The organism is Dyella caseinilytica (assembly GCF_016865235.1).
GTDB lineage: Bacteria > Pseudomonadota > Gammaproteobacteria > Xanthomonadales > Rhodanobacteraceae > Dyella_B > Dyella_B caseinilytica.
On sequence record NZ_CP064030.1, the window covers coordinates 3150742 to 3208412 of the forward strand.

At 59.5% G+C, this 57671-nt stretch carries 49 protein-coding genes (2 of these 49 only partly in view); 25 read left to right on the top strand and 24 right to left on the bottom strand.

Annotated features, from left to right (window positions below; genetic code table 11):
* On the bottom strand, positions 1–144 hold the 5' end (the start) of the coding sequence (locus ISN74_RS13705) for a DUF3574 domain-containing protein (protein WP_188799766.1). It extends 309 nt beyond the left edge of the window; 144 of the gene's 453 nt are visible here — the first part of the coding sequence; the start codon lies at positions 142–144; the stop codon falls past the left edge of the window.
* A 443-nt stretch (positions 145–587) separates the two neighbouring features.
* Between ISN74_RS13705 and ISN74_RS13710 the strand changes: the two genes are divergently transcribed.
* The gene (locus tag ISN74_RS13710; RefSeq protein WP_188799767.1) at positions 588–2972 is read left to right on the top strand and encodes a TonB-dependent receptor family protein; all 2385 of its coding nucleotides are present in this window, start codon (positions 588–590) and stop codon (positions 2970–2972) included.
* A gap of 78 nt (positions 2973–3050) precedes the next feature.
* Here ISN74_RS13710 and ISN74_RS13715 read toward each other — a convergent pair whose 3' ends face one another.
* A complete protein-coding gene (locus tag ISN74_RS13715; RefSeq protein WP_188799768.1) occupies positions 3051–6413 on the bottom strand; it encodes an autotransporter outer membrane beta-barrel domain-containing protein in 3363 nt (1120 codons plus the stop codon).
* Between the two features lie 654 nt (positions 6414–7067).
* Here ISN74_RS13715 and ISN74_RS13720 point away from each other — a divergent pair.
* Positions 7068–8213, top strand: a complete 1146-nt coding sequence (locus tag ISN74_RS13720; RefSeq protein WP_203546617.1) for a YXWGXW repeat-containing protein — start codon at positions 7068–7070, stop codon at positions 8211–8213.
* Positions 8214–8345: 132 nt separating this feature from the next.
* Here ISN74_RS13720 and ISN74_RS13725 read toward each other — a convergent pair whose 3' ends face one another.
* Positions 8346–9554, bottom strand: a complete 1209-nt coding sequence (locus ISN74_RS13725; RefSeq protein WP_188799769.1) for an FAD-dependent oxidoreductase — start codon at positions 9552–9554, stop codon at positions 8346–8348.
* Between the two features lie 102 nt (positions 9555–9656).
* Between ISN74_RS13725 and ISN74_RS13730 the strand changes: the two genes are divergently transcribed.
* Together ISN74_RS13730 and ISN74_RS13735 are read left to right on the top strand one after the other, a co-directional pair.
* Complete coding sequence (locus ISN74_RS13730; RefSeq protein ID WP_203546618.1) at positions 9657–10280, top strand: PadR family transcriptional regulator; 624 nt, start codon at positions 9657–9659, stop codon at positions 10278–10280.
* Between the two features lie 252 nt (positions 10281–10532).
* Positions 10533–11000: a carboxypeptidase-like regulatory domain-containing protein gene (locus ISN74_RS13735; protein ID WP_239004482.1), complete on the top strand. Its 468-nt coding sequence runs from the start codon at positions 10533–10535 to the stop codon at positions 10998–11000.
* 16 nt (positions 11001–11016) lie between these two features.
* On the opposite strand, the gene ISN74_RS13740 is transcribed toward ISN74_RS13735, so the two are convergent.
* The 4 genes from ISN74_RS13740 to ISN74_RS13755 all read right to left on the bottom strand — a co-directional run bounded on the left by ISN74_RS13740 (position 11017) and on the right by ISN74_RS13755 (position 15817).
* Positions 11017–11211 carry a hypothetical protein gene (locus tag ISN74_RS13740; RefSeq protein ID WP_188799770.1) on the bottom strand — a complete coding sequence of 65 codons (195 nt, stop codon included), beginning with the start codon at positions 11209–11211 and terminating at the stop codon, positions 11017–11019.
* Complete coding sequence (locus ISN74_RS13745; RefSeq protein WP_188799771.1) at positions 11201–12391, bottom strand: PepSY-associated TM helix domain-containing protein; 1191 nt, start codon at positions 12389–12391, stop codon at positions 11201–11203. The genes ISN74_RS13740 and ISN74_RS13745 overlap by 11 nt, the downstream gene beginning before the upstream one ends.
* Before the next feature lie 5 nt (positions 12392–12396).
* Positions 12397–14559, bottom strand: a complete 2163-nt coding sequence (locus tag ISN74_RS13750; RefSeq protein ID WP_188799772.1) for a TonB-dependent siderophore receptor — start codon at positions 14557–14559, stop codon at positions 12397–12399.
* Between the two features lie 283 nt (positions 14560–14842).
* On the bottom strand, positions 14843–15817 hold the full coding sequence (locus ISN74_RS13755) for a GlxA family transcriptional regulator (protein ID WP_188799773.1): 975 nt from the start codon (positions 15815–15817) through the stop codon (positions 14843–14845).
* Between the two features lie 122 nt (positions 15818–15939).
* Here ISN74_RS13755 and ISN74_RS13760 point away from each other — a divergent pair, with 122 nt between their 5' ends.
* Positions 15940–16581, top strand: a complete 642-nt coding sequence (locus ISN74_RS13760) for an HD domain-containing protein (RefSeq protein ID WP_188799774.1) — start codon at positions 15940–15942, stop codon at positions 16579–16581.
* A gap of 87 nt (positions 16582–16668) precedes the next feature.
* Here ISN74_RS13760 and ISN74_RS13765 read toward each other — a convergent pair whose 3' ends face one another.
* The 3 genes from ISN74_RS13765 to ISN74_RS13775 all read right to left on the bottom strand — a co-directional run bounded on the left by ISN74_RS13765 (position 16669) and on the right by ISN74_RS13775 (position 22304).
* A complete protein-coding gene (locus ISN74_RS13765; RefSeq protein ID WP_188799775.1) occupies positions 16669–19110 on the bottom strand; it encodes a TonB-dependent receptor in 2442 nt (813 codons plus the stop codon).
* Between the two features lie 288 nt (positions 19111–19398).
* Complete coding sequence (locus tag ISN74_RS13770) at positions 19399–20469, bottom strand: alginate lyase family protein (protein ID WP_188799776.1); 1071 nt, start codon at positions 20467–20469, stop codon at positions 19399–19401.
* A 32-nt stretch (positions 20470–20501) separates the two neighbouring features.
* Positions 20502–22304, bottom strand: a complete 1803-nt coding sequence (locus tag ISN74_RS13775) for a hypothetical protein (RefSeq protein WP_188799777.1) — start codon at positions 22302–22304, stop codon at positions 20502–20504.
* Between the two features lie 124 nt (positions 22305–22428).
* Between ISN74_RS13775 and ISN74_RS13780 the strand changes: the two genes are divergently transcribed.
* From ISN74_RS13780 to ISN74_RS13790, 3 genes are all read left to right on the top strand, one after another.
* On the top strand, positions 22429–23364 hold the full coding sequence (locus tag ISN74_RS13780) for a peptidylprolyl isomerase (RefSeq protein ID WP_188799778.1): 936 nt from the start codon (positions 22429–22431) through the stop codon (positions 23362–23364).
* A gap of 138 nt (positions 23365–23502) precedes the next feature.
* Positions 23503–25617 (top strand): AsmA family protein, encoded by a 2115-nt coding sequence (locus tag ISN74_RS13785; protein WP_188799779.1) that lies wholly within the window; start codon positions 23503–23505, stop codon positions 25615–25617.
* Between the two features lie 61 nt (positions 25618–25678).
* On the top strand, positions 25679–26605 hold the full coding sequence (locus tag ISN74_RS13790) for a DMT family transporter (protein ID WP_188799780.1): 927 nt from the start codon (positions 25679–25681) through the stop codon (positions 26603–26605).
* 77 nt (positions 26606–26682) lie between these two features.
* On the opposite strand, the gene ISN74_RS13795 is transcribed toward ISN74_RS13790, so the two are convergent.
* The gene (locus tag ISN74_RS13795) at positions 26683–27576 is read right to left on the bottom strand and encodes a LysR family transcriptional regulator (protein WP_188799781.1); all 894 of its coding nucleotides are present in this window, start codon (positions 27574–27576) and stop codon (positions 26683–26685) included.
* 113 nt (positions 27577–27689) lie between these two features.
* Between ISN74_RS13795 and ISN74_RS13800 the strand changes: the two genes are divergently transcribed.
* From ISN74_RS13800 to mfd, 6 genes are all read left to right on the top strand, one after another.
* Positions 27690–28334, top strand: coding sequence for an NAD(P)-dependent oxidoreductase (locus ISN74_RS13800; RefSeq protein WP_188799782.1), 645 nt, complete (start codon positions 27690–27692; stop codon positions 28332–28334).
* Between the two features lie 55 nt (positions 28335–28389).
* The gene (locus ISN74_RS13805; RefSeq protein WP_188799783.1) at positions 28390–29331 is read left to right on the top strand and encodes a 23S rRNA (adenine(2030)-N(6))-methyltransferase RlmJ; all 942 of its coding nucleotides are present in this window, start codon (positions 28390–28392) and stop codon (positions 29329–29331) included.
* Positions 29332–29417: 86 nt separating this feature from the next.
* Positions 29418–29933 carry a Slp family lipoprotein gene (locus ISN74_RS13810; protein WP_188799784.1) on the top strand — a complete coding sequence of 172 codons (516 nt, stop codon included), beginning with the start codon at positions 29418–29420 and terminating at the stop codon, positions 29931–29933.
* A gap of 54 nt (positions 29934–29987) precedes the next feature.
* Positions 29988–30896 carry a cation diffusion facilitator family transporter gene (locus ISN74_RS13815; RefSeq protein ID WP_188799785.1) on the top strand — a complete coding sequence of 303 codons (909 nt, stop codon included), beginning with the start codon at positions 29988–29990 and terminating at the stop codon, positions 30894–30896.
* A gap of 213 nt (positions 30897–31109) precedes the next feature.
* Positions 31110–31670, top strand: a complete 561-nt coding sequence (locus ISN74_RS13820; protein WP_229679288.1) for a GNAT family N-acetyltransferase — start codon at positions 31110–31112, stop codon at positions 31668–31670.
* A 116-nt stretch (positions 31671–31786) separates the two neighbouring features.
* The gene (gene mfd / locus ISN74_RS13825) at positions 31787–35236 is read left to right on the top strand and encodes a transcription-repair coupling factor (protein WP_188799787.1); all 3450 of its coding nucleotides are present in this window, start codon (positions 31787–31789) and stop codon (positions 35234–35236) included.
* Positions 35237–35315: 79 nt separating this feature from the next.
* On the opposite strand, the gene egtD is transcribed toward mfd, so the two are convergent.
* Positions 35316–36290, bottom strand: coding sequence for an L-histidine N(alpha)-methyltransferase (gene egtD / locus ISN74_RS13830; RefSeq protein ID WP_188799788.1), 975 nt, complete (start codon positions 36288–36290; stop codon positions 35316–35318).
* Entirely contained in the window at positions 36287–37543 is a 1257-nt protein-coding gene (egtB, locus tag ISN74_RS13835; RefSeq protein WP_188799789.1) for an ergothioneine biosynthesis protein EgtB, read from the bottom strand. The genes egtD and egtB overlap by 4 nt, the downstream gene beginning before the upstream one ends.
* Positions 37544–37725: 182 nt before the next feature.
* On the opposite strand from egtB, the gene ISN74_RS13840 reads away from it, so the two are divergent.
* On the top strand, positions 37726–38178 hold the full coding sequence (locus tag ISN74_RS13840) for a DUF6491 family protein (RefSeq protein ID WP_229679290.1): 453 nt from the start codon (positions 37726–37728) through the stop codon (positions 38176–38178).
* A gap of 67 nt (positions 38179–38245) precedes the next feature.
* On the opposite strand, the gene ISN74_RS13845 is transcribed toward ISN74_RS13840, so the two are convergent.
* From ISN74_RS13845 to ISN74_RS13855, 3 genes are all read right to left on the bottom strand, one after another.
* A complete protein-coding gene (locus tag ISN74_RS13845) occupies positions 38246–38635 on the bottom strand; it encodes a hypothetical protein (RefSeq protein ID WP_188799790.1) in 390 nt (129 codons plus the stop codon).
* A gap of 64 nt (positions 38636–38699) precedes the next feature.
* A complete protein-coding gene (rlmKL, locus tag ISN74_RS13850; RefSeq protein WP_188799791.1) occupies positions 38700–40898 on the bottom strand; it encodes a bifunctional 23S rRNA (guanine(2069)-N(7))-methyltransferase RlmK/23S rRNA (guanine(2445)-N(2))-methyltransferase RlmL in 2199 nt (732 codons plus the stop codon).
* Positions 40895–41422 carry an alpha/beta hydrolase gene (locus ISN74_RS13855; protein ID WP_188799792.1) on the bottom strand — a complete coding sequence of 176 codons (528 nt, stop codon included), beginning with the start codon at positions 41420–41422 and terminating at the stop codon, positions 40895–40897. Before ISN74_RS13855 ends, rlmKL begins: the two co-directional genes overlap by 4 nt.
* Positions 41423–41649: 227 nt before the next feature.
* Here ISN74_RS13855 and ISN74_RS13860 point away from each other — a divergent pair, with 227 nt between their 5' ends.
* The 4 genes from ISN74_RS13860 to ISN74_RS13875 all read left to right on the top strand — a co-directional run bounded on the left by ISN74_RS13860 (position 41650) and on the right by ISN74_RS13875 (position 44352).
* Positions 41650–42222 carry an N-acetylmuramoyl-L-alanine amidase gene (locus ISN74_RS13860; protein ID WP_188799793.1) on the top strand — a complete coding sequence of 191 codons (573 nt, stop codon included), beginning with the start codon at positions 41650–41652 and terminating at the stop codon, positions 42220–42222.
* A 30-nt stretch (positions 42223–42252) separates the two neighbouring features.
* A complete protein-coding gene (locus tag ISN74_RS13865; protein WP_188799794.1) occupies positions 42253–43122 on the top strand; it encodes an acyl-CoA thioesterase in 870 nt (289 codons plus the stop codon).
* Between the two features lie 56 nt (positions 43123–43178).
* Positions 43179–43577: a hypothetical protein gene (locus tag ISN74_RS13870; protein WP_188799795.1), complete on the top strand. Its 399-nt coding sequence runs from the start codon at positions 43179–43181 to the stop codon at positions 43575–43577.
* A gap of 64 nt (positions 43578–43641) precedes the next feature.
* Positions 43642–44352 (top strand): arginyltransferase, encoded by a 711-nt coding sequence (locus tag ISN74_RS13875; RefSeq protein ID WP_188799796.1) that lies wholly within the window; start codon positions 43642–43644, stop codon positions 44350–44352.
* Between the two features lie 32 nt (positions 44353–44384).
* On the opposite strand, the gene ISN74_RS13880 is transcribed toward ISN74_RS13875, so the two are convergent.
* On the bottom strand, positions 44385–45899 hold the full coding sequence (locus ISN74_RS13880; protein WP_188799797.1) for an FMN-binding glutamate synthase family protein: 1515 nt from the start codon (positions 45897–45899) through the stop codon (positions 44385–44387).
* Positions 45900–46001: 102 nt separating this feature from the next.
* Positions 46002–47183, bottom strand: a complete 1182-nt coding sequence (gene purT / locus ISN74_RS13885; protein ID WP_188799798.1) for a formate-dependent phosphoribosylglycinamide formyltransferase — start codon at positions 47181–47183, stop codon at positions 46002–46004.
* 114 nt (positions 47184–47297) lie between these two features.
* Between purT and ISN74_RS13890 the strand changes: the two genes are divergently transcribed.
* From ISN74_RS13890 to ISN74_RS13900, 3 genes are all read left to right on the top strand, one after another.
* Positions 47298–48812 carry a transglutaminase family protein gene (locus ISN74_RS13890; RefSeq protein WP_188799799.1) on the top strand — a complete coding sequence of 505 codons (1515 nt, stop codon included), beginning with the start codon at positions 47298–47300 and terminating at the stop codon, positions 48810–48812.
* 86 nt (positions 48813–48898) lie between these two features.
* On the top strand, positions 48899–49765 hold the full coding sequence (locus ISN74_RS13895; RefSeq protein WP_188799800.1) for an SPFH domain-containing protein: 867 nt from the start codon (positions 48899–48901) through the stop codon (positions 49763–49765).
* Between the two features lie 7 nt (positions 49766–49772).
* Positions 49773–49964, top strand: coding sequence for a type II toxin-antitoxin system antitoxin (locus tag ISN74_RS13900; RefSeq protein WP_188799801.1), 192 nt, complete (start codon positions 49773–49775; stop codon positions 49962–49964).
* 14 nt (positions 49965–49978) lie between these two features.
* Here the strand turns inward: ISN74_RS13900 and ISN74_RS13905 are convergent, their stop codons facing one another.
* On the bottom strand, positions 49979–50353 hold the full coding sequence (locus ISN74_RS13905; RefSeq protein WP_188799802.1) for a DUF423 domain-containing protein: 375 nt from the start codon (positions 50351–50353) through the stop codon (positions 49979–49981).
* Between the two features lie 79 nt (positions 50354–50432).
* Between ISN74_RS13905 and ISN74_RS13910 the strand changes: the two genes are divergently transcribed.
* The 3 genes from ISN74_RS13910 to ISN74_RS13920 are packed head-to-tail and all read left to right on the top strand — an operon-like array spanning position 50433 to position 52332.
* Positions 50433–51050: an SCO family protein gene (locus ISN74_RS13910; protein WP_188799803.1), complete on the top strand. Its 618-nt coding sequence runs from the start codon at positions 50433–50435 to the stop codon at positions 51048–51050.
* Positions 51047–51502 carry a copper chaperone PCu(A)C gene (locus ISN74_RS13915; RefSeq protein WP_188799804.1) on the top strand — a complete coding sequence of 152 codons (456 nt, stop codon included), beginning with the start codon at positions 51047–51049 and terminating at the stop codon, positions 51500–51502. The genes ISN74_RS13910 and ISN74_RS13915 overlap by 4 nt, the downstream gene beginning before the upstream one ends.
* A gap of 59 nt (positions 51503–51561) precedes the next feature.
* Entirely contained in the window at positions 51562–52332 is a 771-nt protein-coding gene (locus ISN74_RS13920) for a metallophosphoesterase (protein ID WP_188800646.1), read from the top strand.
* On the opposite strand, the gene ISN74_RS13925 is transcribed toward ISN74_RS13920, so the two are convergent.
* From ISN74_RS13925 to ISN74_RS13945, 5 genes are all read right to left on the bottom strand, one after another.
* A complete protein-coding gene (locus ISN74_RS13925) occupies positions 52333–53211 on the bottom strand; it encodes a cytochrome c oxidase assembly protein (RefSeq protein WP_188799805.1) in 879 nt (292 codons plus the stop codon).
* 92 nt (positions 53212–53303) lie between these two features.
* On the bottom strand, positions 53304–55223 hold the full coding sequence (locus ISN74_RS13930) for a GldG family protein (protein ID WP_188799806.1): 1920 nt from the start codon (positions 55221–55223) through the stop codon (positions 53304–53306).
* 3 nt (positions 55224–55226) lie between these two features.
* Complete coding sequence (locus tag ISN74_RS13935) at positions 55227–55961, bottom strand: ABC transporter permease subunit (RefSeq protein WP_188799807.1); 735 nt, start codon at positions 55959–55961, stop codon at positions 55227–55229.
* On the bottom strand, positions 55958–56896 hold the full coding sequence (locus ISN74_RS13940; RefSeq protein WP_188799808.1) for an ABC transporter ATP-binding protein: 939 nt from the start codon (positions 56894–56896) through the stop codon (positions 55958–55960). Before ISN74_RS13940 ends, ISN74_RS13935 begins: the two co-directional genes overlap by 4 nt.
* 135 nt (positions 56897–57031) lie before the next feature.
* Positions 57032–57671 carry the end of an SRPBCC family protein gene (locus ISN74_RS13945; RefSeq protein ID WP_188799809.1) on the bottom strand. The gene runs 740 nt beyond the window's last position, so only the last 640 of its 1380 coding nucleotides appear in the window; the start codon falls outside the window, past its right edge; it ends in the stop codon at positions 57032–57034.

Below are 57671 nucleotides of genomic sequence, written 5' to 3' on the forward strand. Positions count from 1 at the left end.
CCGGGTATCTACCCATCCCTGGGTTTGCCCAGGATGCGCCGTGTCGCCTTGCAAGGTCGCAGAAGCCGATGGCGAGGAAGTAGTCGCACAGGAAGCCAACTGCAAGGAAAGCAACGCTATGAGCAGCGCAAGACGGATCTTCATGAATTCCCCTGTGTCGATGAGCTGGATCTTTAATTTGGATGTCCAGACGGATAGACCGGGACATGGCTCCGAGTATTCACGACAGCACGCCCACCCTGCAAACCCATCGCAATATGTTGCGAAAGCACAATCCGTATGGAAGTCCTTGAAACGGTGCCCCCTTGCCGAAAAAGTCCCGCAGACCCAATTTATCCCAAGGTTTTCCATTGTGTTACTTGGAAAGTCCGACAAGGAATAAGGCCCCATCGCCAGTTCCAACTGGACAACGCCGTGTCAATACGATAAACAAAATGTGACATCGCAGCATGAGGGAGGAAGCCGCTTAGCCGTCTGTATGGCTAGCGCTTCGGGCGATGCCCTTGCAATAAGCATTCAAACAGGGCGCTGGCGACAGCCAAGGCTCACGATGTTTTTGGCAGACACTCTTTGGGGATAGATCAGGCATGCCTACATCCGCAGTTCGCCGTCACACCATTCTCTGGCTTGCGCTGGCCGCCGCCTTGGCCCTGGGCAGCACAAGTTCCGTCCATGCTGATGATCAGCAAGCACAAGCTACCGGCTCGACCGACACAACCGATAAAGCGCACAAAAGCACCACGCTATCGACCGTCAACGTCAACGCCCAGACGCTTGCGGGTGGCTTGATGGCCACGCAGGATCAGCCCAAGCAGGTATCGACGATTTCCGCACAGGCCATCGCGGAACAACCGATAACCGCCGACTACACCCAGATGATCAACAGTGCACCCGGCGTCAACTCCGCCTCTTACGACGGCTTTGGCTTGACCGACTCCAGTAGCTATACGATCCGCGGCTTCAACGCCAGCGAGATCGGCGTGACGCTCGATGGCGTGCCGGTGAATGATGCCGGCGACTACATCCCTTACGCCTCCGAATACGGCGAAGCGCGTAACTACGAATCGATCACCGTGTCGCCAGGCTCGGCCGATCTGGACATGCCTGATCTGGGCGCAGTCGGTGGTCACGTCAGCTTCATCACCAAGACGCCGACGCAGAATTTCAATATCTTCGCAGGACAAAGCTTCGGCAGCGATGACGCGCGGAGCACTTATATCCGCATCAACACCGGCGATACGGGTCCGGTGCGCAGCTGGATTTCGATATCGCAGAACTCTGATGACAAGTGGCGTGGCGGCGGCCAGGACGATATTCATCGTGTCCAGGCCAAGTCGGTATGGACCATCAACGATAGCAACAGCATTACCGCCAACTTCAACTACAACCACGAAGAAAACTATTTCTATCAGCCGTTGACCAAGGCTCAGGTGAACCAGTACGGCTATCACTACGATTACGGCACCACATGGGCGCCGACGCCCTCCGGCGGATTTACTGCCAGCCAGCTCTATAGCGATCCGGCGTTCTTCACGCAAAACAGCTACTACAAGCTATACCAGAATCCCTTCAAATCCTGGGTAGCAAGCCTGGATGGCGAGTTCAAGCTGAGCCAGAACCTGTCGCTCTCGGTTATCCCTTACTTCCAGTTCGGCGACGGCAACGGCAGCTTCGCCGGTTTCCTGCCGCTGCAGACAGGCGCCAATGGCCAGCCTCAAGTGCAGGCCAACCAGGCGGCCAGCGGTTCGTATTACGCAGTACTGGAGGCCTATCGGCCGATCACTTATCGCCCTGGCATCAATGCCAAGTTCACGCTGGATCTTGGCCTGGACAATACGCTTGACTGGGGTATCTGGTACGAACGTTCCCGCCAGCTTGAGTACATCGACGGGCAATATGTGGATCCGCAAACCGGCGAGCCGGATGCGATCTGGGGTGACCGCGACGTACTCACCTACAGCAACGGCCTTCCGTGGAAGAACTATCAGGAATACGACCTCACCACGGTGGAGAAAGCTTTCATCCAGGACACCTGGAATCCCAGCGATGCATGGACGATCAACGCCGGCTTTGCTTACTTACACACCGACCGCGAAAACCAGTTCGCGCTGTATCCTGGCAATCCTGATCCGGCCGATTGGACTTCGTACGAGAATACCGACGACCGCTATCACCGCTTCCTGCCTTCGCTGGGTGCATCGTGGAAGCCGGATGACAACAACCAGATTTACTACAGTATCACCCGCACCTTCCGTGCACCGCAGGATTCGTCCACCTACGGCAACTCCCTTCTGCACTTGCCCGCGCCGCTGCCGGAAAGTGCATGGTCCAACGAACTGGGCTGGCGCTTTACCGATGGCCCGTGGACTGTGCACACCGATGCCTATCTTGCCAACATGGGCAACCGCACCGCAGTCGGCCTCGATCCGGATACGTTCATCAACTACTACATCAATGCCGGGCCGGTACGCATGGCCGGCTTCGAGGCGGAAGGCAATCTGGACCTCGGTCACGGCGTAAGCCTGTACAGCTCCTACTCCTATACGCAGGCGCAGGTGAAAAACGATCTGTACTTGCCCGCTACCGCAGACACCGCGGCTGCGTCTTACAACACGGCCGGCAAACAGTTTCCCGGCACACCACGCAATATGGCGTACTTCGGCGCGCGTTACTCTGAAAATGGCCTGACGCTTAACCTAAACGGCAAGTTCACCGGCAGCGAATACGGCGACTTCCTTAACAGCGAGCGCGTCGCATCCAACTTCACCGTCAACGGCAGCGCCAGCTACGAATTGCCCGACTTCAGCGTCCTGCACAAGACCACGATTGCGCTGAATCTGCTGAACATCCTCAACCGGCATTATCTCGCCCTGCCCGCCAGTCCCACGATCGACGCGGCGGAGTCCTCGCCGACGTACTACGTGGGCGCGCCGCGACAGTGGTATCTGACGATCAGCACGACTTTGTTCTGAGCTCTGGCGCGCAACAGAACGGGTTGATTGCCCAGGCTTGAGCCAGGGCAATGCCAGGGCAATCAACCCGTTGGACAGTTAGAACTGCCAGGTAAAACCGCCCTTGAAGCCACTATCCACAGCATGCGCGGCAATCTGCCCGTTGTAGGACAGGCTGATCGTTGCCTGCTTGTTCACGTGCAGGTCGATCCCTGTATCTACGGCTAAAGCATTGCGCGCAATGGGAAGACCTTCCACGGTGAACGGATCACCATTTGCGAAGGCCATCACCGCATCCGGCTGCACATTACCGAAAGCGTGACGCCACCCCAGGCTTGCGTGCGCCGTGAAGAAATCACCGTTGAACACGAAATGAGTGGACGCATGCGAGCCTAGCGTTGTGTACGTCGCCGAGTGGTTATCGCCGGTCATGGACAAGGCCGTCGGGCCGCCATACTCCTGCGAACCATCCGTATTGAGTCGCACATAGGCACCCTGCGCGAACGGCTCCAACGTGAAGGATTTGAAGTGGAAGCGATAATCTGCCTCGCCAAACAGCTGGGCCGTATACGCGTCACTGCTATCGCGCAGAGGACCACCATAGCTAGGCAAAGAGATCAAACGGTTCACATCAAATGAATGCTGCGTATACGCCGCACCGAGGCTAAGTCCCAGTGCACCCAGTTGCGTGCCTGCATAGGCGCCCAGATGCACATCGTCGCTGGATACATTGGAACCACGCTGATTTACGTCAATCGATGTCTGGGTGTAACCGCTGACAACACCGATACGGCTGTCGCTGCCAACCGCCATATCGGCACCGACCAGGAATCCACCGAGCGTGTGCGACATGGATGCATCGTCGCCATTGCTGTCTTCATGGCCCCACGAACCGACGAACTGTCCCCACCACGCCAGGCCATTGGCCTGTGTCTTGACCATCTGGCCGGATGTCTCATCGAGATTCTGACCATCCGGGCCAGCCTCGCGCAGACGGTTGGTCACGGCATCGCGCACGAAGCGGCTGTCTTCCAGAAACACGTTCTGCGCGCTGGCGTGGACTTCACCCGACAACTGATCTGCCGCATAGCGGATCTGCGAATCGGTCTGAAGATTGGTCACCGCGATGAATGGCGCGCTGGATGTGGGCAGAGCCTGGATCGCAGTGAGCGTTGCCACTTGGTTGCGTGTCTGCCCCACATTCATCAATGACTGTTGCTGGGTGACGTCGAGATAGAAGTGGTCGGCATCGTAGAGAGGGGTGATCGCCAACACTGCGCTCAGTGACGTATCGCCAGCGAGCGTGTACGTGCCGATAAGTCCCTGATCTGCAGTGAGCAAGGTGTAGCGCGCGCCCTTGTTGAACAATTGTCCCGTCGATGGAACGACACTGACCATGGCGCCAGGCGCCAACACCGCTTTGCCATTCACCAGAATTTGACTGGATATGCCGGACTGCTGCAAATCGAGTTGCCCGACATAGACCGAGCCGGCGCTCTGCAAATAATTACCCGCCACAGTAAGCGTCTGATACGTGCCAATACCATTGCCGGGCGCAATCGCACCCGTTACAACCACACCACCACCCATAGCGCCGCGTCCTTCCAGCAGGCCGGCATCGACCACGCTACCGGCGAGCGAACCATTGAGCACCAGCGTGCCTGCTGGACTGATGCCGGTGCTACCAGTGAAAGTATTGATGCCCGTCAGCGTTTCCACGCCGCGAGCAATGATCAGGCTGCCACCAGTGCCGCCAACCAATCCACCATCTGCCAGCACGCCCGCAAAGGTGCTCGAAGCGTTGGTCAATTCGAGAGTACTGGCGCCCAACTCCACATTACCCGCACCCGAAAGCGATTGAATCAATGCCGGGCCTGAGATGCGAGAGATGTCCAGCGTGCCGTCTGCCTGCACCCCCGAAGAATCCGCAATACTGCCAGGGCCGGCCAGACCAAGCCAGCCATTCTGAGCAATGAGTGTTGCACCGGTATACGTGTTCGTGCCGGTAAGCTGTGCTGCACCGCCTGAAGCAATGATCAACGGTCCGCTACCCGAGATGATGCCGGCGATGCCTTGTGGCGCCATCGCTGCGGAAATCGTGTAACCACTATTTGCCGTTGAGATCGGATTGATCGAGACAAAGAACGGCGTGTATCCGGTCTCCTGGTTCTGCAGGTCGTACATCACCGAATTGTTGAAGAAGAACGAAATACCGTAGAGCGCTTGGCCAGGACTGGTGTCGGGATCGCTTTCTCCAGCTCCATTGGGATAGATGGTGTTGCCAGGCGTTACAACATTGCTCTGGTCACCGGAATTGTCATTGCCCGTTATGATCGACGTTGGCTGCGCGCCCGGCGCGGCGCCCGTCATGGTGAGAGTGACACCGGGATTCTCGTTTCCGTACTGATCGACATGACCAGCCGCTGTTTCGCTGGATAACAGGCCGGCATCGTTGAGATAGATCGTCGGTGTACCCGAGTCGAGCAAGGTTTGCAGCGTAGCGCTGTACTTGCCGCCATTGAGTGTGTAAGCAAAATTCAGATCAAACTGGTTGGCCGACACGGGCGCACCCGATAATGGGAATGTCCCCTGGCCTCCGCCATTCCAGGGCACCAGGCTGATGAACTGGGCGCGCAGCGCCGGCGTAAGATTCAAAATCACATGACCGCAGCCAGTGCAGTTTTGTGGACTGCCCTGTTCGGCGTTGGCCGCGACGATGTACCCGCTGGTGGTGAGATTGCCCAGGATACTGTTGCTGCTGAATTCACCAGCGCCGAAAATGCCAAACAGCTTGAAGGCACCGCCGTCTTCGGGACCGATGCCTTGGTTGAGGTTTTGCTGCCAGGTTGCATCCAGATAGATAGGAAGCTCACCCTGCGTGTTCACAGTGACGCCAGCGGCCTGAGCCGCCGCGATCTCGGCAAACGTATAGGCATACCCATAGGCCGGCAGGTAATAGCCTACCTGTGCGCCCGCCTGATCACCGTTCAGGCTGCCCGCAGTCGCTACAGCTCCTTGGTTGATAAGAACGGGAATACCCTGGCCGTTTGTGAAGCTGGCTGCCAACGCGTTGGACGATGAGTTGTAAAACTGCACGCTCGACACCGTGGTATTGGCGCCGAGATTGCCGTAAGTGCCGTTGCCATAGAGCGTAAGCGCGGGAGAGGTGGGTGTGATCGGCGTGCCCGACACGATGGGAAACCACGGTTGTCCAGCGCTGCCTGAGCCCACATCGATATTGAAGGCGGTCGAGCCGGTATCAAAAATGTATTCCTCGGGCGCGGCGCCATTGACGCCCACATTGATACCAAGCCGGTCCTCGGTAAATCCGCCACCGGACTCAGTAATCACATCCAAAGGAATGGTGGTTGGTTGTGACAGCGTCTGCGCATGAGCGCGTTGCGTAAGCGCCAGGATACAGGCCAATGCCAATACAGAACGTGCACATGCGATACGACTCATCTTGCTTACCTCTCCCCTGTGGCGTCATGCCACTGAACAAAATCTGCCCGAGAAGACTTTTCAGAAAGTCTCCCTGCTTATGTCAGAACGACCATCCCGGTCAGCGACGATGGCTGATCCGTTCACGGCGGCGGGATCCGGACCATGTCCCGATCAACTCACCATGGAGTGCAGCAGACTTCTGATGCCGCCCCAGAATCGGCATCGGAATTCAACTGCCATGCGCCCTGTTCGTCACCACACAAAACCGTCATTTCTCCCCAACGAAGTGGCATAAGAGGACAAACCTCCCTGCCCGTCACGATCACCGCCTCTGGTCGACCGCAGTCTTCGAAGTGCTATGAGATATGACGTTCACAAAATAGAAACACCTACCTACACACGCACCAATTTGTTCAAGCACGCGATTTTTCTCCACGTATTCATAGCCGCATGACGTAAGCCTTGTGAAAGGACTGAGTCATGCCAAATAGCCAGTCACATCTGATTTAGCTTCACCAATACCTCAACGAACACAGTCGCTTGGGTGTTTACATTTCGTAGAACCGCCATGATCCAAACGTCATTTTCAAAAAAATAAATCGCCTTGCTCAGCTTCCCGTTGAATTCACTGCGCTAGCGTGTGTACGTACGATCCTGTCAACGAGGAACGTCATGAAAAAGCATGCTTTTACACGCAAGGCTCTGATACACGGCTGCGCTCTTGCACTGAGTACGGCTACTGCGTTCTCAGGCGTCGCATTCACGCTTGCATCCGCATCGGTTCACGCCGCTGCAATCGGCATCGGCATCTCGATCACCGTCGCTCCGCCACCGCTTCCAGTGTACGAACAACCGCCGATACCAGCACCAGGTTATCTATGGGCACCGGGTTATTGGGCGTGGGGCGATGGCGGCTATTACTGGGTGCCGGGCACTTGGGTGATGGCGCCGTTTGTCGGCGCGCTGTGGACGCCGGGCTATTGGGGCTGGAGTGACGGCGTCTATGTTTTCCATGAAGGCTATTGGGGAACCCGCGTTGGCTTTTACGGCGGCATCAATTACGGCTACGGCTATACCGGCGATGGTTATGCCGGTGGTCGCTGGGGCCCGGGCGGCTTCTACTACAACCAGTCGGTCAACCAGTTCGGCGGCGTGCACGTCACCAATGTGTACAACCAGACCGTGGTCAACAACGTCACTGTCAATCACGTCAGTTATAACGGCGGCAACGGTGGCGTGACCGCGCAGCCGACATCTGAGCAGGCAGCATTTGCGCGCGAGCAGCACACGCCGCCTGTCGCTGCTCAGCAGCAACACGTAGCGATGGCCGCTCAGAATCAGGCATTGCGTGCTTCGGTCAATCACGGTAATCCAACGATTGCCGCAACCTCACGTCCGGCCGCCTTTTCGGGAGCCGGTGTCGTAGCGGCACGTGGTCCTGGCGGACCTATGCCAGCGGCGGCGGAACAGCCACATCCGGCGAACAATGCGCAACCGAACAACGCTGCACCACGCTCCGCAGGCTTTGCACCACATCCGAATCCGACACCCGCCAACCGTCCGGCCAATGAGCCCGCGCCAGCAGGCGGTGTGAACGATCAGCCGGCACACGAAGCGCCGCAACCACAACCACGCCCCGAGCCTGCGCCGGTGCCGCACGCACCGCCGCCCGCCGAACAACCGTTCCATGGCGCTGCACCGATGCCCCATCCTGGCGCGCAACCTCCTCGTGCAGCGCCACCGCATGCAGCACCACCCCACCCGGCTGAAAAGCCTAAGCCGCCAAAACGGGACGAACATCCTCCTGGCGGTGGATAAGCCCAAGTGAATCTCGCCCGATAGCATCGCAGCATTGGGACCGAGGCCGCTTCCGATAGAAGGGAGCGGCTCTCGGTATGCGCAAGCTATTCCTAGCTGATCAGACGCCCTGACAGCAGGACAATCATGGATTCACCGAGTGGGTGAATCGACCGGCGCATCCCAATCGATACGATACGTGTGCTGGGCGCCAAACGCCTTGGCCGGATTGAAAAAGACCTTCAAAATAAGCGGCATCAGCATGTGTGTGAATGCTTTGGCCAATCGCCCAGAAGCCTTTTTGCTGTTGGTCTTTGCAGCATTCGCAGCCACTTTTTCGACGCGTACGCGACGCAACTGCTCATAACAGGTGAATGCCTTCACAGGTGAGGGCAGATCGCGTAGGCAACGCGCCAATTGCACGGCACTCTCGATCGCCAGCGAAGCGCCCTGCCCCGAACTGGATGAAGGTGCATGGACGGCATCGCCCACCAGCACCATGCGCTGGCTATGCCAGCGCGGCACCGGCGGCATCATCATGCTCGCGCCTGTCATCAGAAGCTCAGCAGGATCGGCATGACGCAAGAAATTCTGTGCGGGTTGATCATCGTGATAAAGCTTACGCAATCGTTCCAGCCATTCCGCTGCAGGCACTTTGTGCACGTCTGCCAAAGTCAGCGGCACGTCGTGTGGAAGACTGCCGAACCAACAAATGCCTTTGTCGGGATCAGCCCAATAGCCGAGGAATGCGTGCTTGCCGAAGACAAAGGTCATCGCGTCGATTGGCACCTGCCCGGGATCCACCGAGGTGCCACCGCCAAAGCCCAAGAAACCTGCATATTGCGGTGTAGACGCGGAGGGATCAATCAATTCACGCACCGTCGAACGAATGCCATCTGCGCCGATCAGGATGTCGCCGAAGGCTTGGCTGCCATCTGCAAATTGCGCTGATACGCCATCGGCCGTTTCGCTCGCTTGTATCAGTCGCTTTCCATACACGACGGGAATACCCGCTTCTTCGACCGTCTCGCGCAGCACGCGGTATAAATCGGAGCGCCAGATCACGCGGCTTGCCGGCAGACCTTCGAGTCCATCGAAGATCGATAGCGCCTTCCCGCGACTGTTGGCGATCACCATGCGATGAATCGGCTGGCTCACCGCTCGCAATTGGGTATCCACGCCAATGATCCTCAACGCCTCAAGACCATTGGGCGCGAGCATCAAGCCGGCACCCACGCCATCTGCTGCTGCGGGATATGACTCGTAGATAGCGGAGCGAATCCCGGCCTTGTGCAACGCCAGGGCGACTGCCGGACCGGCAATCCCCCCACCGATGATCAATGCATGTTTCGCGGCACCCATGTTTCAACCTCCGGCAAAGCCATATCGTCATAATATGACTATATATAGACATAAAATGACTAAATCCGCAAGATGGCGCCCATATCGTGCTCAGGAGTGCCCATGAAGACCCGCCCCCGACAACGTTCACCGCTGGCGATGGTGATTCTTTCCTTTGTGCTGGAAGCGCCTTCTCATGCCTATCGCATGCATGAATTAATCAAGCAGCGCGGCAAGGACAACGTGGTCAACGTTGCGCAGCGAAACAGCGTCTATCAGACGATTGCGCAGCTGCTAGCTGCCGAGCTGATTCGGGTACGCGAGACGCAGCAGGACGAAGGACGGCCGGAACGAGTGGTCTACGAGATCACCCCGCTGGGCAAGAAAACCTTCTACGCCTGGCTCGAAGGCATGCTGAGCGAGCCTCGACGCGAGTTCAATGAGTTTCCTGCCGCGCTGGCAACGATCATGGCGCTCCCCCCGGAGGTAGTGCTTGTTCAGCTGCAGAAACGCATGCAGACCCTCAAGCAACAGGTCGCCGATTCATCTGCTTTCAGCAAGGAATGGCTAGGCAAAGGCTTGCCACGGTTTTGCATGCTGGACGACGAATATAAGCAACTGTTGGCGAAGGCCGAAATCAAATGGCTGAGCGGATTGATTGCAGAGCTCGAATCCGGCGAGATGAGCTGGAGCGAAAAGTCGTTGCGCCAATTGGCAGCGCAGTTCGAGGTGGGCAAGCCTGGCTGAAAGCTGGCATCCAAAACCTCGATCTATCCATGGCTGCTCACATGGGCGCGGCCAAGGCATTTGACGCCGATGCCATTCATGGCAAATGATTGGGATTGGGGATCGATCCAACTTTTCGACATGATCCGGTGGGGACCGGGTCCATCACGACTGGGAACAGCTAGCCCAGCGTACAGGGACAGCAGCATCGCAAGCAGCCTATGCAAGGAAGCAAAACAGGCATTGCGTGTCAGTACGCATGGGCGTGAGCGCATGGTCAGCAACGTGATTGTTTATATGGCCAGCACAAAACGTCCGAATGGTCACCGTGAAACAGGAGTTTCCATGAACAGCATCGAACGTTCCAAAACCAGTCACCGCCAACGCCTGTGGCCGCTTTCGATGGGGAGCGCGGTTATCGTCGTGGCATTGAGCATCGCCAGTTCCTTATCGCCGACGGCTGCTCACGCACAATCGACAACGGCCACCATCTTCGGCCAAGCCCCTGCCGGGGAAACGGTGACGGCACTTAGCTCATCGGGCCTGCACCGCCACGAAACCGTCGGCGAAAAAGGTCATTACAGGATTGGCTCACTGCCCGCTGGCGACTACACCGTGACACTGGAAAAAGACGGAAAAACTGTCGATTCCCGAGCAAACATTGCGCTGATCGTAGGTCGCGGCGCTGAAGTCGACTTCGCCTGTCCAAACGACCAGTGCGCCACATCCCAAAATCGCTAAGTCCACGCGATTGGTGTCATACCCGACGTCGTCGCAGCGTCAACCAGCCTGCGACGATGATCGGCATGGCGAGGGAAAACCAGGCCATCCCTTTCCACATCAATCGATCGCCCAGCAAAGCCGATAGCAGGCCAAATGAGATCACGACAGCCAGCGCGGCAGGTATCGCCCAGATACGCCAGACATAGTGCGACGGCTTATCAAGGCTCATGCACGGGCTCCACCCATGGTTGCCGCTGATGTGCCGCGACGATACGCGCAAGACGCTCGGACTGATGCTTGCGCCGCGCAAGCCAAAGATACAGACCGCTGCCCAATATCACGATGGTGATCACGTCCAGCAGTGCCCAGAGGATTTTCAGCGGCATGCCACCGTAATCGCCGAAGTGCAGCGGCCGCGAGACTTCCAGCAAACGCAGATACCACGGCATCCTGATGACTGCGCTTAGCTGACCGGTACTTGCATCGACCAGTACCGGTGTGAGCAGACGCGACGTGAGTGACGTGTCGCCCTTGGACCAGAACAGGTAATGGTACGGACTACCAAAAGGATTGCCTGGATAAGCAATGCTGATGATGTTCATGCCCGGCACGGCATGCCGCGCGGTCTCTAACGCTGCCTGCACCGAAGGCAGGTCGCCTTGTTCCGGCATGGATCGCCCGTGGTACGAAGCCAGCAGTGCTTTCACATCGGTGCGCTGCCACAACCCGAATAAAGGTGTGGACAGCTCATTCATGACGCCGGTTGCGCCGACCACGAATGTCCATGCCATCACCACAATGCCCAGCATATTGTGCAGATCCAGCCACTTCACTCTGGCACTACGTTCATGGCGGACCGTTCCGAAGGGCAGCTTTTTCATGAAGGGACCGTAGAGCACCACACCGGAAACGATGGCGATTACGAACAGAAGCGCCATCAAGCCAAGGAATAGCTCCCCAGGCAAGTCGAGAAACAGATCCTTGTGCAAGGCGAGCATGATGTCGATAAAGTCGTTGGGCTGTTCCGATTCCGGCAAGGATGTCTCCAGCACCTGCGCTGTGCGCGCATCGAAGCGAATGAAATGTATGGCGTCCGGATCGGCGCGCATGACTTCGAATGACGGAACCATCCATACCATCACCTGCGGTTCGTCATCGTCGATAAACACCGACGCGACGCTCTGGCCGGGATACATGGCGCGGGCCGCCGCGACCATGCGGTCGATGTTCGCAGTGGGCGTATCGGCGGGCAAAGCAACGTAATGATGCGGTTCCAGCCAATGATTGATCTCCTCGCGGAATACCAACGGCAAACCAGTAAGGCAGATCAGCAGCAGGAAAGCCGTGCAGATCAGGCTGGTCCACTTGTGGATGAGATACCAGCGCTTGAGCTTGTGAGCGGCGATCATCGGGCTCACCAATCGTAGGTGGCGCTGGCGTAGATCGTGCGGCGCACACCGAAATTACACTGGGTGTCACTGGTGCAACCCGACACGTAGTACTTATCCAGCAAATTGGCGATATTCAATTGCAGCTTCAGGCCATGCAAGGCCGGATCCATGGCACCGACGTCGTAACGCACGGCCGCATCCAGCAAGGTAAAAGCCGGCACCTTGAACGAATTGACGTTATCGCCGTAGGTTGATCCCACATAACGCACGCCAGCGGAGAAACCCAGGCCATGCAGCAACGAGCTGTGCAGCGTGTAGTCGGCCCAAAGCGACGCAGACTGACGTGGAACGCCATACTGATACTTGCCTTGTACCGCAGCAGTCACACCATTCACACCAACACCGGTGAGATCCGATCGCACATAGCTGGAATCGGTAAAGGTGTAACTGGCGATCAGGTTCAAATTGTCGGTAAGGCTGGTGCGATCGGATAACTCCACGCCACGCGAACGAATCTCGCCTACCTGCACAATAAAGCCGGGGTTTAGCGGATCCGTTTCCGGCACGTTCTGTTCGGTCAGGTTGTACGCAGCGAGCGTCAACAAGCTGTTGCTGTTCACCGGCTGATATTTGAGACCCACTTCGTATTGCTGGCCGGTCGTCGGCACCGCAGCCGTACCGTTGGCGGTGATATCGCCAAATTGCGGCTGGAATGAGGTGGAATAGCTCGCATACGGCGCCAAGCCGTTGTCGAACAGATACACCACGCCGGTACGCCAGGTGAGTTTGTCATCGGGCTCGTTAGGCAGATTCAGCGATGCACTATTGCCGGTCTGCTTTTCGTCGACCCAGTCCTGACGCACGCCCAGCAGGAAACGCCAACGGCCCAGATTGATTTGGTCCTGCAGGTATATGCCCGTTTGCTTGGCCCAGTTCTTTTCCGTGGACAGCTCACTCGGATCCGGCCCCTGAATCGGCACGCCGTACACCGGATTGAAGACATTGATCGGCGGCAGATTCATGTTGGCGCCCCATGCCCAGTCTTCGATCACATGGGAATACTGCACACCCATCAGCACCGTATTCTGCAAGGGCCCCAGGTCAAACTGCGCCTTGAGGCGGTTGTCTATGAGGAAGGAACGAGAACGCTCATCCCGGACCCAGGCGTAGCGATCAAGCGTTTCGTCATCTGGCTCCAGGCCCAGCGGCCAGATCATGTTGTCCTGGTTGCGGTTATCGGTGTAACGCAGGTTCTGTTGGAACTCCCAGATGTCGTTGAAGCGATGCTGAAACTGGTAACCGACCATGCTGATGCGCTGTTCGGTCCGGTTGAAGTTGGGATCGCCCGGACTGAAGCTGGAGGAAATCTTCCCCTTGGGATTCCAAAGCACGGTGCCAGACGCAGGCACCGAGGAATAATCCCCAATCGCGGGGTTATAGGTGTAGTTGGTAAGCAGCGTCAGGCTGGTGTTTTCATTCGGACGCCAGGTCACCGCCGGCGCAATAGCCAGGCGTTTGCGTTTGATCCACGACGTCTGCGTATCCTGCGTGGCGCCGACACCCGTCAGCCGATAAAGAAGCTGTCCACTTTGATCGAGCGGCCCGCTGAAATCGAACCCGGCCTGGTAACGATCATAGTTGCCGATGCCGAAGGTGACTTCGTGCAAGGGCGTCGCCGTCGGCATCTTGCTGGTGATGTTGACGATGCCGCCAGGACTACCCTGCCCATAAAGCACCGATGCGGGGCCACTGAGAACCTCGACGCTTTGATAGAAATAAGGATCGAGCAGATCGTTGCTGGTGGCATCGTCCTGCAGGCCGTCCTGGTAGACCGCAGCGGTGAAACCGCGCAATTGCAGGCTGCTGCCACTCCAGAAGTTCGATGACGTGCCCTGCGTTTCAGGTACGACACCGGGTGAGTAACGCAACGCCTCATTGAGACTCTGCGGTTGCTGGTCGTCCATCTGCTGACGCGTCACCACCGAGATTGATTGCGGGGTTTCGATGATGGGGGTGTCGGTCTTGGTGGCAGCACCGTCGTTATCAGCAACATAACCGGTCGTACCTTGCGCGGTGACCGTGACACCGGAAAGTGTCTTGGCGTGCGTACCGTTCTTGGCGGTATCGGTGGTGTCATCACCTTGGGGCGCGGTGCTGTCGTAAGCGACACCTTGCTGCGCTGCCATGGCTGCAACAAGTGCAGCCGTAATCACACGTACGCGAGAGAGGTTGCGATGGGAGCACGACATTCGTGCAGCACGCGCACGAACGAAAGACGCAAAACGGCCGGACGGCAAAGCGTTGTTCACAAGAGTAAGCCCCGTAGCGAGTCAGCACAGTCGCCCGCCGGATCGAAGCGATGCGATCCGATGTAGACGACGCAATCAGGCTGCTGGCGTCAGGCTGGCCACCCATTAATGAGAATAATTATTATTAACAAATTCGAAATTTACAAGCGCTTGCGCCCGATCAGTCGCTATCGAACGCACTCGATACATAACGCTTGCGATATTCGGCCGGGGTCACGCCTACGTGTTTGGCGAAGGCGCGTCGAAATGTGTCGACATTGCCAAATCCGCATTTGCCCGCCACCAGCTTGGGGGCGCCATGCCCTGATTCCAGCATGGTGCGTGCGGCGCTGATACGTGCTGCCTCCACCCACGCACCGGGTGTCGTACCGACTTCGGCATGAAACAAGCGCGCGAAGTGACGCGAACTCAGCCCCGCATGCTCGGCCAAGCTGCCGACGTTGTGATCAAGCTCCGGATGAGCCACCACCCAGCGCTGCACCTCCTGCAACACCGAACGTCCTGCGGGATGTGTCTCGCCCTTGCGGCTGAATTGCATTTGCCCACCAGGGCGCTTGAAGAACATCACCAACTGCCCGGCCACACGCATGGCAATTTCGCGACCAAGATCTTCCTCCACCAACGACAAGGCAAGATCAAGTCCCGCAGTGACGCCTGCGGCGGTCCTTAGTTTGCCGTCACGCACATAGAGCGCTTCGTCGTCCACGGTGGTGCCTGGATAGGCCTGTCTAAGCGCATCGGCTGCCGCCCAGTGCGTTGTGACGCACTTCCCTTTCAGCAGGCCGGTAGCAGCCAGCACAAAAGCACCTGTGCAGACCGAACCATAACGTCTGGCACGCGTTGCCGTGTTGCGCAGCCAGCTCAGGTTTGCGTTGGAAATGGGCAGTTCTGCTGCGTTAGGTGCGCCTGCAACGAGCAAGGTATCGACGCGCTCATCCGATTCGCCGGCGATGCGATCGGGCAACACACGCACGCCAGAAGAGCTCGCGATGGGCCCTCGTTGGCAGCCGATCACCTGCAAAGCGTAGACGGTCTTGCCCGCTTCGATATTGGCTTGCGCAAACACATCCAGCGGCCCTGACACGTCCAGCAGCTGCACGCCCGGCAAAGCCAGAATGGCGATGGTCTTGGCCATATCCGTTCATGTCCTCGGTGTCCGCTTAACGCGGATAATGGCAGTATATAACGCACTACGCCATTTGATGCCATGCCCTCCCCGTCCAACAATAACCACGACCCCGGACATTGGAGACACCCATGGCACTGAATATCGATGGGATTACCATCCCTGACAGCCAGATCGCTCGCGAAATCACCGATCTGGTGCGCGATACCGAATCACCGCTCCTATTCCATCATTCCAGCCGCGTCTATTATTTCGGCGCCCTGGCCGGCAAGCATCGTGGACTGCGCTTCGATCCGGAGCTGCTTTATGCCGGAGCCATGTTTCACGACATGGGCCTGACGCCGGAGTACAGCAGCGCAAATGAACGCTTCGAGGTGGATGGCGCCAATGCGGCGCGCGACTTTCTGCGTCGCCATGGCATCCATCAGAGCGACATCGACACGGTTTGGACGGCCATTGCGCTGCACACCACGCCTGGCGTTCCCGAGCACATGCATCCGGTGGTTGCGCTGGTGACGGCCGGGGTGGAAATGGATGTGCTGGGTCTTACCTACAAACAGTACAGCACACAGGAGCGCGAGGCCGTCGTACATGCCCACCCACGCGGGGAGCATTTCAAGGAAGGCATTATCCAGTCGTTCTACGACGGCATCCGGCATAAACCGGATACGACGTTCGGCAATGTGAAAGGCGATGTGATTGCCGATAAGCAGGCCGGCTTCAAACCCGGTAATTTCTGCAGCGTTATCCGCGGATCAGCGTGGCCGAACTGATTCAACTATCGAGACTTGCTGCATTTGCTGCACGAAAAAAACCGGCGCCCCTTCCAAAGCGCCGGCGCAGCAAAACGAAACTCGGGATCAGAAGATGGAAGCTCCGAAGGTGATCATGTAGGTGCGCGGCGCCAGCAAGCCGTAATAAGCCGTGCCGTAGTACAGGCCCGCATATTGCTTCGATCCCGCCTGGGCAAGCAGCGGCGCGGAGCTGACGTAGGTGTAGGCGTGCTTGTCAGTGAGATTGCTGACGTTGAGCTTCAGGTACGTTTTCTTCAGCCAGCCAAAATCACCGAAGTTATAGCCCGCGTTGAAGCTGAAGGTGGTGAAGCCGCCGACGCTGTCGGTGTTCATGTAGTCGCTGTACAGCGAGCCGGTGACACGGGCGCGCAGCGTGGCCCAGAAGTTCTGGTCCTTGTAGCTGATGCTGAGGTTACCCATGTTCTTGGGCGTATCGGGCATCATCTTGCCATCGGTGGGATAGATGCCATTGCCGCCTGCATCAATAGGACCCACGATCTTGGACTGCGTATAGGTGTAGGACGCATACGCCGTCCAGTTCGGTGCGAACTTATAGCTCGCTTCGCTGTTGAAGCCGCGCATGTGCATGCGTTGGACGGCGTTGTAATACGTCTGGCCATTGGCTTCGTCGTACGCGCTTTCCTGCTTGTTGTTGTAGTTGCTGTTATAGAGATCAGCGCTGGCCGAAATGGTGTCGCCAAAATAGCGATAGCCCAGGTCCGTATTCCAGGACGTTTCCGGTGCCTTCATATCCTGCCCGGCCAGTGCATTGAGCAAAGCCACGGTGTTGCTGGGCACGCGGAAGGTCTTGCCGGTGCCGATGAAGAACTGATTCTTTTCATCCAGCTGGAACTTGATGCCGGCGGCGGGCAGGAACTTGTGCCAGTTGTTATCGATGACGGTAGAGGTCTGCTGCTTGGTGATCGAGCCGGAGGTAGAGCCCGGATAATCAAACACGAAGCCGGAACGATTCGCCCACAGGTAGCTCAAGCCGGCCGTGAAGGTCCACTGATCGTTGGGCGTCCAGTTGTCGGTGACGAAGCCTTTCTTGATCTCGGTATTGGTGTATTCCCGGTAATACTGCATGGGATTACCGCTGGGATACAGCACGAAATCGGAACCCGCCCAGTAGTCAGCCGGTGTGCCGGTCTGGCCGTCGACCTTCAGATAGGAGCTGGATTGGGTCTTGCGCGAACGCTCGTACCACACGCCGTATTCCAGGCTGTTGTCGAGACCGAAATCCTGGTTGAAGGTGAAGACCACGCCTGGCCGGTAAGTGGTCGCGGCGGAATAGGAATACACCACGCCCTGCGCGTTGTTGACGACCTTGCCGTCGCCGGTGATGTCCTGATTGGTATAGCCGTAGCGATTCTGGGTAGAAGTGCTTTCCGTCACCGTGCCCGCACCGCCGCCACCGCCATCGCCGTACCAGTAGTACGGAATCACTGACAGGTGCAGGTTGTCGCTGAGCGTGAACTCACCATCCAGACTGAACATGTAGCTTCTGAACGGATTGGTGCGCAAGCCGTAGTAGTAAGTGTTGTTGCTGATCGCGTTCTTCAGCGCGTTACCGGTCAGGCCGCTGGTGGGAATCCAGGTGGTGTTGTAGTCGGTGTAGTAACCGTTCTGCTGCACCTGCTGGCGCGACACCGTTTCGTAGCTGTAGTTGTGCAGGCGGCTGTATTGCAGCGAGGCGCTGATGGAGTTGTTGTCATTGATGGTCCACAACGACTTGCCGTCGACTTTGGTGACTTTCATGTCGCCGCTGCCGCGCCATTTGTCCGCGCTGTTGTTGGAGAACGACACCCAGGAACGCACCGGACCGGTATCACCGGTGTTGAGGCGCACGAAGCTGCGGCGATAATCGCGGCTGCCAAAAGTCTGCGTCACATCCACGCCGGCGGTATGCGACGGGTTGATCGTCGCCCAGCCGATATGGCCGCCACTCGCGCCGGAGTCAGGCATATCCACATCGGGAATGCCCTGCAGCACCGTGATGTCACCCATGTTTTCCGAATCGCCGTATTCCGTGGCGTATACCGAATAGCTGCCGGTGTCGGTGATCGGCGCGCCGTTTACGGTCATGCCGATATCTGACGAATCGTAACCACGCATGCTGTAGTGGCCGTTGGCCAGGCCGGTAGGATCGTCAGTGGCAGCGTTGACACCGGGAATGGTATCGATCATCTGAGTGAAGTTGCTGCCCGGCGCAGCCTGCTCGATCGCTTCGCGCGTAATGGTGGATACGGCTTTCGGCGCGCTCTGCACCGACATCAGACCACCACCCAGCGAGAGCGATTGCGCAGTCACCTGTACGGAGCTGAGGCTTTGCACACGGCGCGTGTCGTTGGCCGTGGTGGTGTTGGACGTGCTCGACGCATCAACGCGCTGGTTCGTCTGCTCGGCGGGCTTCGCATCGCCTGTGGGTTGGGAGGTCTGGGCCAGCACCGCACCTGAAGCCATGCAACAGGCCAGCGTGATCGCCAGGGAAAGATGGGTTTGTTTCATCAGTTTGTAGCCCCTGCAATTCGTAAATAAATCGTTATTTGCTCGCTTATCTGGCCTTCCACAGATTCGAGAGCCAAGCCGACCCCAAATCGCTGTTTTACAAGCGATTTTGTGTAATGCAGCTTGGGTTTCACGCCGCCGTTGGCGTAAGGCTCACGTAAGATATACGCAAAATATTACATTTTTCGTACGAATTTGCGATAGATCACAAACTTTTCATCCGCGCAAAAAAAGCGCCCATGACGGGCGCCCTGACGAACCGATCTGATCGGCCGATCGCGGCCAGGATTACCCAGGTGGCAGCCCACCCAGATAGAGCATGCTGCGTGTGGGCAACTGGTCCAGCAGCGCCTTCAAGGTTGGATCCGGAAAGCGTCGCTCGAACGGAATCGCCCATGCCAGGTCATCGGCGTTGAGCTTGACCGGCTCCTGCGCAATCCCTGCTCGCTCGGCGAAGAACGATGGATGCTTGATGCCGGCCACTGCCGTGCGTACCAGGCGGGCCAGCGCAGCGTCATGTTCGCCATACAGATCGACACCGTTTGCGTCAGCCAACTCAGCCATCGTCACCAACGGCGCGGCGGCAAACAAGTGGTAATGCAAGGCTCGCGCGCGGCGGGCCATTTCCAGCGGGAGCGTGCCATCCGATGTGATCTGCGTGATGCCGATACGGGAACTGTCCACGCCCCAATCAAACAAATCTTTGCGGCCCGCGCCGATACCAGCAGCCATCACGGCCACCCCCGCCCAATAGCGGTGATTGTTTTTCGCGTCCGTATCTTTTGCCTTGGCTCCGCGGCGGTCGTAGTACTGCCTATTCAACACCGCGACATCCGCCAGCCAGCGACCCACGCGCTCACGTTGGGCGGCAGGTATCGACGACGCATCTCTCGTTTTCAACCAAGCGATGGCGAAAGATCCGAGCATCCAGCCCTGCACATAGGTGGATTGGTTGGAGCTCATGGTGCCGGTGAGTGCACCCGTGCCGGCAAAACTGTCCAGCCACGTCGCCACACACGCCGCCAACGACACATCACCGGTTGCACGATAGCGATCGGCCATGCGATCGACTGATTGCGCGGCATCGTGCCAAACCTTCACCGACTGCTCATACGCATGCAGCCTCGCCGGATCGACAATGGAATGCGCCGCATCACTGTAGTAATCCGACGTGGCAATGCCTTGCGGCAGCGAAGCGGGCTGGGCGCAGGTGTCAGCGGGCGACGAAGCATGCACCGCAACTGCGCCATCCCATGGACTGCGAAGCGCATGTGCAGCATGCAAAGATGGGTTGCCCATCGACATCGCCACGACAGCGGCAATACACAACAAGCGCAAGCGCCAGGACACCCTACCCATTGCAAACTCCCAAGCGGAATCTTTCCGTTCGCTCAGGGTAACGTAGGGACTGCACGACTTAGATGAACACGGCCAAACGCGGCGATATCCGAAGCCTGTCTTACACGCGGATTGGCGATGTCGTCAATCGAAAGCATCCATGTCGCGTCAGCGTAGTGATGGGTCTCAGCAAGCTTAAGGTAAGGCGAGAGATAACCGGCCGCATCGCCACCACGCCAGTCGTAGACCATGTGCATATCTGTCACATAGGGAACCCAATGACCGTAATAGAAAGACGAAGGCGACGGCCCCATGGCAATCAAATCGTCTTTTACATGAGTGCGCATCCACTGCCCCATGACGACCAGATCGGGCATGACCTGACGGTCATTCGCAAACTCCCATGATCGCTTGATCATGCGGACATCCTGGAAGCAGGCCACCGCCAGCAAGATCGCCAGCACTGCGCCGCCGGCCTGATGCCAGCTCTTCCGTTCGGGTCTATCCGAGGCCCTTTTTGCCAGAACGACAGCCGCGCATGCCACGACAACACCGACCAGCGAGGTAACAAAATACTCGCTGATCTTGAAACCACCATACGAATACCCGCGCGCCATCATCAGCAGTTGTGCGAGTCCGAACGCAACCAACACACTCACAAGCAGCGCGCGTGTACGCGAGCCATCTGGCCGCGGTCCAAGATCGCGCCACACAATCCACAGAAAGGCGAGCGCCGCGACGGCAAGCGGCACGCCTGCATACATGTTCCCGACCTGATCCGACGCATTCGCGTGGCTGATGCCGAGCGTGGTCACATAATCGACGAACGTCGCTTTGGCTGCCCAGGGCAGCAACAGGCATGCGACCAACACTTCCAGCAACAACATGCCGGTTTCACGCAAAAACGATCGTATGCCGGACCCGGAAAATCCCTCACCAACCACCGAGAGGAATCGAATCAAGCCGACAAAAACCATCAGCTCTGAATAACCCGACATCAAGCAGCCCAGAAAGACCAGCGCGGCTATAAAGCTTGCACGCGTACGTTCAACAAGCCCCAAACCGACATAAGCCGTACCCGCAGCCAGTGTCATGCCATTGGCAAAATTGGAGTTGATTGCCACGAAGAGCAACGTGGGACAACCCAGTGCAAGCGCTGCAAGCGGCGCGAATGCCAACGACGAACTTTTTCCTGGACTCATCGGCACGAATACCAGGACCGACAGACCTCCCAACAAGATGCCCGCCGTCTGCAAGCCGTTGTAGAAATACATGGGATCGGCACCCCACAGGCCGCTCAACCAGGCAAGAAAACCTTCGCCACCGGGGCGTGGCTGGATCGCTCCATCGCCGAAATAGCTGCGGGCAATGGTGAATATGGGATGGTCGGGACTGAAGTCAGGGGCACCGTAGAAAGCATGCCCGAGCATGTAGCGTGCGTTATTTACGAAAGTAAATGAATCCGCGTTGCGAGAGCCCTCGAACTGAATCACGCCCTTGAACAAAAGGGGCGCATTGAGCGCCACTGCCAATACAGCCATGACCAGGCCCAGCAGCGCAAGATCGCTACCATGCTTCTGTATAAGACTTTTCGCCTTATGCCGAACATCGCGAATCAACCAGCAAGCGACCAGCAACACGGCATAGCCTGCGCCCATGTAAAAGGTTGCCTGACCGATGGGAAACCAGACTTGCACTGCCCGGCAGACAATCAATAGCACCGACAGACCGATGGCCGCCGCCATGCCAAAGGCGCGAAGACCTTCGCGATACCCCAGCCATACCGCAATGGGCCAGCCGATGGACAACGGCAATAGCAGGCCGGCCAGCCATGCGTACAAGAACTCCCCGACCATCCACGCCCTCAGCGACAGTGTCTTCGCAGGCATTCTAAGGGATACGAAGTCATGACACGCTCACTGCCATGCTCGCATCGGCTCTGATACCTTGCATACTTGTCCTGTTGACGAGGGGAAGTCCATGCATCTGCGCCACCTTTCGGCCGCGCTGGCCATAACAATCAGCCTGCTGACGCTACCTGCCGCCGCTGATACAGCGAAGCCGACACCCACCGCCAAGGACCTTATCGCAAAGTCCAAGCCGGAGGAGTGGCGCACGCCTGATCCCGCCAATCTGCTCTACATGCAATTGCCACAAGGGCGTGTGGTGATCGAACTGGCGCCCGACTTCACGCCGCTGCATGCGGAAAATATCCGCACACTGGTGCGCGAGCATTACTTTGACGGGCTAGCGATCATTCGCGTGCAGGACAACTTCGTCACGCAGTGGGGCGATCCCAACGACGATGACAATGGTGACAAAAGCAAAATCAAATCACTCGGCAGCGCTAAAGCGAAGCTTCCGCCCGAATACACGCGCACCATCGATCCCAAGCTGCCGTGGACACCATTGCCCGACGGCGATGTCTATGCGCCACAAGTAGGCTTCAGCGAAGGCTTTCCTGCCGCACGCGATCCAGCTACCGGACGCGAGTGGTTGACGCATTGTTACGGCATGGTCGGCGTGGCGCGCGATATCCCGCCCGATAGCGGTAACGGTAACTCGCTTTATGCGGTGATCGGTCAGGCGCCGCGCGGGCTCGATCGCAATCTGGCCATTGCCGGTCGCGTGATCGAGGGCATGCCCTATCTGTCCGGGTTGCCGCGCGGCACCGCAGCACTGGGTTTCTACACGCAATCATCGCAACGCGTGCCGATCACCTCGGTGCGCCTGGCTGCCGACCTACCGCCCGCTGAACGTGAAAACATCCAGGTACTGCGCACCGACAGCCCGACCTTTGCCGCCATCATCGAAGCCAAGCGCAACCGCCGCGATGCGTTCTACACGCTGCCTGCAGGCAAGATTGATCTGTGCAATATCGATATCCCGGTGCGTACACTGGATATCAAGCATTAATCCATGATGAGCAAAGATGTGAGTGTCGGATGAATAGCTTATGAGTAAATAAATCCCGAATACACGAATATTTCGCCCGTTATGTAGTTAGGTGGAGTCGGCCGTTTGACAGCCGGCTGAAGCGAAAGGCAAGGAGCAATGAAGCGCAGCTATAAAATACTTGCCTGGATTGCGGGCATTTTGCTGATACTGGTGATAGCGCTGGTGTTGCTGGTTGCGCTATTCGACTGGAATCGGCTCAAGCCCACGATTAATGATCAGGTAAGTACGGCTATTGGCCGTCCCTTTGCGATTCAGGGCGACCTGACAGCTGCGTGGCAACGTGAGCCTTCCGAGCCAGGATGGCGCAGCTGGATTCCCTGGCCAACATTTACCGCACGTGATGTGCGCATTGACAATCCGCCGTGGACTAAACAGCCTCAGTTTGCACAACTCGATGCCTTGCTGATCCGCGTGTCACCACTGCCGTTGCTGCTTCACCACGTGTATGTACCATCGGTGCAGTTGGTCGATCCGCAGATCGATCTTGAACGCGACGCTCAGGGCCAAGCCAACTGGTTGTTCACCCTGCCGCAGAGTTCGTCGCCATCGCACTGGCGCGTCGACATGGGAGCCATCGGTTTCGATAAGGGGCAGATCACGCTGGACGACGCCAAGACCCGGCTCGATCTGCACGTCACCATCACTCCGCTGCAACAAGCGATCCCGTACGACCAGATCGTGACGCAGGCCACCAGCGATGCGCGCGCCGACGTCGGGCACGATATCGGCAAGACCGTCGACGCCAACAAGACCAAGCCGGATGCATCGGTCAATGCCAGCCGCACCAGCTATCAATTCGCGTGGACGGTGAACGGCCATTATCAAGGCACGTTGGTCAACGGCACCGGCAAGACCGGTGCGGTACTGGCGCTGCAGCAAACTGATCAACCCTTCCCAGTGCAGGCGCGCATGCATATCGGCGACAGCAAGATCGCCCTGGTCGGCACACTTACCGATCCTGTCCATGTAGGCGCATTGGATCTGCGCGTATGGTTCGCCGGCACCAGTATGGACAAGCTGTATCCCATCATCGGCATTGCCTTGCCCGAAACGCCGCCTTATGCCACCGAAGGCCATCTTTCTGCCGAACTGCATGTGCATGGCAGCCGTTTCAGCTATCGCGATTTCCGCGGTCGCGTCGGCGGCAGTGACTTGGGCGGCAACACGGAAGTCGTCACTGGCGGCAACCGCCTCAAACTCACCGCTGACCTGCATTCACAGCAACTGCGCTTTGTGGATCTTGCGCCTTTGATCGGCGCTGACAGTCAGGCCCAAAAGCAGCAGCGCGGCGACGCGACCAAGCAACCTGCCGACAAAGTATTGCCTGTCGAACCCTTCCGCACTGATCGCCTGCGCTCGCTGGACGCGGATGTAACGTTCGAGGCCGCCCACATTGAACATCCCAGCGCTGTGCCGATCAGTGCATTGCGCACCCACGCGATACTGGACAACGGTCTTCTGCAACTCGACCCGCTACACATTGACGCAGCGGGCGGCACGATAGATAGCCGCATCCGGGTCGATAGCCGCACACAACTCATGTACACCGCAGCGGATCTGCACGCACGCCATCTTCAGCTCAAGCAACTGTTCCCCGACTTCCAGCCGATGAGCACCAGCTTCGGTGAAATCAATGGCGACGCCACCTTCAATACCCACGGCAATTCTGTCGCCGCGATGCTCGGCGACGCCAACGGCGAAGTGAAGTCGCTGATGAATGACGGCGCGATCAGCAAGACCTTGCTCGAAACGGCCGGCCTCAATGTCGCCAACATAGTGATCGGCAAGCTGTTCGGCGACAAGACCGTGCAGATCAATTGTGCTGCCGCCGATCTGGTTGGTACGAATGGACTATTCACCAGCAAACTGTTTGTGTTCGATACCAGTGATGCCATCATCAATGTCGACGGCACCATCAACTTCGCCAGCGAACAGCTGAATCTGAATGTCACACCCCATACGAAGGGCATCCGCATCTTCTCGCTACGCTCGCCGCTGTATGTGAAAGGCACATTCAAGAATCCCGATGTGGGTGTGCATGCCGCTCCCTTGCTGCTGCGTGGCGGCGGTGCCATCGCGTTAGGCGTACTCGCACCACCGGCAGCGTTGCTGGCGTTGATTGCCCCCAGCCATAGCGATCATGCCAACACCTGCCAGCAAGTATTGACGGATCTTCGCAGCGGCAAGCTGCCGGTGGCTGGCAAAAAGTAACCCGCGGGACGACGGGCTTTGTCGCTAGAATGACCGCCCGCTCCCACTGCTTCCAGTACCCATGCAGTCCGTCGACAAAGCCCGCCTGCAGATCCACTTTTGCGTGCTGCTCTGGGGCTTTACCGCCATCCTCGGCAAGCTGATCACCCTGCCTGCCCTGTCGCTGGTGTGGTGGCGCATGCTGCTGGTGACCGGTGCCTTGTTGCTGATGCCTCGCGTATGGCGCGGCTTGCGCGCCATGACCATGCGCTTGCGCCTGGCTTATGCGGGCATTGGTGTGCTGGTGTCCTTGCACTGGCTTACCTTCTACGCGGCGATCAAGCTGGCCAACGCTTCTGTGGGCGCCACCTGCATCGCGCTCGGGCCTGCATTTCTCACGGTCATCGAACCGTGGCTCACGCGCCGACGCTTTGACGTACGCGAAGTGTTGGTGGCGTTGGCCGTCGTGCCGGGCGTGGTCATGGTCGCCGGCGGCGTGCCGGGACATATGCGCCTTGGTATTGCCGTAGGCGTACTGTCGGCCTTGTTTGTGGCTTTGTTCGGCGCCCTCAACAAACGCCTGGTCGAACATGGAGATCCACTCACCGTGACCTGCATCGAGCTCGGCACAGGTACCCTCTTCCTCACCGCACTTGCTCCGCTGTTGCCCCACACGGGCCCCACTTACCCGTTGCCCGGTGCGCATGACACGCTGCTGCTACTGCTGCTGGCCTTTGGCTGCACACTGCTGCCGTTTACGTTGGTTCTGGTCGCCTTGCGCCACGTCAGTGCTTTTGCGACACAGATGATTACCAACCTGGAACCCGTCTACGCCATCGTGCTCGCCGTGCTGTTGCTGGGCGAGCAACGCCAGCTCGATAACTGGTTCTACCTCGGCGTGGCCGTGATACTTACTGCGGTATTTGCGCACCCGTTGCTGCACCGGAAAGATCAGACACCGATCCAACCGGAATTGCTGGGGACGGCCGAGAGCCACAATCTGGACTGAAGCGTTACCCTGCCAGCAGAAATGTTCTTATCCATGCTGCGCAGGCGGCATGATGCCCAGAAGACTGGCCGGGTAGATCAGAGTGCGCCTATGTGATCGCGCAGAAAATCGATGAATACCCGCACTTTCGCAGGCGGCTGCGGATCGGGATAAACCGCGTAAATGCCACCCTCGGGCAGGCGATACTGCGCCAGCAATACCTGCAAACGGCCCGTTTGGATGTCGTCCCGCACGAGGTAATCGGGCAACACGGATACGCCCGCGCCGGCAAGCACCAGCGCACGAATGGCTGCCGCATTATTGGCTTGCATTACCTGTCGCATACGCACCACACGGCGCTGGCTGCCGCGCGTGAACGTCCAGCGCAAGGGTGTAGGCAATGGCGACATGGCAATCCATCCATGCGTAACGAGATCCTCCGGCCGACGCGGCGCACCGTGCTCGGCAAGATAGGCGGGAGCAGCCATCACCAGTTGGCGGCAACTTCCCAGACGCATGGCGCGCAGACTGGAATCGCGCAGCCAGCCAATGCGGATGGCCAGATCGAAGCGCTCGGCGATCAGGTCGTTGATCTGGTCATCGATCACCAGATCCACTTGTAAAGATGGATGCAGACGCTGAAACGCAGCCAGTGCCGGAGCGATCACTGCCGTGCCGTAATCCGTCGAAGTAGTCAGGCGTAGCGTGCCGGTAGGCTTACTGCGCTGATGCCCGATGCGCTCGATCGCCGTTTGCGCCTGTTCCAGCAATTGCACGCAATCGGCATGAAACGCCACACCTGCTTCGGTCATCGCCATACGCCGGGTGCTGCGCACGAGCAAGGTGACGCCAAGCTCACGTTCCAACTGCAGCAGGTGCTGGCTGACCATGGCCTTGGTCATACCCAGCTGGGCCGCTGCAGCAGTGAATGAGCCGGCGCGCACTAACGCCACGAATACGGCCAGTCGATTGAGATTTACGTCGCGTTTCATTCCTGGATGATTGTCAACTTTTTATTGACAGTCAATTCCGTATGAGTACGTTTATCGAACCAATAAATGCGCGCATGCTTTGCGCCATCGCCCTTCCCTCACGGAGATTTTCCATGAAACTGGTTCTGTTCGGCGCCACCGGCCATATCGGCCACGCCATCCTCGAAGAAGCGCTTGCCCGCGGTTACGACGTCACCGCCGTGGTGCGCGACGCCAGCCGCCTGAAGCAACAGCACGACAGGCTGCACGTGGTGGTCGGCACGGTAGAGCAGCCGACAACCTGGCTGGCTCATGCCAAACATGCCAACGCAGTGATCGCCAGCATTTCCGCACGCCGCGACGGCAACAGCGACACGCTGCCGGACGCCGCGCGTACGCTGCTCGATACGCTGAACGAGGGCACCCAGCCCAAGCGCCTGCTGTGGGTTGGCGGAGCGGGCAGCCTGGAAGTCGCACCGGGCGTGCTCGTGATCGACGACCCGCATTTCCCGGAGGCTTGGAAGGCAGAAGCGCAGTCCATGGTGCGTGCCCTGGAGGTGTTTCGTGCCAGCAAGGCCGACGTCGATTGGACCTTCGTCAGCCCTCCCGCGTTGATCGAAGATGGCTCACGCACTGGCAAGTACCGTGTGGGTGGCGATCAGCTGCTGGTCGATGCCAACGGTGTCAGCCACATCAGCGTGCCCGACTATGCGGCGGCGCTGCTTGACCAGCTCGACAAGAAAGAAGCATTCAAACGGCGCATCACCGTGGCGTACTGAGGCATCGTTACGGCGGGCTGGGGTCTATACTGATCTGCCCAGCTCGCCGACCGCCATGAATTATCGCCACGCCTACCATGCCGGCAATTTCGCCGACGTCCTCAAGCACAGCGTGCTGTTCGCGCTGCTCCAGGCGTTGAAGGCGAAGGAAACGCCGTTTGCATTGATCGACACGCACGCCGGCAGCGGCTGCTACGCGCTGGATGGCGAGGAAGCCGGCAAGACCGGCGAATACCGCGACGGCATAATGCGTCTGCTGTTTCCGGATCTGAAACGAGGCGGCCAGGCAGGCAGCCAGCCGCTGCCGCCACTGCTGCGCCACTGGCTCGACGCCATCCTCGCCCTGCCCGGCAACGAACATGGTTTGAAGCTGTACCCAGGCTCGCCCTTGCAAGCGGCACGCGCCATGCGTGACATCGATGGCGCTTACCTGTGCGAACTGCATCCCGAAGAAGCCACCTTGCTACGTGAGTTGTTCCATCACGATGCGCGCGTGCATGTGCACAACCGCAACGGCTACGAAGCGTTGAAGGCATTGCTTCCGCCGAAGGAAAAGCGCGGACTGGTGCTGATCGATCCACCGTACGAAGCACAGGAAGCGGAATACCGCCTGATCGAAGCAACTTTGAAGGCAGCACTGCAACGCTGGCCCACCGGCATCTACGCCATCTGGTATCCCATCAAGCAGCGCAGCCAGGTACAGCCCTTCCTGCGCTGGTTGCAGCACTGCGGCGCAAAGCGTGTCTTACGCGCGGAATTACTGGTGCATCCAGACGATTCGCCCTTGCGCTTGAACGGCTCGGGCATGGCGATCATCAACGCGCCATGGAATCTCTACCAGATTTTGCGCGAGCCATTGCAGGCCATGGCGCGCCTGTTGTCGCAAGAACGCGCGGCCCAATGGCAATTGGATTGGCTGGTGGAAGAAGGTGCGTCAGCCGCCGCAACGCATCCGTTTTCGGCAACCCGGTTACCGCCGCCGAAACGAGCCCGCTAAGGCGGCAGTGATACTTGGTCCGTGTTGCCTTAAGCTCATCCTTGACGGCAACGATGCGTTGCCACGTTCGCCGCAAGGGTATCGCCATGAACATTCGCTCTGTTTTCCGTCCATTGCGCTGGCTCGCGGTTCCGGTTGCGCTGGCACTTACCGCCTGCGCGCCAGCACCCATCTACCAGGTCACGCCAGGTACGGTGAACGTCATTCCCATGCAAGTGGCACATTCGCCGGAACAGTTCGCAAAAGGCGACGTGATCTGGGGCGGCAGCGTGATCGACGTACGCAACTTCCCCGATCACACCGAAGTCGAAATGCTGGCCTACCCGCTGGATTCATCGCAACGCCCGCAGACCAATGCACAAGCGCAGGGTCGGTACATCGCGATCTATACGGGTTATGTCGAAGCGCTCAACTTTCCGCCGGGCGGCCTCGTCACGATCAGCGGCCAGCTCAACGGCAGCCGTTCCGACAGCGTAGATCAAGCCACGTACGTGTATCCGCTGGTAAACGTGACGCAGTCCCATCGCTGGACAGCAGCGGAATTGCGTGCAGGCCATCCAGACATCCATTTCGGTGTCGGCGTGGGTGTCGGCATTCATTGATGTGCACCACACGGGTGGATGCGTGAGCGCGCATCCGCAACAGGGAGTTGCTGCATGTCCGGTCACGCCAATTCACTGAAAGCCATTCTGCTGGCACTTGGCGCCAACTTCGCGATCTTCCTCGCCAAGTTGGTCGCCGCTGTCATCACCGGCTCGGGCGCAATGATGGCCGAGGCAGTGCATTCGCTGGCCGATTGTGGCAACCAGGGACTCTTGTTGCTTGGTATGCGTCAGGCAAAAAGGCCGCCATCGGATGAATATCCGCTCGGCTGGGGCCGAGCTATGTATTTCTGGTCATTCGTGGTGGCTGTGCTGCTGTTTGCGGTGGGCGGTCTGTTCTCGATCTACGAAGGCGTGCACAAGCTCAGCGCACCGGAGCCGCTGAAATGGCCATGGCTGGCCCTGGGTGTGTTGTTGTTCGGCATCGTGGCTGAAAGCATTTCCATGCGTGGCTGTATGCATGAAGTGAATCGCGCGCGTGGCGAGCAAAGTTTGTGGCACTGGTTCCGCGAGACGCGCTCCAGCGAATTACTGGTGATCTTCGGCGAAGACCTCGCTGCGCTACTTGGCCTATGCCTGGCGGCAATTGCGATAGGCGCCACCATGCTTACCGGCAATCTGCTGTTCGACGCCATGGGAACCATCGCTATCGGCGTGTTGCTGGTCGTGGTGGCCGCCGCACTGGCCATCGAGGTGAAGGCACTGCTGATCGGCCAGGGCGTCGAGCCGCGCCGCCGCGCTGAGTTGCTGGCCTTCCTCGATAGTCGCCCCGAGGTGGCTCAGATCTATAACCTGATCACCCTGCAAATGGGGCCGGACGTGATGGTGGCCGTAAAAGCCCGGATGGTCTCCACGCCGGACAACGTCAGCCTGATCCAGGCCATCAACACCGTCGAAGCGGCCATGAAGGTCCAGTTTCCCGATATCCGCTGGAGCTTCTTCGAGCCGGATATTACCGACTAGAATCCCCGGCCCATATGTCGCACCGCAGCATGAGACACGAGCAAGGCTGATCCCCCGCCGTGCTTGATTTCCCCATGCAAGCCGGACTGAAGGCGCTCATACTGGTCTGAGTGGTCGCTATGCGTTCATGCTGCAGTGCAAACAATACGCTATAGTATGGTCATGCTTATGACACCTGCCCGCGATTTTGGACCCCACTCCCGGCACGCCCAATTGCCGCCCCGTAGCGGCGAGCGTTTCGCCAGCCCGCATATCGTCGCTACGCCGAAGGGCAAAGTCGTGTACACCGCCGATGGCCGCGAGCTGGTGATGCGCAGCATCGAGCCGGGTGACATGCCCGCCGTGCAGCGTTGCTTCAAGCGACTCTCTCCGCAGGATGTGCGTCGCCGCTTCATGCATGCCATGTCCGAACTGCCCACGCCGATGGCGCAGCGTCTATGCCGCATCGATCCCGAATGGGAAGCGGCCTATGTGCTGATGGATGAAACCGTAAAGCCTGCCGAATTGCGCGGCGTTGGGCGCATCTTTGTGGATGAAGCGGCCAACAGTGCGGAATTCTCGGTGCTGGTGGAACGCGAGTGGACGCGCATTGGCCTCGGCGCGCTGCTGATGCAGCAGTTGGTCGACGAATGCCGTCGCCGCGGACTCAGCGAACTGTGGGGCTATGTGCTGATGGAAAACCGTCCCATGCTGGAGCTATGCAGGGAGCTGGGCTTTGTAGCGAAGATGGTGCCGGGCGAAGCGGGCACCGCCCAGATCAGCCTGAGGCTCTGAGCCACCTGGGAACGCCTCAACCCGTCGACATAGGATGGGGCGCCCACCACTGAAGCGCTACACTTGCGCGCTCGACCGGCGCGGCACGAACGCTGCGCCCTCCACGCAGCGTTCCCATGCCTAATCCGATCAACCACCCGCCCCTTCCCACCACTCCCAAGCAACGCCGCTTCTGGACGCCACCACACGGTTCAGCACGGGCCTTGCTGGTTGCCGAAGCCGCGCAATCGCATAGCGGCCTGCTGGTGGTGGTCACGAAGGACACCCAACGCGCGCACGCGCTGGAAGACGAATTGCGGATCTTCGCCGGCTCGCTGCCGGTGCTGCATTTTCCCGATTGGGAAACACTGCCCTACGACGTCTTCAGTCCGCACCCGGATATCGTGTCGCAGCGCATCGCCACGCTGTACCAATTGCCCAGCGTAAAGCGCGGTGTGCTGGTGGTGTCGGCGGCAACGCTGATGCAGCGGATTGCTCCGCGCACGCACATCACCGGCTCCGGCCTGATGCTGCGCAAGGGACAGAAGCTGGATCTCGCTGCGGAACAGCGTCGACTGGAAGCAGCCGGCTACCGGCACGTACCGCAAGTGGCCGAGCCAGGCGATTTCGCGGTGCGCGGCGCGCTGATCGATATCTTCCCGATGGGAGCGCGCGAACCCTATCGCATCGAACTGTTCGATGATGAAGTGGAGTCGATCCGCAGCTTCGATCCGGAAACACAGCGCTCGCAGCAGCAAGTCGAAAAGGTGGAATTGCTGCCTGCCCGCGAATTTCCTGTGACGGACGACGCAGCCAAAGCGTTCCGCAATCGCCTGCGCGAGCGCTTTCCAATCGATGTGCGCCGCTGTCCGATCTACCAGGACATGAAGGAAGCCGTTACACCGGGTGGCATCGAGTACTACTTGCCGTTGTTCTTCGAGCAGACGGCAACACTGTTCGATTACCTCGCCGACGACGCGCTGTTCGTGCTCGGCGAAGGCACGGGCGAAGCTGCCGAACAGTTCTGGACGCAGACTGCAGAACGCTACGACCAGCGCGCGCACGATATCGAGCGCCCGGTATTGCCACCAGCCGAGCTTTATCTTTCACCCGAACAGTTGCGCGAACAATGGAACAAGCGCCTGCGCGTGGAAGTGGTCGACAGTGGCCACGAACACGCCGTGGCTTCCGGTACACAACCCGCACCCGAGGTGCCGCTCAACCGCAAGGGCGAAGAGCCGGGCACCTCGTTGCGTCATTTCATCGAAAACTATCCGGGGCGCGTATTGATCGCCGCCGATTCGGCCGGTCGCCGCGAAGCCCTATTGGAGCAGCTGGCCGCCGCGGGCTTACGCCCACAGAACGTCGATGGCTGGCAAGGTTTCCTGGCTGATCCGAACAAGCTCACCATCACCATCGCGCCGCTCGAACAAGGCTTCGCGCTGACCAAACCCGCCATGGCGGTGTTGACCGAGCGCGAACTGTTCGGCGAACGCGTGCGCACCGAGCGTCGGCGCCGCCGCGGCGCAGCGCGCGATCCGGACACCATCATTCGCGACCTGACCGAGCTGTCGATCGGCTCGCCGATCGTGCACGTCGATCACGGCGTAGGCCGTTACCAGGGCTTGGTGTCGATGGAGCTGGGCGGCATGGCCGGCGAGTTCCTCACTATCGAATATGCCAAGGGTGACAAGCTGTACGTGCCAGTGGCGCAGCTTGGCCTGGTCAGTCGCTACTCGGGTACTGCGCCGGAACTCGCACCGCTGCATTCATTGGGTGGCGATGCCTGGGAACGCGCGCGCAAGAAAGCCGCGGAGAAAGTACGCGATGTGGCGGCGGAATTGCTCGCCATTTATGCCCAGCGTGAAGCGCGCGGTGGCGAATCATTGCCGATCGATCGTCAGCTGGTCGAGGAATTCGGCAGCAGCTTCCCGTTTGAGGAAACTCCGGATCAGCTGCATGCCATCGATGCCGTGCTTGGCGATTTGGCTGCACCACGCGCGATGGATCGCGTGATCTGCGGCGACGTCGGTTTCGGCAAGACCGAGGTCGCATTGCGTGCAGCCTTCGCTGCTGCCACCGCCGGCAAACAGGTTGCCGTGCTGGTGCCGACCACCCTCCTGGCCCAGCAGCATTACCGCAATTTTGCCGACCGCTTCGCCGATTGGCCGGTGCGTGTCGACGTGCTGTCGCGCTTCCGTTCGACCAAGGAAGTAAACGAGGCGCTCAAGCGCCTCGCCGATGGTCAGATCGACGTGATCGTCGGCACCCACAAGCTGCTGCAGCCGGATATCAAGTTCAAGCAACTCGGTCTGGTGATCGTCGATGAAGAACAACGTTTCGGCGTGCGCCAGAAGGAGCAGCTCAAAAAGCTGCGCGCCGAAGTCGATCTGCTGACGATGACCGCCACGCCGATTCCGCGCACCCTGAACATGGCGATGAGCGGCTTGCGCGATCTGTCGCTGATCACCACGCCACCCGCGCATCGCATGGCCGTGCGTACATTCATTTCCGCATGGGAACCGGCCCTTATGCGCGAAGCATTCCAGCGCGAATTGCAACGCGGCGGCCAGGTGTACTTCCTGCACAACGAAGTGGAGAGCATCGAGCGCACCACCCGTGAATTGCAGGAATTGATTCCCGATGCCCGCATCGGCATCGCCCATGGCCAGATGCCGGAACGCGAGTTGGAACAGGTGATGGCCGATTTCCATCGCCAGCGTTTCAACGTACTGGTGTGCACGACGATCATCGAAACCGGCATCGACATCCCCACCGCCAACACCATCATCATCAATCGCGCGGACCGCTTTGGCCTGGCCCAGCTGCATCAGCTGCGTGGGCGTGTCGGCCGTTCGCATCATCGCGCTTACGCATACCTGATCGTACCGGATCGCAAGAGCATCACGGCTGACGCGGAGAAGCGCCTGGAAGCCCTCGCTTCGCTGGAAGAACTGGGCGCAGGCTTCACGCTCGCCACGCATGATCTGGAGATCCGCGGTGCCGGTGAATTGCTGGGCGATGAGCAATCCGGCCAGATTCAGGAAATCGGCTTCGGCCTGTATACGGAATTGCTCGAACGCGCCGTGCGCGCGCTGAAGTCTGGCAAGATTCCAGATTTCGACCTCAGCAGCGAACACGAAACCGAAGTGGAACTGCACCTTCCGGCACTGATTCCCGACGACTACCTGCCCGATGTACACACCCGTCTGACGCTATACAAGCGCATCGCCAGCGCACGCAATGAAGAATCCTTGCGCGAACTGCAAGTGGAAATGATCGACCGCTTCGGCCTGCTGCCAGATGCCGTCAAGCAATTGTTCGCGTTGGCGAGCTTGAAACTCATGGCAACACCGCTGGGCATCCGCAAGCTCGACTTCGGCGCGAACGGTGGACGCGTCACCTTCCGCGACAAGCCCGATATCGATCCGATGGCACTCATCCGGCTGATCCAAAACTATCCGCGCATCTACAAGCTGGATGGTCAGGACAAATTAAAGGTGAATTTGGAATTGCCGGGTGCCAGCGAACGCATCCGTGTTGCGGAAGAAATCCTGGGCAAGCTTGGGGCGCGCAAGGCAGCTTAACGGCGAAACCTCCACTCCCCTGCTAGCAGGGGAGTGAGTCAATCTCGCAGGTGGAGCAGTACGCGACTTACCGCCAGATCTAAGACCCGGTGCGTGTTAGGTATTGCAGACTGAACATGCTCTGCGGATCCATCCACACTTGCTGCACCGCCAAGCCGGCTACCGCTGCAAGCGCTGCGAAGTCTTCCAGCGAATACTTGCAGCTGTATTCCACCAGCATGGCTTCTTCTTCGCGGAACAGCACCTGCAAACGCCCCACGCGTACGCGTTGTTCGCGATTGCTGAGGATGTGCGTTTCAATGCGTCCTGCCATGGCGTTGTAGTGCGCACGGTGGCGGAATGCGCCGAGCTCGAAATTGCAGCCCAGCTCGCGATTCAGGCGCGCAAGTATGTTGAGCGTGAACGCTGCGGTGACGCCGGCGCGGTCGTTGTAGGCAGATTCAAGTGTCGACTTGTCTTTCTTAAGATCTGCACCGACCAGGATGCCGCCGTTGTCGCCCATTTCGCTACGCATCTTGCGCAGCAATTGCGCAGCTTCGCGTTCGTCGAAATTGCCGATGGTGGAGCCGGGGAAATACACCACAGTGCGGCGCGGCGCGCGCGGCGGAACCGGCAATCGCAGCGCTCGCGTGAAGTCCACCGGCAACGGCTGGATCGGCAAGTCCGGGAAATGCTGTTCCATGCCCTGCATGCCATGTCGCAATGCTTCCGATGACAGCTCGATCGGCACCCAGGCAACCGGATCAGCAAGATGCTCGAGCAGTAACCGCGTTTTCACCGCATGGCCGCTGCCGTATTCAACCAGCCGGACATCCGGACCAAGCAACTCGGCAATCTCGCCGGCATGTGCATCAAGCAGCGCGATTTCCGCGCGCGTCAGATAATACTCAGGCTGCTCACAGATGCGTTCGAACAGGGCCGAACCTTGTTCGTCATAGAACAACCAGGAAGGCAACCGCTTAGGTTGCGAACGTAAGCCGCGTTGAACAACTTGCAGCAACTGGTTATCGGGGGGGCGTTGTTCGTCACGTACTGCATAAGCTTGAACATTCATCGGTCCTGTCCCAATCGGATGCCCGCAAACTGCCAGCGGGCATGGGGCGGAAAAAAGTTGCGATAACTGACCCTGATATGGTCTTGCGGTGTCGCGCACGAGCCACCGCGCAACACCCATTGCCCATTCATGAATTTGCCGTTGTATTCACCGAGGGCACCGGGCAAGGGGTTGAAGCCCGGATAGCTTACGTAAGGCGATGCGGTCCATTCCCACACGTCGCCATACATCTGTTGCATGCCCTCGCCCGCGTGTGCAGCGATGGGATGGAAGCGTTGATTTTCCTGGAAGTTGCCCGCGGCTTGCTGCGCCACTGCGGCATTCTCCCATTCGCCTTCCGTAGGCAAGCGCGCGCCGGCCCAGCGCGCAAAAGCATCAGCTTCGAAGTAGCTGACATGGCAGACCGGCGCATTGGCGTTGAGTGCGTGCATACCCGATAGCGTGAATTCGCTGGACAAGTCTTCCTGCCAGTACAACGGCCGCTGCCAGCCTTCGCGCTGCACCGTGTCCCAGCCGTCGGACAACCATAGCGCGGGATCGCGATAACCACCATCGCGCACAAAGGCGAGGTACTCACCATTGGTGACGAGCCGATTGGCAAGCGTATGCTGCGACAGCCAGGTGCGATGACGCGGCGTTTCGTTGTCATAGGCAAAACGTCCGCTGTCGCCGTGCCCGATCTCAACAACACCTTCCCTGCCGGGCAAGAAGCGCATTGGCACCGATACGTTTTCTGTTTCCGCATGCAGCGCTTGACGATAGACCGGCTGCAACGGCTGCGACCAGAACGCATGCTTGATATCGGTGAGAAGCAGCTCCTGATGTTGCTGTTCGTGCTGCAAGCCGAGTTCAATGCGTGCGGCAAGCACATCATCGACGCCACGCATGATCAGCTCACCGACAGCCTCATCGATACGGGCGCGGTAATCGCGCACTTCGTCCAGGGAGGGCCGTGACAGCAAGCCGCGTTGCGGACGCGCATGCATTGGCCCGACCGATTGATAGTAGGAATTGAGTTGGTAATGCCATGCCGTATTGGGCGAGCGATAGGCAGGGTCACGCCCGAGCACGAACTGCTCGAAAAACCAGGTGGTATGCGCCAGATGCCATTTGCCTGGACTGGCATCGGGCATCGATTGCACCATCAAGTCTTCCGCACTGAGCCCAGCGCAAAGCGCAAGCGTCTGCCTGCGGATACGCATGAAGCGTGCAAAACAATCTTCAGTGCGTACGGCAAATGTGGAGGCATTCATGACACAGATACGGACCGGGCGATGTGGTGCGATACATCTTGTGGCGCATGAACCAACGGGCGATCATACCTTTAACCATGCCGTATGGATTGTTCATATTATGTAATGCGCGCATGGCGGAAATATGGCGATTACCGCGCTTGCATCGCCGCAGCGCATCAACGCAGCCGAGGGTGAGCTATATGAAGCCTGTCATGTCGGTAATGCTGTTTTTTGCTCTTGCAGCAAATGCGGGTTTAGCGTTTGCTCAGTCATCCACACCTGCCCGCACACCTTTACGCAACAACGACTGCCTGCGCATCAGCCAGATCAACGAATGGCATGTCATCGATGACAGAACAGCCATCGTGCAAGCCGGGCCGTATCAACGCTACCTGGTGAAGCTGCAGGCCGATTGCCAGAAGTTGGGCATCGGCAATCCCGGACTGAGGTTCATTGGCAGCAGGGCAGATCGTGCCACGCAGCCCGATCGCATTTGCGGATCGGCCGGCGAGAAGGTGGCCGCCCGTTACCAGCCCGGTTGCGCGATTCAATCACTGAGTCTGATCGATCAGGCCACCTTCAATGACCTGCGCAACAAGGCCAAACGCAACAGCACCACGACGCAGCAGCCTGCTCCTGCTACGAATCCCTGAGGCGGCTACGCCCCTTGCACAAAAAAGCCCGGCGCATGCCGGGCTCTTTTGTTTGCGTACGGCTGGATCAGTAACCCGGACCGATATAGCGGGTCTGGTACGGATCGGACGTTACCACCGTAGTGACCACCGGCGGCGGCGCAGTCTGGTAGACCACGGTGCCTGGGGCGTAGTAGCCCGGGCCGTAGACCACGGTCGGCGGCGGCGCGTAGTACACCGGGGGACCGGCCACTGCACCGGCTACGACACCTGCCACAACACCACCCACGATGGCACCCGCAATCCAGCGGCCACCGCTCCAGTAACCGCCGCCGCGATAGCAGCAGCCACCGTGGTAATAGCCACCACCGTGCCAGCCACCACCCCAGCGTTGGGCCGATGCACTAACCGGCAACGCCACGGCCGCGGCAAGGGCCAGGCCGATCGCAACCAACTTGCCGACATTACGTTTGGACATGACACACCTCCGTCAAGATGGGAGTTATGGTTGTCCTTTCGCGCTTAATCTGTACTGAAGGGTTTCATTTCTTTACACGGGCACTTTCCCAAGGATTTACCTGGCCCTCAGCTGCCCCGCCCGACCTCTTAGGGCGAAGCAGCCAGCAGTCGTGAATGTTTGCGCGGCGCGAAAAATCAAATGGAATGCTGCCCGCGCCCCAGTTCTCGATGGAGAGGCGTTCTTCCAACCCAGCGCTGTCCAGCGTGAAGCGGCGGAAGTTGTTGGAAAACACGATGATGCCGTCGCGGGTGAGACGATCCGCGCAGGCCAGCAGCAATTTGACGTGATCGCGCTGCACGTCGAAATCGTCAGCCCGTTTGGAGTTGGAGAAGGTGGGCGGATCGACATAGATCAGCCCATAACGCTCGCGCGAATGCTGCAGGAAGCTAAACGCATCCGATTGCACCAGTTGGTGATCCTCGCCGGTGAATCCGTTCAGCGCCAGATTGCGCGAGGCCCATTCGAGATAGGTACCGGACAGGTCGACGCTGGTGGTATCGCGCGCGCCGCCCGCCGCCGCGTAAACACTGGCGGTTGCGGTATAGGCAAACAGGTTGAGGAAGCGCCTTCCTTCAGCCAGCTCTCGCAATTTGGCGCGAACCAGGCGGTGATCGAGGAACAGGCCCGTATCCAGGTAATCGTAAAGATTTACCAGAAACCTCAGCCCGCCCTCTTCCACCTCGATGAACTCGCCGCGCTGGTCGAACTGACCGTATTTCGAACCGCCCTTGCCGCGTTCGCGCGTTTTCAGCGCGACCCGCGCGCGCGGTACGTCGAAAGTTTCACCGGCCACTCGTGCGATTTCGCGTACGCGCGTCCTCGCCAGTTCTTCCGGTACGTCGGCCGGTGCCCGGTATTCCTGGATATGTAGATGCGGGGCGCCGGAAGTATCCGTGTAGACGTCGATGGCGGCGGCATACTCCGGCAGATCCTGGTCATACGCCCGCCAGGCATGGATGCCTTCACGCTCCAGCCGCTTGCGTAGATGGCGGACATTCTTGTCCAGCCGGTTCTTGAGCATTTGCGCGCTGGGTGAAAGCGGCGGTTTTTCGCGCGGGGTGTCGTCACGCGGATGCAGCTCGAACACCAGCAACACGGTTTCGAGTGCGCCGTTGTAGAGCGTGTATTTCTTTTCCGGGCGCAGCGTAGTGGCGCGACCCAGTTCTGCATCGCCCGCCAGAATCGCCGCGCGCCAGCCGGTAAAACGATCGCGCAACAGTTCGCCGACGGCGCGGTAGAGCTTGGGCAAGGTTTCGCGATCGCCAAGACGCTCACCATAGGGCGGATTGGTAATCACCAGACCCTGCGTGAACCCCGGTGGCGGCAACACGTGCAAGGCATCGTGACGATCGAGCGTGAAGAAACCCGCAACACCGGCTTCCTGCGCATTGCGCTTGGCCGTCTGCACCATGCGCGGATCGGCATCGGACCCGAAGAAGCAACTGCGCAACGCGGGCAATCCGGTTTCGGCACGCTTGCGCGCTTCGTCCAGCAGTCCGCGCCACAACGCGATATCGTGTTGATTCCAACCCAGGAAACCGTAATACGTGCGCCGCAAGCCGGGCGCCACGTCGGCCACCATCAAGGCACCTTCAATGAGCAAGGTGCCCGAACCGCACATCGGATCGAGCAAAGCGCCGCCTTGCGCATAGATCGCCGGCCAACCCGCACGCAGCAGCATCGCGGCGGCGAGATTTTCCTTCAGCGGTGCTTCGCCCTGCTGCTCGCGCCAGCCACGGCGATGTAAGGGAGCACCTGCCAGATCGATCGACACGGTGGCCCGATCGCGCCGCAAGCGCAGGTTGATGCGTACGTCAGGCTCTTCCGTGTCCACGCCCGGGCGCTCCTGCCCACGGGCACGGAACTGATCGACCACCGCATCCTTGACCCGTTGCGCCAGAAATTGGCTGTGGGTGATTTTGCTCTGGGCGGTATTGGCATCCACTGCCAGCGTGGCGTGCGGCGCCAGATGCTGGGACCAGTCGATGGCCTGCACGCCCGCATACAGTGCTTCGTCGGAAGCCGCCTCGAATTCGGCGATCGGCAACAGGATGCGGCTGGCCAGACGCGACCACAGGCACGCCCGATACGCCGTCTCCAGCGTGCCGGAAAAACGCACGCCGGCCAGCGCCTCGTGCACATCGGTGCCGCCCAGCGCCATCAGCTCGTCGCGCAGCAGGTATTCGAGCCCCTTGGGGCAGGTTGCAAAAAAACTGTTCAAGTGCGCTTCGCCAACTGTTCCAGGAAAAAGCCGAACTGCCGGCCTAGTTCGTCAATGTGTTTGCCGAGGCGATGATCGTCATCCAACACCAGCAGCGGCAGGTAACGGCGGCGGGCGAATTCGTAGATTTCGTCCAGTGGACAGACCTCATCCTGCCAGCCGTGGATGAGCAGCGTCGGTACATCTTCGCGCAGGTCGAAGGCGTAATCGCTGCCTGGGATCATCGACGGCGTTGCCAGCAGGAACAGGCCGGCCACCGGCCGCTCAAGCGACGCCAGCCCGGATACAAACGAGCCCATGCTCGATCCCACCAGTACCGGCGGTGCTGCGCATGCGGCGATCCGGTCATGCAAGCGCGCGATGCGCGGCGTGACCGAGCCAGCATGACCCAGGGCATCGTCTTCGCGATAGTCCGGACGCTCGGTATTCCACCCCATCGCTTCGGCCACTTTCGCCAGCTCACTGACCTTGGTGGCATCCGGACCGGTATCCGAACCGTGGGAGAGTATGACGTGTCCGGGCATGACAGCCTCCATGATTGCGCAACAGCAGAACGCGAATGATAGCCCTGTTGGCGTGCAGGAAGCCTCTACACAAGAACGAGTATGGGGAGCGTGTACCGTGAGCATGAAGACTACAGGCTCACACAAGAGGACCGACTTAAAAAACCGGCGCGTTACGTTCTATCACTCCGCGTGTACCAAGTGCCCTACTACCCATCCCCCCTCCCCCCTTATGCAAAACTGACCTTATGCTCATGCTCACCATCCACGATCAGCCCCTGCCATACGTCGCCAAGCTGCTTGAGCGTCCTGCCAGCGCCGTGACCCTGGTGGTAATCCACTGCACCGAACTGCCCGATCTGGCGATGGCCCGCGAGTACGGCGAGAAGGTCCTGTACGACAACGGCACCGGCAATAGCGGCCACTACTACATCGACCGCGACGGTGCGGTGTATCGCTACGTACCCGGCACGCGGGTGGCCAACCATGTGCGCGGTTACAACCCGCCCTCGATCGGCATCGAACTGGTCAACAAAGGACGTTATCCGGACTGGTTCGACTCACGCCGGCAAACCATGACCGAACCCTACACGACGGCACAGATCGCATCGCTGCGCGCGTTGCTCGCACAGCTGCGCTTGGATTTCCCCAACCTGCACGAGATCGCCGGTCACGAGGATCTGGATCTCGCCCGCGTTCCAGCCAGTGACGATCCGGCCAAGGAAGTGCCACGCAAGCTCGATCCCGGCCCGCTGTTCCCCTGGGCCGAAGTGCTGGCTGACAGCGGGCTGAAGCGGATTGGGGCAACGCCGCCGCTATAATTGCCAACCTTACGTTCAGGGGTTAGCCGCATGCGGGACGCGCACGTCAAAGAACTGGTGGATTTGCTGCAGCTGGAACGGCTGGAAGACAACCTCTTCCGCGGCCAGAGCCGCGATATCGGCACGCGCTTCGTATTTGGCGGACAGGTGCTGGGACAAGCGCTATCAGCCGCTCAACAGACAGCGGATCCCTCGCGCGAAGCACACTCGCTGCACGCTTATTTTCTGCGCGCTGGCGATATCGACGCGCCGATCGTCTACAGCGTCGAGCGTGCCCGCGATGGCGGGTCGTTCTCGGCGCGCCGGGTGGTGGCGATCCAGCACGGGCAGCCCATTCTGAATGGTGCCATTTCGTTCCAGGTTCCGGAGAAAGGCGTTGAGCATCAGTCGTCGATGCCGGAAGTGCCGGCACCGGAAGACCTCGAGCCCATGCACCGGGTGCCACCGGATGAGCTGGCCCGCCTGCCGGTGAAGCTGCAACGCTGGCTGGGCAGCGATGGCCCGTTCGAATTCCGCCAGGTGTGGCCGCGCGACGAGATCCATCCGGCCAAGCGGCCGCCGATCCAGCACATCTGGTTCCGCCTCACCTCACCGGTCAGCGATTCGGCTGTACTGCATCGCGCTTTGCTGGCGTACGCCTCGGACTTCCATCTGATCGGCACCGCCACCCTGCCGCATGGCATTTCCTACCTCACGCACAACATCCAGATGGCCAGCCTGGATCATGCCCTGTGGTTCCACCGCCCGTTCCGGGTGGACGAGTGGCTGCTGTACTCCTTCGACAGCCCTACCGCCCAGGGCGCACGCGGACTGGCACGGGGACAGATCTTCAGCCGCGACGGCCGTTTGGTGGCGTCAACGGCACAAGAAGGCTTGATCCGCTTGCGCGAAGGCGATTAGCAAGACAGCAAGCGCTGCGGTGTGGGTTGCTTCTCATGGCCTGCTAAACTTGGTGCATGCGTCTGCTCTATACCTCGCCCCGCCACGAAAACATCGATCGCGTCGTCGCCTACATGGCGGAAAACGGCGTCGAGACGACGGTGACCAATCGTTCCAACTGGAACCGTCCCAGCTATCAGCGCTTCAGCTATTCGCAACGCGGCGAGAAGCGCGACACCTGGCCGCAAGTGTGGGTCACTCGGGCCGACGATTACACCAAGGCGCGTGAATTGCTGCGCCAGCTCGGCATCGAACCGACGGTGAAGCACGGGGAGGAGCTGGCGGCGGCGCGCAATCCGGCGCAATCGGTCTATATCCGTCGCGAACATACGGTCGCCAGGGTACGGCGCATTGTGCTGCTGGCGATCCTGGGTGTATTCATGGTGCTGGCGCTGCGCTACTTGCATGTGATCTGACGGCTGACCCATCCAAACCGAAAGCGCTTGCCACGGTAGCCGCCCGCGGTCATAGAATCGCCCTATGCGCTCCGATCATGTCCGCCTGTTCCAGACCTTGCCGCACGCCTGCGGATACTTCGCTGGGCGCACGGCACAGAATCTGGTGATCGATCCGGCGGCTCCTCAGCTGGATCGGCTCTACGGCGCTGCGCTGGACCATGGCTTTCGTCGCGCCGGCGGACATCTGTACTTCCCGCACTGCCCTAATTGCCACGCCTGCACGCCCTGTCGTATCGACGTGGCGAACTTCAAGCCGGACCGCTCACAACGCCGCTGTCTGAAACGCAATGCAGACCTGACCGTCAGCGAACGCATGGCTGGCTACAACAGCGAGCGTCATGCGCTCTATTCGCGCTACCTGCGTACCCGCCACCCTGGCGGCGGCATGGACGACGCCGAAGCCAGCGACTTCCGCCGTTTCCTTACCGCGCCGTGGAGTCCGACGCTATTCCTGGAATTGCACGCAGGCGACCGTCTGCTCGCCGTGGCGGTCACCGATATCTGCGCCACAGGCATTTCAGCCGTCTATACCTTTTACGATCCGGACGAACAGGAACGCGGACTGGGCACCTTCGCCATTCTGCAACAGGTGGAGCTGGCGCGCCGGCGTGGCATACCGTGGGTGTACCTGGGCTTCTGGATCGCAAATCATCCGAAGATGGATTACAAACGCCGCTTCCGGCCGCTGCAGATACGCACCGCTGACGGCTGGGTGGATATGCCGCGCCATTGATAGCGGCCGACAACGTCAGCCGCCACCGAACATCAGACTTTCTGCGCCGCAGCCGGCGGATACGGGAACAGTTTGACCAGCGGCACCGAGATACCGTCATCGCCCACCACGCGGCAATGCGTGCGATCGAGCTCGCGCGGATCTTCCACACCGCAGCTGTGCGCGATGATGCCGACTTCGTGCATCACATTCTTGGCGTAATGCGCCACGCGCTCGCTCTTGTCGGCAACGACCAGGCCGCGCTGCAAGCGCGTATTTTGCGTCGTGATGCCTGTTGGGCAGGTATTGCGATTGCACTGCAGTGATTGGATGCAGCCCAGTGCCAACATGAAGCCGCGCGCGGAGTTGACGAAATCCGCACCCATCGACAACGCCCACGCCACGTCATACGCGGTGATGCATTTGCCCGAGCAGATCACCTTGATGCGCTCGCGCAGACCTCTTTCGATCAGCAAGTTAACCAGTGCCGGCAAGGCTTCGTGCAATGGCAGGCCGACACCTTCCATCAGGGTTTGCGGTGCTGCGCCAGTCCCGCCTTCAGAGCCATCGACAATGATGAAGTCCGGCGCGCTTTCGATGCCGCGCTTGTCGATCTCCGTACACAGTTCATCGATCCATTCCAAGCCACCAAACACCGCCTTGAAGCCGGTGGGTTTGCCGGTGAGGCGCCGGATGTGCTGGATCGCATCCATCAGCTGTTGCACGTTGCCGATATCGAGATGACGGTTCGGGCTTTGCGAATCCTGTCCCACGGGAATCCCGCGAATCTCCGCAATTTCCGGCGTGACTTTGGCCGCCGGCAGCAAACCACCCATACCCGGCTTGGCGCCCTGCCCCAGCTTGATGCTGATCATCTTCACCTGCTTGTGCGCACTGATCGCCAGCAGTTTTTGATCATCCAGCTTGCCATCGGGTGTACGTACACCGTATTTGGCAGTACCGATCTCGAAAATGATGTCGCAACCACCTTCCAGATGATACGGCGCCAGACCACCCTCGCCCGTATCCAGCCAGATGCCGGCTTTGGCTGCACCGAACGAAAGTGCACGCACCGCAGGCGCGGACAATGCGCCGAAGCTCATCGCGGAGATATTGAAAAACGATGCGTGATCGTAAGGCTCGCGTGCGTACGGTCCGATGCGCACAGGCTTCGGCTTGACGTGATGATCGCCCAGCGCGGGAAACGCAGCATTGATGAAAAACGGCACGCCTTCGCCACGCAGATCGCGGGTAGAACCGAAGGAGTTGGTGTTTTCCGTATTCTTTGCCGCGCGATACACCCACATGCGCTGCGCGCGATTGAACGGCAGCTCCTCGCGATCACTGGAATACAAGTACTGGCGAAAGAATTCACCCAGATGCAGGAACCAGTAACGAAAGTGACCAATGACCGGATAGTTGCGCAGTACGGAATTGTGCGTCTGGTTGCGATCCAGCACCCACACCACAATCACCACCAGGATGGCGATCACCAGCAGCATGATGAACAGCAATGCGAAGGTTTCCACCAACACGACCAACCAATGCGAAAAACCTGACGATTCCATCCTTACTCTCCGTCTATCTGCGGCTTTCGCCGTCATGATCTATGAAAGTACCAAGGCAAACGTTCTGCACGCTTCACACTTCCCCAGGCGTCCTTGCAGAACTTACAACTCCGTGCGAATCGCCTTGGCGGCACGAATCGCCTTCGCCTTGGCCGCCTCGATATCTATATCGCGTGCTAAGGTTACCGCCATGCGACGGCGCCCCTTCACTTCGGGCTTACCGAAAATACGTAACTGGGTGTCAGGCTCCACCAAGGCATCCGCGATGCCGTGATAGCGCGGCGCGCGTCCCTCGCCCTCTACCAGCACGGCGCACGAAGCTGAAGGTCCGTTCTGATGAATCACCGGAATCGGCAACCCCAGAATGGCCCGCGCATGCAAGGCAAACTCGGACAACTCCTGCGAGATCAGCGTGACCAGTCCGGTATCGTGCGGACGCGGACTGACTTCCGAAAAGATCACCTGATCGCCCTTGACGAAAAACTCAACGCCAAACACACCCCAGCCTCCCAGGGCGCCAGTAATCGCCTTGGCCTGCCGATGCGCTTCTGTCAGTGCGGCGGCACTCATGGGTTGCGGCTGCCAGGATTCACGGTAATCGCCATCTTCCTGACGATGTCCAATCGGCGCGCAGAAACTGGTGCCGTCCTTGTGGCTGATGGTGAGCAGGGTGATTTCGTAATCGAATGGAACGAAGCCCTCGACAATCACCCGTCCCTTACCGGCGCGACCACCCGATTGGGCATAGTCCCAGGCCTCCTGCATGCCCGCTGCATCCCGCACGATGCTCTGCCCTTTGCCTGACGAACTCATCACCGGCTTGATCACGAACGGATAGCCGATCGCTGCCACAGCTTCGCGGTATTGCGCCTCATCGTCGCAAAAGCGATAAGGCGATGTGGGCAGGCCGAGTTCTTCTGCGGCAAGCCGTCGGATGCCTTCGCGGTTCATGGTCAGCCAGGTGGCCCTAGCGGTCGGAATCACCCGCAGACCTTCGTTTTCCAATGCCACTAGAGTCGGCGTATGAATGGCCTCGATTTCCGGCACTACCAGATCAGGCTTTTCCTGTTCGATAAGGGCGCGCAACGCAGCGCCATCCAACATGTCGATAACATGGCTGCGGTGAGCTACCTGCATCGCCGGTGCATCGGCGTAGCGATCCACGGCCACCACCTCGACAGCATAGCGCTGCAGCTCAATCGCGACCTCCTTGCCAAGTTCGCCCGCCCCCAGCAAAAGGACCTTCAGGGCATGATTGGAATGGGGCGTGCCGAACGGCTTCATCGCAGTCTCCGGTAAAACCAGCATTCTACCGCCAGGGCGTTGCCGCACCGCAGATTGACGCCCGCTCATAGCAGGTATTGACTAGAGCTGTCTCCATTCCCCGCAGTGAGACTTATGCGCAGCTGGATTGCCCCGCTTTTGCTGGTGCCGATGTTGTGCCTTGCCTCCGGCCAGACGTGGTCGGAGACGAACACGTCTCCGACCGACACCACCTGGATGACCGTTCTGCTCAACGGCCACAAGATCGGCCGCCAGGAAATCCAGCGCCAACTCATCGGCAACACCGTGGTCACCACGGAAACCCTGGTCATGGATGTCACGCGAAACGGCCAGACGGTTCCGTACACCAATATCAGCCGCAGTGTGGAAACGGCCGATGGCAAGCCGCTCAGCTTCAGCATGCGCACCAACATCTCGGCCAACGAAACCGCCATCGACGGCACGCTGCAGCCAGACGGCCAACTGCAGTTGATCATCAACGTCGGCGGCGATACGCGCCAGACCGTTACCGCGTGGCCGGCAGATGCCGTACTGGCCGAAGGACAACGGCAAGCCATGCTCGCCGCCAGCCAGCATCCCGGGCAGGTCTACCCCCTGCGGATCTACAACCAGGCCAGCCAGCAAGCGATGGACCTGTCCGTGGATGTGCTGGGCCAGGAACGCGTGAGCTTTCCCAATCACGTGGAAACTCTCAGCCACCAGCGTGAAACGCTAAGCCGCCCCAGCGGTTCGCAAGAGGTGGATCTGTGGCTGGACGCCCAAGGCAATATCCGCAAGGGCTCGCTCTCGATGCTTGGACAACCCTTGGACATGATCGCCTGTGACCAAGCTTGCGCCACCGCGCCCGGCGAAAGCCTGGACATGATGGATTCGGCTCTGATTGATTCGCCTCGTCTGTTGACGCCCGACATGCTCAACGACTATCTGACTTACCGCGTTCACATCAACAACAAAGAGATGGTGCGGCCGTTCATCAATACGGATGAGCAGGACGTCACCGACCTGGGTCATGGCGAATGGCAGATCAATGTCTACCGTAGCGTGATCGATAGCCATGACCCACCCACAGCTGCGGACACAGCACCCAATGCGTGGCTGCAATCGGATTCCCCCATCATCCGCGAGCTCGCTGATACCGCCGCCGGCGACGCCATCAGCAAAGAACACGTGATGGGCAAACTGAGCGCGTTCGTCAACCGCTACCTTTCTCAGCATGGACTGGATATCGGCTACGCCTCCGCGCTGGAAGTGGCGCGCAACCGCAAGGGCAATTGCATGGAATACGCTGTGTTGCTTGCCGCCATGGCGCGAGCGGAACACATCCCTGCCCGCGTGGTGGTTGGCATGATCTACACCGACCGTTACGGCCACAAATCCCGCGTGTTCGTGCCGCATGCCTGGGTGATGGCGTGGATCAGGGACCGCTGGCACAGCTTCGACCCGGCCGCAACGCATTTCGACACCGGTCATATCGCGCTGGACAGCAGCGACGGCAATCCGTGGCACTTCTTCAACGCCACCAGCGAATTGGGCGACATCCAGATCGACTCCGTAAACACCTTTTCAGAGATCTACAACCACTCCGGCGGCGCGGCGGTGCCGAACGGCGGGGGCGGCGCGGGGCGCTGACATCCGACCCTCGACCTGGCTCGACCCGGCACTTGAATTAGATATCATATTGATATCTAATTTTCTCAACTTTGGAGGGTTGAGCCATGAACGAACGAACGGGATTTTCGATCGCCGGCATTCCATTCATCTTTGTCTGCCTGCTGCTGGCAGCGCTGGGGCTTGTTCTTGAACTCAGCGCGGCGAGCACCGGGCAAGCCGGGCTTCTCGCCCTGGGCATCGTCATCCACGTGTTTACCGTCTGGCTGACCAAGGGCTTTTTCCAGGTCGCCCCCAACGAGGGGCTGGTCATGCAGCTGTTCGGCAAATACGCGGGTACGGTGCGCCACGAAGGACTACGCTGGACCAACCCGTTCTATAGCCGCCGCCGCGTTTCACTGCGTGTGCGCAACTTCGAAAGCGGCAAGCTGAAGGTCAACGACAACGATGGCAATCCGATCGAGATTGCCGCGGTTGTCGTGTGGCAAGTCGTGGATACGGCCGAAGCCGTATTCTGCGTCGACGACTACGAAAATTTCGTGCACATCCAGAGTGAATCCGCCTTACGCCAGATGGCGCAAAGCTATCCCTACGATGCGCATGACGATGGCAAACCCTCGCTGCGCAGCCACGGCGAGGATATCAACAATCACTTGCGCGATGAAATCCAGGCGCGCCTGGGCAAGGCCGGCGTGCAAGTGACGGAAGCACGCATCAGCCATCTCGCTTATGCACAGGAAATCGCCCAGGCCATGCTGCAACGGCAACAAGCCAGCGCCATCATCGCGGCACGCGAGCGCATCGTCCAGGGCGCCGTCGGCATCGTTGCCATGGCGCTGGACAAGCTGCGCGCCCAAGGCGTAGTCGAACTGGACGAAGAGCGCAAAGCCGCGATGGTGAGCAACCTGTTGGTCGTGCTGTGCGGCGAACGCGGCACGCAGCCGGTGCTCAACACAGGCACGCTGTACAATTGACGGCAGCATGGCAGCCGAGAAAAAAGCCTATCCCCTGCGCATCAGCGCAACCGTCCTCGAAGCCATGCAACACTGGGCTGATGACGAGTTGCGCAGCGTCAATGCACAGATCGAATATGTGCTGCGGGAAGCGCTGCATAAGAACGGCCGTCTTAAACCTGGCAAGGTGAAGCCGCTGGTCGATGATGAGAATGGCTGAGGCGCGAGCGGGTGTTAACCGCTGCGCTTTAGCGACAGTCCCAGCGCCAGCCATCCAATGATGAACGCCACGCCGCCAAAAGGCGTCGCGACGCCCACCCACCGTGGCGCACCGAGTGCCAGCCCATACAGACTTCCGCTAAACAGCACGATACCCAATGCCAGCGTCCACACCGCCACGCGAGCGGCCTTGCCTTGGCCGCAAGCCACGGCGATAGCCAGCGCCAGTGCATGCCAGAAGTGATAGTCCACCGCGGTATGCCATAACTCGCGGTGCGCGTCGTCGAGCACGTTGCGCAAACCGTGCGCGCCGAAAGCCCCCAGCAGCACCGCGCTGGCGCCAGCCACGCCGACGAGCCATCCATTCGGGACAGAGACACTTTGTCGCATAAAGAGTGTTTCCCGCAGCAAGAGAACGATACCGGGCGCGCGTGGCGTATGCTTTGCGAACCCACCACAGGATTCTTGCATGAAGTGTTCGCGTCTGCTCCGGCTGGTCATCCTGTCATTTGCAGTCGCGGCAAGCGCATTGCTCGCAGCGTGCAACAAGGACGCGCAACAGCCCTGGCAACTGACGGATATTTCCGGGCACATGCCAGATCTCGCGTTCCGGCTTACCGATGACCATGGCCAGACCGTCACGGCAGCCGACTATCGCGGCAAGATCACCCTGCTCTATTTCGGCTACACCCATTGCCCCGACGTCTGTCCGCTGACACTGGCACATCTGCACGTGGTGATGCAGCGACTGGGCAAGCTTGCCGATCATGTGCGCATTCTTTTCGTCACCGTCGACCCGGCACGCGACACGCCGGCGGTGCTGCACGATTACGTGAATGCCTTCGATCCACGCGCTGTTGGCCTGACCGGCGCGCCTGCCGATATTGAAGCGCTGACAAAACGCTATCGCGCCGCCTTTACGCGCGAACCTGGCAAGAGCGATGACAGTTACGACGTCAGCCACAGTTCCGGCATCTACATTTTTGATGCAAGCGGCAAGGCCCGATTGTTGGCCACGCCGGCCGATGGACAGGATAAATTGACGCACGATTTGCAGTTGTTGTTGAGCTCGGGCGGCGCGCCATGAAAATGCAGTATCTGTCTGTATTGCTCCTCATGAGCCTGTTGCCCGTTGCCAATCTGCAAGCGAGCCAGGCCGATCATGTCACTGCTACCCACGCTTGGATCCGTCTGCTGCCTGCCAACCTGCCAGCAAGCGGCTATGTGATGCTGCAAAACATGGGCACATCTACCGCGGTGCTTGTTTCCGCGCATAGCACGACGTATGCCTCAGTCATGCTGCATGAAAGCACGACAGGCAGCGGAGGCATGAGCAGCATGAATGCGGTGGGTAAGCTGGCGATTCCAGCACAAGGCAAGGCCGAACTTGCGCCGGCTGGCTATCATCTGATGCTCGAACATGCCAGCCACATGATCAAGGCTGGCGATACCGTCGGTATTACGCTGGACTTTGCCGACGGGAGCCAGCTTCCCGTGCAGTTTCTGGTGCGGCCGGCCAACGCTGCCGACCCCAATTAGGCCGATCGTCCAAAGAAGAAGTGTTGCTCACAAGGCTCGCCGGCGGATAATGGTGGGTGATGCGCATCTTTGCGATTTCCGATCTTCATCTCGACTACGCTCCCAATCGCGACTGGGTAGCGCAGCTGTCGCGCCATGATTATCAAAACGACACCCTGATACTCGCAGGCGACATCTCTGATCGGCTTGCGCTGCTGGCTGATGGTTTCGAAGCGCTCGTGCGTCGCTTCTCTGCCGTGCTCTACGTGCCTGGCAATCACGACCTGTGGGTGCACCGGGAAGGTATGCACGATTCATTCGAGAAATTCGACGCGGTTCGTCGCCTGGCGAACGAGCAAGGTATTCGCATGACGCCTTATCGCAAGGAGGGCCTGGCGATCGTTCCTATGTTCGGCTGGTACGACTATTCCTTCGGCATACCGAGCGACTATCTCAGAGGCGCATGGGCCGATTACCGCGCCTGCCGCTGGCCTCATGGTTATGACGACCAGGCCGTGACGCGCTGGTTTGTCGAGCGCAATCCTTCCGCGTCGTCACCCGAGTTGGCTGACGCCACCACGGTCATCACCTTCTCGCACTTTCTTCCGCGTATCGATCTGATGCCGGAACGTATCCCCGAAAAACACCGTAGGCTGTACCCGATTCTCGGCACCACACAGCTCGATACACAGATCAGACAGCTTGGCAGCAGCCTGCACATTTATGGGCACAGTCACGTCAACCGGCGCGTCACCATCGACGGCATTACGTATATCAACAACGCGTACGGCTATCCCTCGGAAGCGCACTTCACGTCGCGCGAGCTGATGCAGGTGTATTCCGTTGCGTGATCAGCCCGGTCCGGCAATCGGGATCGTCTTGGCTTGTTGCGATCGCCTGGCACTGGACTGGCGGCGAATGCGGCCACTGCGCGACAACCGCAGCCATTGGCGCATGGCCAGCAACCCGCCGATGGTCTCAATGGTCGCAGCGGGCACCCAGATGATGATGCCGCCGATCAACTGTCCGGTGAATACATTGAAATTGAAGGCGCGCCCGCAGATTTCGAAGATCGGATAGAGATCAGCCTTGGAAAAAGTGATGATCGCACCCGCCAGGATCTGGGGCGTCATGGTGATGCCTGGGGAAAGCACGCGCAGGCCCGGAATCATTCGTCCCGGCGGACGCGGACGATGATCGAGCACCAACCACCAGTAGACGAAGCCGCTGATGATCATCGACCAGTTCATGATGCGGTAGACACGCCAGTCGAGCATCGCCATCGTCTGCATCGACGGCACCAACCAGATCAGGATGAACACTACGAACAAGATGGTCGCCACAGCTGGATTGAGCAACACTGCACTGACCAGGCGCCAAGGCCAACTACGTAATGCCGGACGCAGTGCATGCACGCGCCAGCTCAACGGCAAGCCCGCGCGTAATACGCAACCGGGATAAGAGGCCATGATCACCAGCGGCGCCAGATGATGCAGCAGCAGTTGCTGGATGCGATGCATGAAAAACTCATGCTCGGCATAGAAATCGAAATAGGTTTGCAGGCACAGGTAGACCATCGCCATGCCCGACCAGAATGCCAGCCGCCGCCCGGTACTTACCTTCAGCTTGCGGCAGCCGCGCCAATACACCACGCATGCTGCAAGGAAGCTCGCGAGAAACACCCACGAGAACTCCCAGGGAACGATCCATTTCAGCAACACGGCGATCATCGATCCCACTTCCCCCTCGGCGGAGACGGCTACCCAGCTTAATTCAGGGGATAACCCGTCTCATGTCATGACCTTGCGGCATATTGCCACCATCACGCCCGCTTGCGCCGGTTGCGCCGCGTGCGCCGCCAGCCGTAGAGCAGGCCGGCAATAGTGATCAACCCCGGCAATACCACGATATTGAGCACCTTCAGGCGCGTGCCCAGGGCATCGATCTCGGCATTGAGCTGGTGTTGCACATCACGCAACTCCTTGCTGATCGCCAACTGACGCTGCAGGAACTGCTCGATCTCCTTTCGTTGTTCGGCAGTGGTCGAGGTATCGCTTGCGTCCTTCGCCGGTTGCAATTCGCTGAGCCGCCGCTTGGTGTCCGCCAGTTCGTTTTTCAGCTCCTGCTCCTTTTGCAGGAACTTGCGGTCAGCGGCGCGGCGCAGCGCGTCTACACGCGTAAAGGGCCGCTGCGAGCTGGAACGTCCGCGAATGGACAGCAGCGCTGACGAACCGCTGAGGTTGTCGACCAGGTTGCTGATGAAGTCGCCGTTGTTGGCGAAGACACTAAACACAGGCTGGCCCAGGAAGTTCTGTGTTTCCCCCCACAGACGGTCGGTCAGCAAATCCGTGTCCGCCACCAGGATCACTTCCTCATTCGATGGCGACGCTGAAAGATGCCCTGACCGTTTGGCGAATTCCGGGAAGGCGCTGACAAACGGTCCGCGCAGGCGCGCCGCAATCACGTAATTCTGATTCTGCGGCTGATAGCCCTGCAACAAGGTGGACGGATTGTTGCTGGCGTCGATGACCCGTTGGGTCGGCACAATCTCGGCGTCCGCACTGCTTTGCATCAGCGGAATCAGCCGTGTGTTCGCGTTCGGCAGCAGATCGAAGTGGCCCGCGGTGGATACGGTCACGCGTTGCAGGCTGGCCGTTACCACATCGTCGCGGTTGAGCTCCTGCGTACCCAGGCCGAGCATGGCCGGGTGCAAGAGATTCGTGCCGGCCAGCTCAATCGGCAACGCGCGATCGCGATCCAGCACGACCTGGTCCGGACTGTACGCGACACCCCAATCGGCAAACAGGCGCGGCAAGTTGGAACTGTGATTGTTGGTGCCCGCCAGCTGGTCTTCCGTGAGCGCCACCGGATCGGACTCCGCAAAGGGATCGACGAACACGGCCAGATGGCCACCACCCAGTACGTACTGGTCTAGTGCGTATTGCGCGTCAGTAGGCAGATTCTTGGGATGAATCAGCAGCAGAACCTGGATGTTCTTGTCGATCTTCTTGAGCTTGCTTGCATCCAGTACATCGACGTTGAACAACTGCTGCAACTGCTGCATCACCGCCCACGGCGCGGTGCCCTGCAAAGGATCGCCCATCACGGGCAGATCCGTCATCACACCGATGAGTGGCTTTTCCGGTTCGCTCAGCTGATACAGCAGCTTGGCGATGTCGTATTCCAGAAAGGCTTCGCGCGTCTGATCAAAGAAAGGGATCGGCAAGGTGCGATCGACGCTCTTCGCGCTCTTGTCCTGCGGCGTGTCGGGCGTCAAATCCGATGGCACGTCACTGGTGGGTTGCCGCGTGGAGCCAACCAGACCGAAGAAAATGCGTTCACCGTTGCCACCGCCGCTCACCGGCGTCAGGCCATTGCCTTCAGCACTGGCCTCATCATCGGAATAAGGCACCGGATCGACGATCTGCAAGCGGATGCGCCCATGCGAACGCGCCACCATTTCCTGCAGCATCTCGGCGACACGCTGTTCGTAGCTGCGCAGCTGAGGCATGTCCTTGGTGGCATGCTGGGAGAAATAGAGCGTGAGCCACAGCGGCCGGTGAACGTTGTCGATGATCTGCCGCGTGCCCGGCGACAACGTATAAAGGTGATCAGTGGTGAGATCGAAGCGCTCCGGCTCCAGCCAGCGGCTGGTGACCAGGGCAAGGCTGCAATAGGACACGATCAGCACGATCAGCGCGCTGAACAGGACAGTACGTCGGCGTAGAGTCAAGCGGGCCATCGTTCAATGGCTCCGCTTGAGGTCGAGCACCAGCACGCCGGCCGTGAGCCAAGCAGCGATGGTGAGCACGAAGTAGATGATGTCGCGTACATCCAGCACGCCGCGCGCAATCGCTTCGTAGTGCCGCAGCATGGAAAGATGCGCCACGCCGTTCACGAGCTTGCGTGGCAGCGCACCCTGGAAAAAATCGACCACTTCAGCCTGACCGACAAGGATCAACAGCACGCAAACCACAGCCGTCAGGATGAACGCCACGACCTGGCTGCTGGTCAGTGTGGATAGGCACGCGCCGATAGCAAGGAACGCACCCGCCATCAGCCAGCTGCCGATATAACCGGCGACGATGATGCCGTTGTCCGGCGAGCCGAGATAGTTAACGGTGACCCAGATGGGAAAGGTCAGCAGCAAGGCCAGCCCCACGAAGAACCACGCGGCAAGGAATTTACCGAGCATGGCTTGCCATAGGGTCATCGGCAGGGTCAGCAGCAGTTCCAACGTTCCGGATTTAGCCTCCTCGGCCCATATGCGCATCGATACCGCTGGCACGAGGATCAGATAGAGCCAGGGATGCATCACGAAGAACGGTTGCAGGTCCGCGATGCCGCGATCGTAGAAGTCACCGGCATAGAATGTGAGAATGCCCGCGAGCACTAGAAAGATCACCAGGAACACGTAGGCGACCGGGGTAACGAAATAGCTGCGCAGTTCGCGGCGCATCACGGCCAAGGTTGGACTCATGGCTGCGCTCCCGTTTCCGTACCCAGCGTGATCTGGCGGAACACTTCGTCCAGCCGCCCACGTTCGAGCTGGATCTCCGACACCTCCAAACCTTGCTGGCGCAACAGCGATTCCACCGGCTCGAGAATGCGCTCGCCGGGCTTGGGGAAAACCGTCACGCGTCCATCGAGTGGATCCACCTCGATGCCCGCCACCTGCGGCAAACGTCCGAGCATTTCCTGCGACAGCCCACTGCCCGCCGCACTGAACGACACTGCGCCGTGATAGCGCGAGCGCGCCTCCAGTTCCGCCGGCGTGGCATCGGCGCGCAGCTTTCCGCCCGCGATGATCACCACGCGGTTGCACAAAGCGTGCACTTCTTCCAGCAAGTGCGTGGAGATGAGAATGGTGCGCTCACGCGCCATGGCGTCGATCAACTGACGCACGGTGTGTTTCTGATTGGGGTCCAGGCCATCGGTGGGCTCATCGAGCATCAGCACCGGCGGATCGTGCACGATGGCCTGTGCAAGGCCCACGCGCCGACGCAATCCCTTGGACAGGGTATCGACGGTGACATTCAAGGCATCTTCCAGTTGCAACGTGCCAACCACTTCATCGAAGCGGCGGCGCCCCACATCCGAACGCAGGCCGCGCATGCGCATGATGAAGACGAGAAATTCGCGCACCGTCATTTCGCCGTAGCTCGGCGCGCCTTCCGGCAGATAGCCGAGCGCGCGCTTAGCCTTGAGCGGCTGCTTGCGCACGTCGTAACCGCACACGCGCGCCGTTCCTGCCGTGGGCGCGAAAAAACCGGCAATCATGCGTATCGCCGTGGTCTTGCCTGCACCGTTGGGACCCAGCAACCCAAGGACCTGACCCGGCTCGGCATAGATGCTAAGCGCATCCACCGCGGTCAAGTGGCCATAGCGCTTGGTGAGCTTGTCTGTTTCGATCATGTCCGGTCGCGAATAAGACTGCCCTGCAATGTACCGCAAGCACGGCGCAAAGTTCTCTCAGTGCATCGCCACGACGCGCAGAAATAAAAAAGCCCTCCCCGTAGGGAGGGCTCTTGATAGCCAGGCGCGCTGGGATTACTTGGCTGCGGCCGGCGCAGCAGCGGTGCTGGCCGGAGCCGGCGCCGTGCTGCTGGAAGCCGGCTGGCCGTTGGCATTGATGATGCCCGGCTGCTTGATGCCAGCCTGCTGTTCCGGCGTCTGCTGCGGCAGCGTGCCACCGTCAGCGGAATCGGAGATCGGCAGGTACACCGAGTACTGCGCATAGGTGGTGATGTTGCCGCCAGCGTCCTTCACTTCCGGCTGGGTGAGGATGTCGTACAGGCGGTTGGTCACTTCGTCGTACTTGTAGCCGTGCGTCTGTGCGTAGGCCTTCAGCATGTCGCGGGTCTGCGGCACGCCGGCAGCGGTACCGTTCCACGGGGCTTCCAGAGCCGGGCCACCGAAAGCGAGCGTGGCGAGCACGTTGTTATCGATAACCAGGCGACCGTTACGGTCCTTGCTGCCCGGCTGATTGGTGCTGGCCGGCGCGGCAGCGGTGCTGCTGGAAGCCGGAGCGGCATCCTGGTCAGCCAGTGACGGCGGGGTCGGCGGGGTGAGCTGGTAGCTCTGGCCACCTACGTTCAGACTGGCGGAGTCGATCGGCTCGGCCACATCAAAGGTGTAGGTCTCGTCACCGTAGTTGGTGGTGAAGATGATGCGCGGACCGTTGGTATGC

Excerpts from the sequence above, each read along its gene's own strand:
- ISN74_RS13710 (WP_188799767.1), top strand. The coding sequence starts at position 588 with ATGCCTACATCCGCAGTTCGCCGTCACACCATTCTCTGGCTTGCGCTG.
- ISN74_RS13715 (WP_188799768.1), bottom strand. The coding sequence starts at position 6,413 with ATGAGTCGTATCGCATGTGCACGTTCTGTATTGGCATTGGCCTGTATC.
- ISN74_RS13720 (WP_203546617.1), top strand. The coding sequence starts at position 7,068 with ATGAAAAAGCATGCTTTTACACGCAAGGCTCTGATACACGGCTGCGCT.
- ISN74_RS13725 (WP_188799769.1), bottom strand. The coding sequence starts at position 9,554 with ATGGGTGCCGCGAAACATGCATTGATCATCGGTGGGGGGATTGCCGGT.
- ISN74_RS13730 (WP_203546618.1), top strand. The coding sequence starts at position 9,657 with ATGAAGACCCGCCCCCGACAACGTTCACCGCTGGCGATGGTGATTCTT.
- ISN74_RS13735 (WP_239004482.1), top strand. The coding sequence starts at position 10,533 with ATGGTCAGCAACGTGATTGTTTATATGGCCAGCACAAAACGTCCGAAT.
- ISN74_RS13740 (WP_188799770.1), bottom strand. The coding sequence starts at position 11,211 with ATGAGCCTTGATAAGCCGTCGCACTATGTCTGGCGTATCTGGGCGATA.
- ISN74_RS13745 (WP_188799771.1), bottom strand. The coding sequence starts at position 12,391 with ATGATCGCCGCTCACAAGCTCAAGCGCTGGTATCTCATCCACAAGTGG.
- ISN74_RS13750 (WP_188799772.1), bottom strand. The coding sequence starts at position 14,559 with ATGGCAGCGCAGCAAGGTGTCGCTTACGACAGCACCGCGCCCCAAGGT.
- ISN74_RS13755 (WP_188799773.1), bottom strand. The coding sequence starts at position 15,817 with ATGGCCAAGACCATCGCCATTCTGGCTTTGCCGGGCGTGCAGCTGCTG.
- ISN74_RS13760 (WP_188799774.1), top strand. The coding sequence starts at position 15,940 with ATGGCACTGAATATCGATGGGATTACCATCCCTGACAGCCAGATCGCT.
- ISN74_RS13765 (WP_188799775.1), bottom strand. The coding sequence starts at position 19,110 with ATGAAACAAACCCATCTTTCCCTGGCGATCACGCTGGCCTGTTGCATG.
- ISN74_RS13770 (WP_188799776.1), bottom strand. The coding sequence starts at position 20,469 with ATGGGTAGGGTGTCCTGGCGCTTGCGCTTGTTGTGTATTGCCGCTGTC.
- ISN74_RS13775 (WP_188799777.1), bottom strand. The coding sequence starts at position 22,304 with ATGGTCGGGGAGTTCTTGTACGCATGGCTGGCCGGCCTGCTATTGCCG.
- ISN74_RS13780 (WP_188799778.1), top strand. The coding sequence starts at position 22,429 with ATGCATCTGCGCCACCTTTCGGCCGCGCTGGCCATAACAATCAGCCTG.
- ISN74_RS13785 (WP_188799779.1), top strand. The coding sequence starts at position 23,503 with ATGAAGCGCAGCTATAAAATACTTGCCTGGATTGCGGGCATTTTGCTG.
- ISN74_RS13790 (WP_188799780.1), top strand. The coding sequence starts at position 25,679 with ATGCAGTCCGTCGACAAAGCCCGCCTGCAGATCCACTTTTGCGTGCTG.
- ISN74_RS13795 (WP_188799781.1), bottom strand. The coding sequence starts at position 27,576 with ATGAAACGCGACGTAAATCTCAATCGACTGGCCGTATTCGTGGCGTTA.
- ISN74_RS13800 (WP_188799782.1), top strand. The coding sequence starts at position 27,690 with ATGAAACTGGTTCTGTTCGGCGCCACCGGCCATATCGGCCACGCCATC.
- ISN74_RS13805 (WP_188799783.1), top strand. The coding sequence starts at position 28,390 with ATGAATTATCGCCACGCCTACCATGCCGGCAATTTCGCCGACGTCCTC.
- ISN74_RS13810 (WP_188799784.1), top strand. The coding sequence starts at position 29,418 with ATGAACATTCGCTCTGTTTTCCGTCCATTGCGCTGGCTCGCGGTTCCG.
- ISN74_RS13815 (WP_188799785.1), top strand. The coding sequence starts at position 29,988 with ATGTCCGGTCACGCCAATTCACTGAAAGCCATTCTGCTGGCACTTGGC.
- mfd (WP_188799787.1), top strand. The coding sequence starts at position 31,787 with ATGCCTAATCCGATCAACCACCCGCCCCTTCCCACCACTCCCAAGCAA.
- egtD (WP_188799788.1), bottom strand. The coding sequence starts at position 36,290 with ATGAATGTTCAAGCTTATGCAGTACGTGACGAACAACGCCCCCCCGAT.
- egtB (WP_188799789.1), bottom strand. The coding sequence starts at position 37,543 with ATGAATGCCTCCACATTTGCCGTACGCACTGAAGATTGTTTTGCACGC.
- ISN74_RS13840 (WP_229679290.1), top strand. The coding sequence starts at position 37,726 with ATGAAGCCTGTCATGTCGGTAATGCTGTTTTTTGCTCTTGCAGCAAAT.
- ISN74_RS13845 (WP_188799790.1), bottom strand. The coding sequence starts at position 38,635 with ATGTCCAAACGTAATGTCGGCAAGTTGGTTGCGATCGGCCTGGCCCTT.
- ISN74_RS13855 (WP_188799792.1), bottom strand. The coding sequence starts at position 41,422 with ATGCCCGGACACGTCATACTCTCCCACGGTTCGGATACCGGTCCGGAT.
- ISN74_RS13860 (WP_188799793.1), top strand. The coding sequence starts at position 41,650 with ATGCTCATGCTCACCATCCACGATCAGCCCCTGCCATACGTCGCCAAG.
- ISN74_RS13865 (WP_188799794.1), top strand. The coding sequence starts at position 42,253 with ATGCGGGACGCGCACGTCAAAGAACTGGTGGATTTGCTGCAGCTGGAA.
- ISN74_RS13870 (WP_188799795.1), top strand. The coding sequence starts at position 43,179 with ATGCGTCTGCTCTATACCTCGCCCCGCCACGAAAACATCGATCGCGTC.
- ISN74_RS13875 (WP_188799796.1), top strand. The coding sequence starts at position 43,642 with ATGCGCTCCGATCATGTCCGCCTGTTCCAGACCTTGCCGCACGCCTGC.
- ISN74_RS13880 (WP_188799797.1), bottom strand. The coding sequence starts at position 45,899 with ATGGAATCGTCAGGTTTTTCGCATTGGTTGGTCGTGTTGGTGGAAACC.
- purT (WP_188799798.1), bottom strand. The coding sequence starts at position 47,183 with ATGAAGCCGTTCGGCACGCCCCATTCCAATCATGCCCTGAAGGTCCTT.
- ISN74_RS13890 (WP_188799799.1), top strand. The coding sequence starts at position 47,298 with ATGCGCAGCTGGATTGCCCCGCTTTTGCTGGTGCCGATGTTGTGCCTT.
- ISN74_RS13895 (WP_188799800.1), top strand. The coding sequence starts at position 48,899 with ATGAACGAACGAACGGGATTTTCGATCGCCGGCATTCCATTCATCTTT.
- ISN74_RS13900 (WP_188799801.1), top strand. The coding sequence starts at position 49,773 with ATGGCAGCCGAGAAAAAAGCCTATCCCCTGCGCATCAGCGCAACCGTC.
- ISN74_RS13905 (WP_188799802.1), bottom strand. The coding sequence starts at position 50,353 with ATGCGACAAAGTGTCTCTGTCCCGAATGGATGGCTCGTCGGCGTGGCT.
- ISN74_RS13910 (WP_188799803.1), top strand. The coding sequence starts at position 50,433 with ATGAAGTGTTCGCGTCTGCTCCGGCTGGTCATCCTGTCATTTGCAGTC.
- ISN74_RS13915 (WP_188799804.1), top strand. The coding sequence starts at position 51,047 with ATGAAAATGCAGTATCTGTCTGTATTGCTCCTCATGAGCCTGTTGCCC.
- ISN74_RS13920 (WP_188800646.1), top strand. The coding sequence starts at position 51,562 with ATGCGCATCTTTGCGATTTCCGATCTTCATCTCGACTACGCTCCCAAT.
- ISN74_RS13925 (WP_188799805.1), bottom strand. The coding sequence starts at position 53,211 with ATGATCGCCGTGTTGCTGAAATGGATCGTTCCCTGGGAGTTCTCGTGG.
- ISN74_RS13930 (WP_188799806.1), bottom strand. The coding sequence starts at position 55,223 with ATGGCCCGCTTGACTCTACGCCGACGTACTGTCCTGTTCAGCGCGCTG.
- ISN74_RS13935 (WP_188799807.1), bottom strand. The coding sequence starts at position 55,961 with ATGAGTCCAACCTTGGCCGTGATGCGCCGCGAACTGCGCAGCTATTTC.
- ISN74_RS13940 (WP_188799808.1), bottom strand. The coding sequence starts at position 56,896 with ATGATCGAAACAGACAAGCTCACCAAGCGCTATGGCCACTTGACCGCG.